This is a genomic window from Streptococcus sanguinis (assembly GCF_020729725.1).
In the GTDB taxonomy this organism is placed as follows: domain Bacteria; phylum Bacillota; class Bacilli; order Lactobacillales; family Streptococcaceae; genus Streptococcus; species Streptococcus sanguinis_V.
In genome coordinates this window covers 1-57,671 of the sequence record NZ_JAJEPA010000015.1, presented here as the reverse complement: position 1 = coordinate 57,671, position 57,671 = coordinate 1, and the positions used below count along the sequence as shown (strand labels likewise).

At 39.3% G+C, this 57,671-nt stretch carries 53 protein-coding genes, 5 tRNA genes, 1 rRNA gene and 2 pseudogenes; 27 read left to right on the top strand and 34 right to left on the bottom strand.

What is annotated here, in order from left to right; genetic code table 11:
• The first annotated feature begins 200 nt into the window (after positions 1–200).
• The gene (locus K4I03_RS09370; protein ID WP_002894223.1) at positions 201–731 is read left to right on the top strand and encodes a TetR/AcrR family transcriptional regulator; all 531 of its coding nucleotides are present in this window, start codon (positions 201–203) and stop codon (positions 729–731) included.
• A gap of 103 nt (positions 732–834) precedes the next feature.
• Here K4I03_RS09370 and K4I03_RS09365 read toward each other — a convergent pair whose 3' ends face one another.
• The 16 genes from K4I03_RS09365 to mnmA all read right to left on the bottom strand — a co-directional run bounded on the left by K4I03_RS09365 (position 835) and on the right by mnmA (position 17,473).
• Entirely contained in the window at positions 835–1,890 is a 1,056-nt protein-coding gene (locus K4I03_RS09365) for a 3-oxoacyl-[acyl-carrier-protein] synthase III C-terminal domain-containing protein (RefSeq protein WP_227965093.1), read from the bottom strand.
• Entirely contained in the window at positions 1,880–3,139 is a 1,260-nt protein-coding gene (locus K4I03_RS09360; RefSeq protein ID WP_227964993.1) for a F390 synthetase-related protein, read from the bottom strand. Before K4I03_RS09360 ends, K4I03_RS09365 begins: the two co-directional genes overlap by 11 nt.
• A complete protein-coding gene (locus K4I03_RS09355) occupies positions 3,108–3,935 on the bottom strand; it encodes an MBL fold metallo-hydrolase (protein ID WP_227964992.1) in 828 nt (275 codons plus the stop codon). The genes K4I03_RS09360 and K4I03_RS09355 overlap by 32 nt, the downstream gene beginning before the upstream one ends.
• The gene (locus K4I03_RS09350) at positions 3,910–4,941 is read right to left on the bottom strand and encodes an NAD-dependent epimerase/dehydratase family protein (RefSeq protein WP_227964991.1); all 1,032 of its coding nucleotides are present in this window, start codon (positions 4,939–4,941) and stop codon (positions 3,910–3,912) included. The genes K4I03_RS09355 and K4I03_RS09350 overlap by 26 nt, the downstream gene beginning before the upstream one ends.
• 198 nt (positions 4,942–5,139) lie before the next feature.
• Complete coding sequence (gene rpsD / locus K4I03_RS09345; protein ID WP_002899562.1) at positions 5,140–5,751, bottom strand: 30S ribosomal protein S4; 612 nt, start codon at positions 5,749–5,751, stop codon at positions 5,140–5,142.
• A gap of 262 nt (positions 5,752–6,013) precedes the next feature.
• Positions 6,014–6,736: an ABC transporter ATP-binding protein gene (locus K4I03_RS09340; RefSeq protein WP_227964990.1), complete on the bottom strand. Its 723-nt coding sequence runs from the start codon at positions 6,734–6,736 to the stop codon at positions 6,014–6,016.
• A complete protein-coding gene (locus tag K4I03_RS09335; RefSeq protein ID WP_227964989.1) occupies positions 6,736–7,734 on the bottom strand; it encodes an ABC transporter substrate-binding protein in 999 nt (332 codons plus the stop codon). The genes K4I03_RS09340 and K4I03_RS09335 overlap by 1 nt, the downstream gene beginning before the upstream one ends.
• A gap of 44 nt (positions 7,735–7,778) precedes the next feature.
• Entirely contained in the window at positions 7,779–8,531 is a 753-nt protein-coding gene (locus tag K4I03_RS09330) for an ABC transporter permease (protein ID WP_023917136.1), read from the bottom strand.
• Positions 8,532–8,833: 302 nt separating this feature from the next.
• Positions 8,834–9,460, bottom strand: a complete 627-nt coding sequence (locus K4I03_RS09325) for an HAD family hydrolase (protein ID WP_227964987.1) — start codon at positions 9,458–9,460, stop codon at positions 8,834–8,836.
• 96 nt (positions 9,461–9,556) lie between these two features.
• A complete protein-coding gene (locus K4I03_RS09320; protein WP_002894239.1) occupies positions 9,557–9,832 on the bottom strand; it encodes a Veg family protein in 276 nt (91 codons plus the stop codon).
• Between the two features lie 2 nt (positions 9,833–9,834).
• Entirely contained in the window at positions 9,835–11,190 is a 1,356-nt protein-coding gene (gene dnaB / locus K4I03_RS09315) for a replicative DNA helicase (RefSeq protein WP_002894241.1), read from the bottom strand.
• Between the two features lie 26 nt (positions 11,191–11,216).
• Entirely contained in the window at positions 11,217–11,669 is a 453-nt protein-coding gene (gene rplI, locus K4I03_RS09310; RefSeq protein ID WP_125410679.1) for a 50S ribosomal protein L9, read from the bottom strand.
• Positions 11,666–13,657, bottom strand: a complete 1,992-nt coding sequence (locus K4I03_RS09305) for a GGDEF domain-containing protein (protein WP_456301964.1) — start codon at positions 13,655–13,657, stop codon at positions 11,666–11,668. The genes rplI and K4I03_RS09305 overlap by 4 nt, the downstream gene beginning before the upstream one ends.
• A gap of 187 nt (positions 13,658–13,844) precedes the next feature.
• On the bottom strand, positions 13,845–15,752 hold the full coding sequence (gene mnmG, locus K4I03_RS09300; RefSeq protein ID WP_032905420.1) for a tRNA uridine-5-carboxymethylaminomethyl(34) synthesis enzyme MnmG: 1,908 nt from the start codon (positions 15,750–15,752) through the stop codon (positions 13,845–13,847).
• Positions 15,753–15,898: 146 nt separating this feature from the next.
• On the bottom strand, positions 15,899–16,330 hold the full coding sequence (locus K4I03_RS09295; protein ID WP_032913426.1) for an SseB family protein: 432 nt from the start codon (positions 16,328–16,330) through the stop codon (positions 15,899–15,901).
• Positions 16,331–16,351: 21 nt separating this feature from the next.
• Entirely contained in the window at positions 16,352–17,473 is a 1,122-nt protein-coding gene (mnmA, locus tag K4I03_RS09290; RefSeq protein ID WP_227964980.1) for a tRNA 2-thiouridine(34) synthase MnmA, read from the bottom strand.
• 298 nt (positions 17,474–17,771) lie between these two features.
• Here mnmA and sdaAB point away from each other — a divergent pair, with 298 nt between their 5' ends.
• From sdaAB to K4I03_RS09275, 3 genes are read left to right on the top strand one after another with little or no spacing between them, the layout of a single operon-like run.
• Positions 17,772–18,443, top strand: a complete 672-nt coding sequence (gene sdaAB, locus K4I03_RS09285; protein ID WP_002907606.1) for an L-serine ammonia-lyase, iron-sulfur-dependent subunit beta — start codon at positions 17,772–17,774, stop codon at positions 18,441–18,443.
• Between the two features lie 8 nt (positions 18,444–18,451).
• Complete coding sequence (sdaAA, locus tag K4I03_RS09280; RefSeq protein WP_227964978.1) at positions 18,452–19,324, top strand: L-serine ammonia-lyase, iron-sulfur-dependent, subunit alpha; 873 nt, start codon at positions 18,452–18,454, stop codon at positions 19,322–19,324.
• Between the two features lie 51 nt (positions 19,325–19,375).
• Positions 19,376–20,023, top strand: a complete 648-nt coding sequence (locus K4I03_RS09275; RefSeq protein ID WP_227964976.1) for an HAD family hydrolase — start codon at positions 19,376–19,378, stop codon at positions 20,021–20,023.
• A 134-nt stretch (positions 20,024–20,157) separates the two neighbouring features.
• On the opposite strand, the gene K4I03_RS09270 is transcribed toward K4I03_RS09275, so the two are convergent.
• From K4I03_RS09270 to yfmF, 8 genes are all read right to left on the bottom strand, one after another.
• Positions 20,158–20,748, bottom strand: coding sequence for a LysM peptidoglycan-binding domain-containing protein (locus K4I03_RS09270; protein ID WP_002894257.1), 591 nt, complete (start codon positions 20,746–20,748; stop codon positions 20,158–20,160).
• Between the two features lie 210 nt (positions 20,749–20,958).
• The gene (locus K4I03_RS09265; RefSeq protein ID WP_002905670.1) at positions 20,959–21,753 is read right to left on the bottom strand and encodes an energy-coupling factor transporter transmembrane component T family protein; all 795 of its coding nucleotides are present in this window, start codon (positions 21,751–21,753) and stop codon (positions 20,959–20,961) included.
• On the bottom strand, positions 21,746–22,585 hold the full coding sequence (locus tag K4I03_RS09260; protein WP_227964974.1) for an energy-coupling factor ABC transporter ATP-binding protein: 840 nt from the start codon (positions 22,583–22,585) through the stop codon (positions 21,746–21,748). The genes K4I03_RS09265 and K4I03_RS09260 overlap by 8 nt, the downstream gene beginning before the upstream one ends.
• The gene (locus tag K4I03_RS09255) at positions 22,561–23,397 is read right to left on the bottom strand and encodes an energy-coupling factor ABC transporter ATP-binding protein (protein ID WP_002922842.1); all 837 of its coding nucleotides are present in this window, start codon (positions 23,395–23,397) and stop codon (positions 22,561–22,563) included. The genes K4I03_RS09260 and K4I03_RS09255 overlap by 25 nt, the downstream gene beginning before the upstream one ends.
• Before the next feature lies 1 nt (position 23,398).
• Complete coding sequence (gene pgsA, locus K4I03_RS09250; protein ID WP_002927401.1) at positions 23,399–23,938, bottom strand: CDP-diacylglycerol--glycerol-3-phosphate 3-phosphatidyltransferase; 540 nt, start codon at positions 23,936–23,938, stop codon at positions 23,399–23,401.
• 16 nt (positions 23,939–23,954) lie between these two features.
• Positions 23,955–24,809 carry a cytoskeleton protein RodZ gene (rodZ, locus tag K4I03_RS09245; protein WP_125439410.1) on the bottom strand — a complete coding sequence of 285 codons (855 nt, stop codon included), beginning with the start codon at positions 24,807–24,809 and terminating at the stop codon, positions 23,955–23,957.
• A 33-nt stretch (positions 24,810–24,842) separates the two neighbouring features.
• Positions 24,843–26,138, bottom strand: a complete 1,296-nt coding sequence (yfmH, locus tag K4I03_RS09240; RefSeq protein WP_227964967.1) for an EF-P 5-aminopentanol modification-associated protein YfmH — start codon at positions 26,136–26,138, stop codon at positions 24,843–24,845.
• On the bottom strand, positions 26,138–27,385 hold the full coding sequence (yfmF, locus tag K4I03_RS09235) for an EF-P 5-aminopentanol modification-associated protein YfmF (RefSeq protein WP_321573175.1): 1,248 nt from the start codon (positions 27,383–27,385) through the stop codon (positions 26,138–26,140). Before yfmF ends, yfmH begins: the two co-directional genes overlap by 1 nt.
• Positions 27,386–27,572: 187 nt before the next feature.
• On the opposite strand from yfmF, the gene yaaA reads away from it, so the two are divergent.
• Positions 27,573–27,971: a S4 domain-containing protein YaaA gene (gene yaaA, locus K4I03_RS09230; protein ID WP_227964962.1), complete on the top strand. Its 399-nt coding sequence runs from the start codon at positions 27,573–27,575 to the stop codon at positions 27,969–27,971.
• A 2-nt stretch (positions 27,972–27,973) separates the two neighbouring features.
• The gene (gene recF, locus K4I03_RS09225; protein ID WP_227964959.1) at positions 27,974–29,068 is read left to right on the top strand and encodes a DNA replication/repair protein RecF; all 1,095 of its coding nucleotides are present in this window, start codon (positions 27,974–27,976) and stop codon (positions 29,066–29,068) included.
• A gap of 180 nt (positions 29,069–29,248) precedes the next feature.
• On the opposite strand, the gene guaB is transcribed toward recF, so the two are convergent.
• Positions 29,249–30,730, bottom strand: a complete 1,482-nt coding sequence (gene guaB / locus K4I03_RS09220) for an IMP dehydrogenase (protein WP_227964956.1) — start codon at positions 30,728–30,730, stop codon at positions 29,249–29,251.
• A 204-nt stretch (positions 30,731–30,934) separates the two neighbouring features.
• The gene (trpS, locus tag K4I03_RS09215; RefSeq protein ID WP_227964952.1) at positions 30,935–31,960 is read right to left on the bottom strand and encodes a tryptophan--tRNA ligase; all 1,026 of its coding nucleotides are present in this window, start codon (positions 31,958–31,960) and stop codon (positions 30,935–30,937) included.
• Positions 31,961–32,250: 290 nt separating this feature from the next.
• On the opposite strand from trpS, the gene K4I03_RS09210 reads away from it, so the two are divergent.
• A complete protein-coding gene (locus K4I03_RS09210; protein WP_002899531.1) occupies positions 32,251–33,873 on the top strand; it encodes an ATP-binding cassette domain-containing protein in 1,623 nt (540 codons plus the stop codon).
• A gap of 75 nt (positions 33,874–33,948) precedes the next feature.
• Complete coding sequence (locus tag K4I03_RS09205; protein ID WP_227964943.1) at positions 33,949–36,534, top strand: YfhO family protein; 2,586 nt, start codon at positions 33,949–33,951, stop codon at positions 36,532–36,534.
• A 113-nt stretch (positions 36,535–36,647) separates the two neighbouring features.
• Here K4I03_RS09205 and K4I03_RS09200 read toward each other — a convergent pair.
• The 7 genes and pseudogenes from K4I03_RS09200 to rlmH all read right to left on the bottom strand — a co-directional run bounded on the left by K4I03_RS09200 (position 36,648) and on the right by rlmH (position 38,838).
• A tRNA-Asn gene (locus tag K4I03_RS09200) sits at positions 36,648–36,721 on the bottom strand.
• Between the two features lie 5 nt (positions 36,722–36,726).
• A tRNA-Glu gene (locus K4I03_RS09195) sits at positions 36,727–36,798 on the bottom strand.
• Between the two features lie 45 nt (positions 36,799–36,843).
• Positions 36,844–37,368 (bottom strand): annotated as a pseudogene (gene comE / locus K4I03_RS09190) (competence system response regulator transcription factor ComE); the annotation flags it as partial.
• A pseudogene (gene comD, locus K4I03_RS09185) lies at positions 37,355–37,927 on the bottom strand (competence system sensor histidine kinase ComD); the annotation flags it as partial. The pseudogenes comD and comE, both read right to left, overlap by 14 nt.
• Positions 37,928–37,954: 27 nt before the next feature.
• A complete protein-coding gene (locus tag K4I03_RS09180; protein WP_002894290.1) occupies positions 37,955–38,062 on the bottom strand; it encodes a hypothetical protein in 108 nt (35 codons plus the stop codon).
• 180 nt (positions 38,063–38,242) lie between these two features.
• Positions 38,243–38,316: transfer RNA gene (locus K4I03_RS09175), tRNA-Arg, on the bottom strand.
• Positions 38,317–38,358: 42 nt separating this feature from the next.
• A complete protein-coding gene (gene rlmH / locus K4I03_RS09170; RefSeq protein ID WP_125408294.1) occupies positions 38,359–38,838 on the bottom strand; it encodes a 23S rRNA (pseudouridine(1915)-N(3))-methyltransferase RlmH in 480 nt (159 codons plus the stop codon).
• A gap of 203 nt (positions 38,839–39,041) precedes the next feature.
• Here rlmH and K4I03_RS09165 point away from each other — a divergent pair, with 203 nt between their 5' ends.
• The 5 genes from K4I03_RS09165 (at position 39,042) to K4I03_RS09145 (ending at position 44,222) form a co-directional block, all read left to right on the top strand.
• On the top strand, positions 39,042–40,214 hold the full coding sequence (locus K4I03_RS09165) for a S1C family serine protease (RefSeq protein WP_227964941.1): 1,173 nt from the start codon (positions 39,042–39,044) through the stop codon (positions 40,212–40,214).
• A 63-nt stretch (positions 40,215–40,277) separates the two neighbouring features.
• Positions 40,278–41,039 (top strand): ParB/RepB/Spo0J family partition protein, encoded by a 762-nt coding sequence (locus K4I03_RS09160; RefSeq protein WP_227964939.1) that lies wholly within the window; start codon positions 40,278–40,280, stop codon positions 41,037–41,039.
• 213 nt (positions 41,040–41,252) lie between these two features.
• Positions 41,253–42,605 (top strand): chromosomal replication initiator protein DnaA, encoded by a 1,353-nt coding sequence (gene dnaA / locus K4I03_RS09155; protein ID WP_125408296.1) that lies wholly within the window; start codon positions 41,253–41,255, stop codon positions 42,603–42,605.
• A gap of 158 nt (positions 42,606–42,763) precedes the next feature.
• Positions 42,764–43,900 carry a DNA polymerase III subunit beta gene (dnaN, locus tag K4I03_RS09150; RefSeq protein ID WP_227964937.1) on the top strand — a complete coding sequence of 379 codons (1,137 nt, stop codon included), beginning with the start codon at positions 42,764–42,766 and terminating at the stop codon, positions 43,898–43,900.
• 127 nt (positions 43,901–44,027) lie between these two features.
• Positions 44,028–44,222: a DUF951 domain-containing protein gene (locus tag K4I03_RS09145; protein WP_227964936.1), complete on the top strand. Its 195-nt coding sequence runs from the start codon at positions 44,028–44,030 to the stop codon at positions 44,220–44,222.
• Between the two features lie 127 nt (positions 44,223–44,349).
• Here K4I03_RS09145 and K4I03_RS09140 read toward each other — a convergent pair whose 3' ends face one another.
• Positions 44,350–44,841 carry a DUF1307 domain-containing protein gene (locus K4I03_RS09140; RefSeq protein ID WP_125348529.1) on the bottom strand — a complete coding sequence of 164 codons (492 nt, stop codon included), beginning with the start codon at positions 44,839–44,841 and terminating at the stop codon, positions 44,350–44,352.
• Between the two features lie 166 nt (positions 44,842–45,007).
• Here K4I03_RS09140 and ychF point away from each other — a divergent pair, with 166 nt between their 5' ends.
• From ychF to K4I03_RS09075, 14 genes are all read left to right on the top strand, one after another.
• Positions 45,008–46,123, top strand: coding sequence for a redox-regulated ATPase YchF (gene ychF / locus K4I03_RS09135; protein WP_125348572.1), 1,116 nt, complete (start codon positions 45,008–45,010; stop codon positions 46,121–46,123).
• Between the two features lie 73 nt (positions 46,124–46,196).
• Positions 46,197–46,766 (top strand): aminoacyl-tRNA hydrolase, encoded by a 570-nt coding sequence (gene pth / locus K4I03_RS09130; protein ID WP_125348528.1) that lies wholly within the window; start codon positions 46,197–46,199, stop codon positions 46,764–46,766.
• Entirely contained in the window at positions 46,759–50,262 is a 3,504-nt protein-coding gene (mfd, locus tag K4I03_RS09125; protein ID WP_227964934.1) for a transcription-repair coupling factor, read from the top strand. Before pth ends, mfd begins: the two co-directional genes overlap by 8 nt.
• Before the next feature lie 90 nt (positions 50,263–50,352).
• A complete protein-coding gene (locus K4I03_RS09120) occupies positions 50,353–50,619 on the top strand; it encodes an RNA-binding S4 domain-containing protein (protein ID WP_002894302.1) in 267 nt (88 codons plus the stop codon).
• On the top strand, positions 50,612–50,980 hold the full coding sequence (locus tag K4I03_RS09115; protein ID WP_002899511.1) for a septum formation initiator family protein: 369 nt from the start codon (positions 50,612–50,614) through the stop codon (positions 50,978–50,980). Before K4I03_RS09120 ends, K4I03_RS09115 begins: the two co-directional genes overlap by 8 nt.
• Positions 50,981–50,982: 2 nt before the next feature.
• Positions 50,983–51,111, top strand: coding sequence for an SP_0009 family protein (locus tag K4I03_RS12560; protein WP_002916259.1), 129 nt, complete (start codon positions 50,983–50,985; stop codon positions 51,109–51,111).
• Positions 51,104–52,387, top strand: a complete 1,284-nt coding sequence (locus tag K4I03_RS09110) for a serine hydrolase (RefSeq protein ID WP_002918029.1) — start codon at positions 51,104–51,106, stop codon at positions 52,385–52,387. Before K4I03_RS12560 ends, K4I03_RS09110 begins: the two co-directional genes overlap by 8 nt.
• Entirely contained in the window at positions 52,384–53,661 is a 1,278-nt protein-coding gene (tilS, locus tag K4I03_RS09105) for a tRNA lysidine(34) synthetase TilS (RefSeq protein WP_002899506.1), read from the top strand. The genes K4I03_RS09110 and tilS overlap by 4 nt, the downstream gene beginning before the upstream one ends.
• A 4-nt stretch (positions 53,662–53,665) precedes the next feature.
• Positions 53,666–54,208: a hypoxanthine phosphoribosyltransferase gene (gene hpt / locus K4I03_RS09100; protein ID WP_032909165.1), complete on the top strand. Its 543-nt coding sequence runs from the start codon at positions 53,666–53,668 to the stop codon at positions 54,206–54,208.
• A gap of 17 nt (positions 54,209–54,225) precedes the next feature.
• The gene (ftsH, locus tag K4I03_RS09095) at positions 54,226–56,205 is read left to right on the top strand and encodes an ATP-dependent zinc metalloprotease FtsH (RefSeq protein WP_002894312.1); all 1,980 of its coding nucleotides are present in this window, start codon (positions 54,226–54,228) and stop codon (positions 56,203–56,205) included.
• Between the two features lie 105 nt (positions 56,206–56,310).
• Positions 56,311–56,382: transfer RNA gene (locus tag K4I03_RS09090), tRNA-Glu, on the top strand.
• A gap of 5 nt (positions 56,383–56,387) precedes the next feature.
• Positions 56,388–56,461, top strand: a tRNA-Asn gene (locus K4I03_RS09085).
• Between the two features lie 213 nt (positions 56,462–56,674).
• Positions 56,675–57,160 carry a sigma-70 RNA polymerase sigma factor region 4 domain-containing protein gene (locus tag K4I03_RS09080; RefSeq protein WP_002894314.1) on the top strand — a complete coding sequence of 162 codons (486 nt, stop codon included), beginning with the start codon at positions 56,675–56,677 and terminating at the stop codon, positions 57,158–57,160.
• 266 nt (positions 57,161–57,426) lie between these two features.
• Positions 57,427–57,671: ribosomal RNA gene (locus tag K4I03_RS09075) — 16S ribosomal RNA — on the top strand; the annotation flags it as partial.

Genomic DNA, 57,671 nt, shown 5'->3' with positions numbered 1-57,671 from the left:
GCCTCGGCTTTATTATTTTACCAGTCGACTAAGCCTAATCAGATAAAATTTTGACTATCTATGCTTAATTCCGGAATTTAACTCTTTTCCACTGGAAAAACATTTGATATAATAGTACACGGAGAAAAAGAAAAAGTAGTTTGCTATGATGGCTATTCGCTTGAAGAGCAGACTGAGGCTAAGCCTCAAAGGGAGATTTTATGTTAGAAAGCAATAAACGCCGAAAAACCAAGGCTATTATTGAAAGAGCCATGGTTTCACTACTGCATAAGCAGTCCTTCGACCATATCACTACTGTCCAGCTAGCTCAAGCTGCTGGCATCAGCCGTAGTAGTTTTTATACTCACTACAAGGATAAGTACGATATGATTGAACGTTATCAGCAAAACCTCTTTCATCAGTTGGGATATATTTTTGAGAATAATCAAGAAGATGTTCAAACTGCGATTACAGAGGTCTTTCAGTTCCTCCAGCTAGAGCCACTCTTGGCTGCTCTTTTGACAGAAAACGGCACGAAAGAGATTCAGAATTTTCTGCGCCATAAGCTGCAGGTGATGCTGGCGGATAGTCTGCAGGACCGTTTTAGTAGACGTGTTTACAATCATTTTGAAAAAGAATACAGCAGAGTCTTTCTTGCCAACGCCTTCTTTGGTGTCTGCCAAATGTGGATTGCAAGAGGAAAAAAAGAAAGTCCTGAACAAATAGCAGAATTTCTTTTGAAAATGCTGTAAGAAGTTGCTGGAACCCAACGGGTTCCAGCTATTTTCATATTTTGAAAAATTAAACAGGGTGTACAAAACCTCTTTTGGTTCTGTACACCCTATTTTTCTTATATTATAGTTTCATAGCCAGCATATTAACTGTCATACCAGCTGCTGTTCCCATCAGAGCGATGGTGTCCCCTTCCTTGACTAGATTACGCTCCAGAGCATAGCAGAGAGAAAAAGGCACTGCTACTGACACCATATTCCCATAGTCTCGCACAATATTAAGGTATTTATCATCAGGAATACCCAAGCTGCGCATGACCATTGGCAGGGCACGACTCGCCTGATGCGGAATGATATAATCCAAGTCAGATAGGCTGAGGCCACTCTTTTCTTTAAATTCTTTAAACATTTCTGGAATTTTTCTGGCAGAGAGCAAGAGAATCTTCTTACCATTCATGTCAAACATGTAGTGAGTCTTGGTAGCATCCGAATACTCCTTAGGCTGAAAAGATGTCAAACCACCGCGAATCTCTGTATCATGAGCTCCCTCAGACCACGTCCGCTGCAGACTGGAGATGACCCCTCTTTCTTCCTCTGTTGCTTCAAAAATCAAAGCTGCTGCTCCGTCACTGAACAACTCAAAACTTTCTTTCTGATTGGGATTAAGCCCTAAGCTTCCAACCTCACTAGATACGATGAGGATCCTATGATACTCACCAGCCTCCAACAAATGAGACATGAGACTCAAAGCCGAGATAAAGCTGGTGCAAGTCGTATTGATATCCATGGCTGGAATGGACAAGCCCTTGGCTACCAACTCATGAATCAAGGCCGCAGTGCAGGGAATAGGCTGAACGCCCACCGCACTGGCTGACACGATACAATCGATATCTTTGATTGTCAAGCCCGCTTGCTCTAAGGCTTTTTCAATCGCCTTAACCGCCATGGAAAGCTGGGTTTCTTCATTTTCCACCACCCGATATCGAGTCTGATCCTTAAAAGTCACGGTATTTCTAGGTAGATGCGTACCGTAACCAACTATCTTTATATGATTCTTTACTGCAGTCATATTAAACTCCTTCTTGTCAGACTTGAGACTGCTTGACAGTTGGGTAAACTGCCAAAGCGCTTCAGCCTCTGATTCATATGTTTTTCCACTTGGAGCATTCTTAAGCCCGATAGATACGTTTCAACTTACGGCTTCTGTCCCGCTGGTAATCTTCAAAAGAAATAGCCGGCATAAGAAAGTCTTTATCAGTCGCTAAGTTCTGAAACTGCTGGACAATCTCGTCTTCTCGCTGCTGACTACGATGTTCGATAGCAATGGTCAGCGAATGGTCCTGCTTCTGAGCTACCTGATATTCTCCAATCCCATCAACTAAGAGCAGACAACGGCGAATAAAGTCTGGAAAGACCTCCACCGACTGACCTGCAGCATTTTCAAAAATGAAAATATCATCTGAACGCCCCTCAATCCTATCAATCCGTGTAAAGACCGAACCGCAGGGGCAAGGTTCAGGATTTTCCACCAAGATATCATTCAGCTCATATTGAAAAATTGGCTGAGAAGTCCGCTTGAAATCCGTAATAATTGGGTAAAAGCGCCTATCATCCAAGTAGTGCTTATCTACATGGACAATGTCTTCGTTTAGATGAAGATTCCCGTAACTACAGCTGCAGGCTAGAAAGCCCTCAGTCGCTTGGTAGACCTGGTCCACTTTTTTCAGACCAAATCCTTCTTGAATCCTCTGCCGATCTGGATCTTCCAAAATCTCTGCCACCGACACGACTTTGCTAGGGGCAATCTGCAAATTTCCTGCCTGGACTTGTTTTGCCAGCTCCAAGAGCATTGATGCTGGCGCTACCAAAATCGTCGGCTGGTAAGCATTCAAGCGCTCTACGTGCTCTTCGGCTCCCTGAAAAGTATCAAAATACTCCAGAGAAATCAAGCCTGAATTGACAGTCTGATAGAGTTGGTTATCTGCCCGAAGAAAGAAGGCTATTTTATGTCCAAAGAGTTTGCCTTTAGGCAGCATCTTGGCCAAGATGGCTGCCGCCCACATACTGCGCTCCTTTTCAGTGGTAACAAATAAACCTCGGTGACCAGATGTTCCTGAAGACAGGCCGACAGCGATTTCTCCTATCATGGGACTGAAATCACGTGTCCGCTCACTCTCTAGGGCCAAAGCTAGCAACTCATCACGATCCAGTCCCTGAGTATTGAGCTCATTGAAATGCTCCATCATGAAGGCCTTATTCATCTTAAAATCTGCTGGAATACCTGATATAAAATAAGGTGATTCCTGCTGCAGAAATTCCCGATAGGCTGCTAAAGCCTTGATTTGATAGCATTCCAAGGCCTGTCGATCCTTAAATCGATACCCCCAGCGCATGACGCTAAAGGTTTTTAGAAATGTTCCTAGTTTCATACAAAATCTGCTCCGCTCTCTCAGCCGGATCATGACTGACTAGTACCTGATAACCGACAGCAAGCAACTGCCGAAGCAAGGCCACACCGGCCATGTATTCTTCCTTGCTATCTTGGATCAGTGACGGCAAGAAACGCATCTGCTCCGTATAAGACAACAGATCCACGCCCCAGCACAAATCAGCTCCGATAAACAGATGATAATCTGGCAAAAAGAGACAAGCTTGACCAGCGGCATGTCCATCAACTGAGGCCAGATATATACTGCCATCCCCAAACAAGTCGACTGTCTTGCGATAGAGGAATGCTTCTTGCACCTGCTGAGGTTCCACCACTTCCAACCGACTCTCAAAATCCTGCGGAAGAAATTCTTTGAAAATCAAATCCTTAAGCTTGGCATGTTGATACGTTTTGAAGACGGTCTTGGTCAGAATGAAGCGAGCCTTGGGAAAGAAAGCAGCTCCGCCGATGTGATCTGGATGTAAGTGCGACAAAATGACATAAGAAATATCTTCTGGTGCAATTCCTTTTTGCTCAAGTAGCCGGTCTACACGCTCCTCTTCTGACATATCAACAGGTGTTCCCAAACCATAAAGCCAGTATTTGAAGTTGGGCTTCAGAATAGCTGGAGAATAGCCAGTATCGTAGAGAATATAGCCTTTCTCACGATGCTTCAAGAGGAAAACACCAGCTGGAAAAATCATTTTTTTCTTAGCAACTCCCTTAAACATTTGCTGCAAGTGACTGCTGCAGCGCCCAGACTGAAGATACTCAATTTTCTCGATAATGTTGGACATATTTTGCAATCCCTTCACTGATTGTCAACTTGGGTTGATAGCCCAAATCCCTTACTGCTGCTGATATATCCAGCGTTTGACTGTAACGCATTAAGTAATAGGTGTAAAGAGTCAGAGGCGGCTCTTTTTCAATATGAAAGAAGCGATAAAAGCTTTCAAATCCCTGCGCCAGAAGACCTAGAAAAGCAGCAGGAAACTTAACATAACGTTTACGAACCTGTAAACCATCTAAAGCTTCATCCAGCATATCCTTGAAACTACGCGATTCTCCGTTGGTAATGTTGTAAACTTGTCCTTGCGCTTCTGGAATTTCCAAAGCCAGACGAACAGCCAAGGCCACATTTTCCACACAGGTCATGTCCATCATTTGCTGGCCATTTCTGATGAGTGGAATTGCCAATTTTTGGCTCAAGCGCAGAATCCTAGGAAAGATACTGGTATCTCCAATACCAAAAAGCCCTCTAGGACGCAAGATAACCGATGGAACTTGAGGATAACTTCCGACAATCCGCTCAGCCATGAGCTTGCTTTTGATATAGAAATTCAGCTCATTCTCCTGAGGAGCAGCCTCTTCTTTGATAGCGAGTTGATCACGCGCCGCAGCATAAACACTTGGGGAGGAAATATAGACCAGTCTTTGCACTCCAAAATGTCGGCAAGCTTCCATAACCAGCTTGGTTCCTACTACATTAGTCTGATAAAACTGCTCCCAGGGTCCCCAAATCGTTGAAAGAGCACCAGCATGCACCACTGCATCCACTCCTTCGCAGGCTGCAAAAATTTCTTCTTCTCTGGTAAAATCACCAGCAAAAAACTCTACTAAAGGACCCTCTAACTGCCGACCAGCCTTCAGATTACGACCAAAAGCCCGCACCTGATAGCCTTGTTCAGCCAGCTCTTCAACAACATACTTTCCTAGAAAGCCAGTCGCTCCTGTCACTAGAACCTTCATCGCTACTCCTTTCATACAATTTTCTGTTTCTGTCTTGTCCCCATTATACACCATTTCAGCAAATCTTCCGTAAAAAAGCTGGAAAAAATCTTTACAAAGTGTCTCACCTGATTGGATAGGAGCAGAAAGAAATCACTAAATTTCTGAAAAACAGCTGCCTCTTTTCGACCTATTCTTAGTTAGAATCAGGTTTATTAGTTCATTGAGAGTATAAAAAAGAAGCCGGGAAACCGACTTCTGAACAAATACAAATTAAAGCATTTTGTTGTAGAATTCAACGATAAGTGCTTCGTTAATTTCTGGGTTGATTTCGTCGCGCTCTGGAAGGCGAGTCAATGAACCTTCTAATTTTTCAGCATCAAATGATACGAATGCTGGACGTCCAAGAGTTGCTTCAACAGCTTCAAGGATTGCAGGCACTTTCAATGATTTCTCACGAACTGAGATCACTTGACCTGGAGTTACGCGGTATGATGGGATATCAACGCGTTTGCCGTCAACAAGGATGTGACCATGGTTTACGAATTGACGAGCTTGACGACGAGTAGTCGCAAGACCAAGACGGTAAACAACGTTATCCAAGCGACGCTCCAAGAGAAGCATGAAGTTGAAACCAAGGATTCCTTCTTTGATTTTTGAAGCTTGAACAAACAAGTTACGGAATTGTTTTTCACCTACACCGTAAGTGAAACGAAGTTTTTGCTTTTCAGCCAATTGCAAACCGTATTCTGACAATTTGCTGCGGTTGTTTGGTCCATGTTGACCAGGTACATAGTTACGGCGAGCCAATTCTTTACCTGTACCAGTAAGAGAAAGACCCAAACGACGAGCTTGTTTCCAAGATGGTCCTGTATAACGTGACATAAAAATGTCCTCCTGTAAAATATTTTTGAGGAAATAGTCACTTAGAAAGCCCTGATTCGTGCAGAACATTTTCGCCCAAACAGCTAAGGCTACTTTTATAGCTGATGTTCTGTTGACGAGCTCCATGCTTTCCTGCTGCTATTTCACACAAAGGCTATTGTACCATGAATAAAGTCAAAAGTAAAGGGGCTCATACAAAAAATCAAGCCAAAAGGCTTGATTGAAGTTGTTTCTTGAAAGCAAAGGAATTCAGGAAACTATTTCACACTCCCAAAATCTTCAAAATCTCCTGCTTGTATCGCAGCTTCTGCAATTCCTTATCCTCGCTGTCTGACCAAGTCAGTTGGAAATCTGCAACGATTTGCCCAGGGCGATTTTTCAGAACATAGATACGGTCGCTGAGAGCCAGAGCTTCCTCGATGCTATGAGTAATGAGAAGGGTCGTCAGACCCAGCCTATGATGAATATCCAGATACCAAGCGTGCAGCTCCATCTTGGTCAACTCATCCAGAGCACTAAAGGCCTCGTCTAGAAGAAATAGCTTGTGACCGAACATATAGGTCCGCAGCAGAGCCACGCGCTGCCGCATCCCCCCGCTCAGCTCATGTGGATACTTGTCTGCCACATCAAAGAGCCCGAACTCCTTCAAAATCTGACTTGCCTGCTCCGTCGCTTCCTTTTTGGATACTTTTCGGATTAGCAGGGGCAAGATGACATTGCCCAGCACCGTCTTGTGCTCCAGCAGCAAGTCTTTCTGCAGCATATAACTCACCCGGCCCTTGGGATTTTCCTGCCCATCTAGGACAATCCTGCCCGACTGGACCTCCAAAATCCCAGCAATTAGATTAAAGAGGGTCGTTTTCCCGACTCCACTAGGCCCCAAAATTGCTACGACCTGGCCTGCTTCTACCTGTAGGCTGATATCTTTCAAAATCTGCTGCTCATCATAAGCATAGCTTACATTTTCAAGTTTAATTTCTGTCATTATTTTATATAATCGTTGCTAAATCCCTTGTCACTCAAGTTATTGTCCACGATCCCCTTATCCTTGGCCCATTTGTAAAAGGCATTCCAGCGGCTAGCCTCAAACTGACCCCACTTGTCCTTATCTGATGCATATTGCTCGGACAAATATTTTTGAGAAGCCAAAACAAAGTCTCGTTTGTTTTTCAGCTCTGGCGCATGCTTGATTAAAATATCTGCTGCTTCTTCAGGGTGCTCCATGGCATATTGATATCCCTTCTTGATAGCCTGCAGGACCTTTTTTGCCTCATCTGGATTCTCCTTCAGATAGTCATTATTGGCAATAATCACTGGAGAATAATAGTCAAACTCCTTTACATAGTCCTTCATATAAAAGAAATTCGTGTCCATGCCCTGAGACTGTGCCATGATACCATCCCAACCATGATAAATCCACGCTGCATCAAACAAGCCATTTTCAATCGGAGTAATGGAGTTGGAATCGTTGTTAGGAACTTTTTCTACCTCATCAAACTGACCGCCTTGGCTTTCAACCAAGGTTTTGAGCATGCCCAGCTCCACCGGATCATTCCAGGTGCCATATTTCTTGCCAGCCAGATCCTTAGGACTTGTAATACCTGCAGATTTTTTGGAAATAATGCCCGAGGTATTATGCTCTACAATGGCCGCCACTGCTGTAATTTCTGCGCCCTTATCCAATTTTTTAGCCATAGAGTCCTGGAAGTAAATACCAAAAGGTGCCTTGCCGTTGATAATCAAATCCGAACTGCTATCTTCAGGCGGCAACTTGATATCCACATCCACGCCTGCTTCCTTGAAGTAGCCCTTTTCCTGAGCCACATAAAGGCCGGTATGGTTAGTGTTAGGTGACCAGTCTAGGATAAAATCAATCTTTTTATCCTTGCTTTCAGACGTAGATTTCGACTGACCGCAGGCCGCTAGGCCAATGATTGACACGGCAGCCAAACCTGCCAACAAGACTTTATAACTTTTTTTCATCATTATCCTCTTTTCTTTATTTGGAAAATAGCAGAGCTGAGCTCCTATTTCCACTTGATGACATATTTTTCACTGACAGCCACCAGCTTCATCCCCAGAAGGCTGATGACCGAAACCAATATGATAATGGCAAACATGGTATCGTACTGGAAAAGTTTCTTGGACTGAATCATATAGACACCCAAGCCTTCGAAACCGCCCAGCCATTCAGAAACCACAGTCGTGATAAAGGCATAGGAAACACTGACGCGCAAGCCCGCATAGAAATAGGGCAGACTAGCTGGAATCTTAAAATGCCAGAGAATCTGCCAGCGATTGGCCTGCATAAGCTCAAAGAGAGTCAGAGTATCCCGGTCACAATGCCGAAAACCATCCAGAATACTGACGATAATCGGAAAGGTTGTCGTCAGAATAATCAGCACAATCTTGGGCAAAATCCCATAACCCAGCCAGAGAACCAGAATTGGCGCTAAAGCAATGGTCGGGATCGTCTGCACCACGACCATCATGGGATAAATCAGATCATTGAGCCAGCTCATGCTGTCCATGAGTATAGCAAGTATACAGGCCAAGATGACACCCAAGACTAAACCCAGTAAGGCTACTCTTAAGGTCGCCCAGCTATGACTTGCTAGAAAGCCAGCATCTCTGATAAAGGCCTGACCGATTTCCAGAGGTGTCGGCAGGATAAACTTGGGCAAGAGCTTGAGCCAACCCATAACCTGCCAGATGACAAGGACACCCAGCATACCTAAGAGACCGATCTGCTGCCGCATCAGCCTTTGTAGTATTTTCATTAGAACGATTTTTCTCCTTTCCTACATTTTTAGCGCTGCAATTCTTCAAGATATCACCATCGATAAAGATGATAAAAGAAAAAGCCTTTTCCATATATGGAAAAGGCGCACAATACCACTATTTTCGGTATGATTCCTACGCTGGCATTACCCAGATCAGGTGCGGTCGAAGCTTACACTTCCTCTCAGACTGTACACAGACTCCCATATATAGGACTATGATAGCGCAATCATCAGCAAATGTCAAGGTAGGAGCTTGGACTCACTATGTTTCAACTATAAATGAAGCAAACTATCATCCATCAGTCAAACTTCCCTTTCGCAGCCAGCAAAGTCTCCAAGGCCCTGATATTCTCTGTCTCGCTTGTGGATAAGATGATTTCAAAGCCCAATTCAGCTGCCGTATCTAAGTTAGCCTGAATATCATCAATGAAGACGGATTCTACTGGATTCAGATTATATTTTTTCAACAGCTTTTGGTAAATCTCTGCTTCTGGCTTGACGACACCGACCTCTGAGGAAAGGATATAGCCCGACAGCAGTGGGTAAATGGGCAACAAACCAGCTTTTTCAATATGATAAAAAATCTCACAAGTGGTTGACAAGATATAGATTCGATAGCCGCCCTGATTAGCCCATAGCCGAATTCTTTCCTGTAAACCACTGTAAACATGCACAACCTCATACCAATGATAAAAGATATTCTTAACGACAGAATGATAGGAAGCATCTAGCTGAGTCTGGACTCCCTCACAGGCTTCTTTCAAACTCAGCTCCCCCTTGTCTGTCTGATGCCAGACACCTGACTCAAAAATGGCCTGCCTAAGAACCTGCCGCCGCTCTTTCTCAGGTTCAAAATATGTCAAGATTTTCTCAGAATTCCATTCAATCAGAACATTGCCCAAATCAAAAACTAAATTTTTAATCATGATGACCACCTGTTTTCTTTGCTTATCATCCTCTATATAAGTCGATTTGACTGAGGAATTGCTTCAAATATAAGTAAAAAGGCCCACTGGACCTTTCTATTCATCAAAATAACGGATGAGGTTCTTTTCTGTCAGAATATCAGAATAAGTGTAAGACTCCACATAGGTATTGGAGATTTCCCCTGGCTGACCGCCTTCATTGGAATATTCCACGATAAACAAAGACGGATAGACTTCAATCAGACGGCCTTGCTTGCTTTTTTGGCGCTTACGACCGTTTTCCAGCGTCATCTCAACGATTTGTCCTTCATGCGCCTTGATATCTTCTTTGATTTTTTTCATTTTTGCCACATCTGTAAATGCATCACTCATCTTTATTCGTCCTCTCTTTTGGAAATACTTGAGAATTTATTATACTCTTTCTGGAAAATTAACTCTACTGTACCACGCGCTCCACTCCGGTTTTTCTCGATAATGACTTCAACCTTGTTGTTGGGAATGCCTTCTTCCTCCTCACCAGCTCGATCATAATAATCATCCCGGTAAAGGAAGGCAACGATATCCGCATCCTGCTCAATGGAACCTGATTCCCGAATATCAGACAGCACTGGTCTCTTATCCTGCCGCTGCTCCACGCCACGCGAGAGCTGACTCAGCGCAATGACCGGCACCTTGAGCTCCTTTGCCAAGATTTTCAACTGCCGGGAAATTTCCGAAACTTCTTGCTGGCGGTTTTCGCGCCCAGTTCCTGTAATCAGCTGCAGATAGTCAATCAAAACCAGCCCTAGATTACCCGTTTCCTGAGCCAGTTTTCGAGCCCGCGAACGAATCTCTGTAATCCGAATCCCTGGTGTATCATCGATATAAATACTGGCATTAGCCAGATTAGCTGTCGCAATGGTATATTTTTGCCACTCTTCATCTGTCAGTTGCCCTGTACGAATGGAATGAGAATTAATCACCCCTTCTGAAGCCAACATCCGGTCCACCAAGCTCTCCGCCCCCATTTCCAGAGAGAAAATAGCTACAGTCTTATCCAGCTTGGTTCCGATATTTTGAGCGATATTAAGGGCAAATGCCGTCTTTCCGACCGCTGGCCGAGCCGCCAGAATGATTAATTCTTCCTCATGCAGACCAGTCGTCATCTTGTCCAGCTCACGATAGCCAGTCGCAATCCCAGTGATATCTGACGTCTGCAGAGATCGAGCCTCCAGATTGCCAAAGTTAAGGTTCAGCACATCACGGATATTTTTAAAACCGCTGCGGTTAGCTGTTTCACTGACATCAATCAGTGCTTTTTCAGCTCCGGCGATAATTTCCTCTGACAGCCGGTCACCATCGTAAGCTTGATTGATAGACTCTGTCAGACGCGAAATCAGCCGCCGCAGAATGGCCTTTTCTGCAACGATTTTAGCATAGTATTCAGCATTGGCAGATGTTGGCACAGAATTGACCACTTCTACCAAATAGCTAAGACCGCCGATATTCTGCAAGTCACCCTGACTATCCAAAATATTGCGAACCGTCGTTGCATCAATGGCATCCCCGCGGTCAGCCAAGTCAATCATAGCCTTGAAAATCAAGCGATTGGCATACTTAAAGAAGTCAGCAGGCTCGATATACTCACGAACAAAGACCAGTTTGCTCTCATCAATGAAAATGGCTCCTAAGACGGACTGCTCCGCTAAAATATCCTGAGGCTGAGCTCGGAGTTCATCAATCTCTGCCATCGGTAAATCCTTCCTTCAAATCACTATTATCCTTCTTTAACCCGCAAACGAATCACTCCTGTTATATCCTGATAAATTTTCACTGGAACATCTATCAGACCAATGGAACGAATCGGTGAGTCCACCTTAATATGGCGTTTGTCAATTTTGATGCCAAACTGCTTCTGCAGCTCTTCTGCTATTTTCTTGCTGGTAATAGAGCCAAAGGTACGGCCGTCCGGACCAACTTTTTCAGTAAATTCAACAAGAGTAGCTTCTTCTGCTAACTTAGCTTTAATATCTTGAGCTTCTGCCACTAGTTCCGCGTGGGCTTTTTCTTCGGACTTTTGCTTGCCGCGCAGTTCACCGATAGCCTGCGCTGTTGCTTCCTTGGCTAAATTTTTCTTAATCAGAAAATTTTGAGCATAGCCAGTCGGCATTTCCTTGATTTCGCCTTTTTTGCCCTTGCCTTTTACATCTGCTAAAAAAATTACTTTCATCCTTTTTTCTCCTCGTCTATTATTACTTCCTCTTTAATGACTTGGTCCATAATTTCTTGATTCAGTGACTGAAGGACCTCAGAAACTGTTTTACCTTCAATTTGAGCTGCAGCCAGATTGAAATGGCCGCCACCGCCCAGCTTTTCCATAATTCGCTGAACATTGATCTTGCTACGACTGCGAGCCGAAATAGACACATAACCTTTGGTATTCTTGCTCACGACAAAAGTTGCTTCAATTCCTGACATGGAGAGCATGGTATCAGCTGCCTTACTGATGACAACCGTATCATAAGTGTTCTCCTCTGGACCAGCTGCTACAATGACATTAGGCAGTATCTTCTTGCCATTTAAAATCAGCTCATTAATCGCACGATATTCCTCAAAATTCGTAGCTGAAATGTCCTGGATCACAACACTGTCACTGCCTCGAGTTCGTAGATAGCTGGCCACATCAAAGGTCCGACTGGTGACTCGAGATGAAAATCCTTTGGTGTCAAGCATAATCCCCGCCATGAGAATGCTGGCTTGCATCTTGCTGAGACGATTCTTTTTAGAATTCTGGAACTGAATCAGCTCCGTTACCAATTCACTGGCACTGCTAGCCCCACTTTCGATATAGGCAATCACAGCATTTTCGGGAAAATCTTCATCACGACGATGGTGGTCGACTACGATAATCTGACTGAATTGATCAAAGAAATCCTTAGACAGCGTCAGAGAAATCTTGGAGTGATCAACCATAATCAAGAGCGACCGATTGGTCACCATATTTACTGCTTCAGAAAGCGGCACCAGATAATCAGCCCCTTCCTGCTGGAGCTTTGTAATGGAGCGCTCAATGTCAGAAGCCATCTGGGACGGATCATAGACCACATAAGCTTTCTCAATGATATTACTAGCAAAGAGCTGCATACCAAGAGAAGAACCCAAGGCATCCATATCCAGATTTTTATGTCCGACTATAAAGACCTGATCCACACTCTTAATCTTATCAGAGATCGCAGTCATCATAGCCCGAGTACGGGTGCGCGTCCGCTTAACAGCTGACGCCGTTCCTCCACCAAAGAAGATTGGGTTCATATTGTCATTATTTTCTTTGACAACGGCCTGGTCCCCGCCCCGAACTTCAGCTAAGTTGAGGTTGAGAAGAGCGACCCGGCCGATTTCATCATGATTGCCATCACCATAAGAAAAGCCCATACTGAGTGTCAATGACAGCTCTCGATTTTTAGCTTCCGTCCGGAATTGATCAATGATAGAAAATTTATTTTCCATCAGCTGTTCCAAGACTGTGTAATCCGTAAAAAGATAGAAACGATCCATGCCAACCCGACGGTAAAACATATGAAACTGCTCAGAAAATTCTGCTACGAAGTTGGCCACAAAGCTATTGATATGACTGATATCCGTGTCTGAAACAACATCTTCCAAATCATCATAATTATCCACCGAGATAATCCCGATTACCGGGCGCGTTGTTACCAGACCAACAGTGGCTTCGTATTCATTGGATGCATCAAAAAAATAAAACACACTGGATGCACGATCCAAGTAAACCGAATATTTTTTGTCTCCAACCGTAGCATAATGACCAGAGTCTGAATAAGCAACCTTCATGATATTCTTGAGCATATCTGCATCAAAATCACCATCTTCAGTTGTAAAAATCAGTTCCGCATAGGGATTAAACCACTCTACATCACCATTATCTTCACTGATTTTAATGACACCAACTGGCATCTTATCCAGCAAGGAAGCGAGGCTTCCTTCTGCTTGATGATTGACATAATGAATCTGCTCAATCTCATCTAGCTCGGATACTCTCTGTTGCTGGATAAAAAGCACAATCAAAAGAGCCAGCACAAGCATGAGAGCAGCTAGCATGGCCAAACTATCACCAAAAAGCCTCAGACAGATGGCTAAGATTATAAAGGAAATTAGACCCGCCATCGCCAAGTGAATTGGGGCAAAACGAAATTTTTTCATCATAGACCTCTTATTCCGCCATTTTACCATAAATCCTAGAAAAAAGCGAATTTCTCCCAATAATCAAAGCATTTAACAATGGTAAAGGAAGTGAAAAATAGTCTTTCAAAGTTTACAATCTTGTCAACCCCTTGTAAATTTACACAAAAAGGCTGCTTCCCAAAGGAAACTCAGCCTTTTACAAGAGTTACTTCGCTTGATTTTTAGAAATACTTCTAGATTTGCCTTCTAGGTAAACCATCAAAATAGAAATATCTGCTGGATTGACACCAGAAATACGACTAGCCTGACCAATTGTTTCTGGATTGATTTTCTTAAACTTCTGTCGCGCTTCAGTCGCAATCGAGTCAATATCATCCCAGTCAATATTAGCTGGAATCCGCTTCTCTTCCATGCGCTTCATCTTTTCAACCTGATCAAGAGCTTTAGAAATATAGCCTTCGTACTTAATCTCTGTCTCAATTAGCTCGATAATCTTTTCATCAAGCTCCTCTGCCGCCGGACCAATAAACTGAACCACATCTTGGTAAGACACTTCCGGACGCCGCATAAATTCTTTGGCAGTTACTGCATCCGTCAGAGGCTTAAAGCCAAGCGCTTCTACCTTAGCGTTTGTTTCCTTGACAGGCTTTAGTTTGATAGATTCCAAGCGCTTCATCTCATTATCAAATTGATTCTTTTTAATCTCAAAACGAGCCCAGCGCTCATCATCTACCAGACCAATTTCTCGTCCCATCTCTGTCAAACGCATATCTGCATTGTCATGGCGGAGAATCAAACGGTACTCAGCTCGGCTGGTCAAGAGTCGGTAAGGTTCTACCGTCCCCTTAGTCACCAAATCATCAATCATAACTCCAATGTAACCATCACTTCGCTTCAAAATCAACTCTGGCTTACCTTGGATCTTCAAGGCCGCATTAATCCCAGCAATAATCCCTTGACCTGCAGCTTCTTCATAACCAGATGTTCCATTGGTCTGCCCTGCTGTAAAGAGTCCTGAAATTTTCTTGGTTTCTAAGGTTGCCCGCAACTGGTGGGGCATGATCATATCGTACTCAATGGCATAGCCTGTCCGCATCATCTCAGCATTTTCTAAACCTTTAATAGAGTGAACCAAGTCCTTTTGTACATCTTCTGGCAGACTGGTTGACAGCCCCTGCACATAAACTTCTTCTGTATCACGACCCTCAGGTTCTAAGAAAAGCTGGTGGCGTTCCTTATCCGCAAAACGGACAATCTTATCCTCGATTGACGGGCAATAGCGAGGACCCACACCCTTAACGATACCTGAAAACATAGGAGCCCGGTGCAGGTTATTTTGGATAATTTCGTGACTTTCTGCATTGGTATAAGTCAACCAGCAAGGCACTTGATCTTTCACATAGTCCTCATCACGAGAAGTGTAAGAGAAATGATTGGCCTTTTCATCACCTGGCTGAATTTCAGTCACATCATAATTGATAGATGACGCCTTAACACGTGGAGGAGTTCCAGTTTTAAAACGACCAATTTCAAAACCTAGATCACGCAGATTATCAGCTAAAGGAATGGCTGCCAAACTGTGGTTAGGACCAGACGAATACTTAAGATCACCAATGATAATTTCTCCTCGCAAGGCTGTTCCAGTCGTAACAATGACAGCTTTAGCTGCATACTCCTGATGAGTTGCCGTTTTAACCCCAATTACCTTACCATCTTCTACCAAGATTTCATTAATCATGGTTTGCCGCAAGGTCAGATTTTCTTGATTTTCGACAGTCTTCCGCATTTCTTTGGAGTAAAGCTCTTTATCTGCCTGCGCTCGAAGAGCCCGAACAGCGGGTCCTTTACCAGTATTGAGCATTTTCATCTGAATATAGCTCTTGTCAATATTCTTGGCCATCTCTCCGCCCAAAGCATCTACTTCACGAACGACAATGCCTTTAGCAGACCCTCCGATAGAAGGATTGCAGGGCATAAAAGCCAGCATCTCAATATTGATGGTTGCCAAAAGAACCTTACAACCCATTCGACTAGCAGCAAGCGATGCCTCAACCCCAGCATGCCCTGCTCCAATCACGATAATATCATAACTTTCAGTAAAATTGTGTGACATTTCTTTTTCCTTCATTTTTTCACCAAAAAAGGCCAAGTCTCTAGAAGTGCAGGACAAAAAAGCCTGCAACATCCATGAGCTTTGACCATCATAGGTATTGCTTATCTTATTTTAGCAAATTGAGCGAAATTGTCAATCTAAAGCAACTAAGATTGGCGAATCGCTTCAAAAGCTTCTTTATCAATCTCGACAGATTCAGAGAATGCATCTAAAACAATCCCTCTTAATGGAAATCTCCCTCTGCCTTCAACTGCAAACAAACAATCTGTGACAGGCAGTTGCAACCAAGAAAAGCGATCATAGTATTCTTTTGGAATCTCTTGCTCGTTTGAGAAACAGGGATAGAAATAATCATCTCCCTTCTGCAGAATATCGGGTTTTAGGCGAACACCTTCTTGACCTTCACTCTCATCTATCAGATAAGCATTGAAGGGAACCCAAACTTTAGATTGCTTTAATACTTTAAATAATGCCTCTATAGATTCTGTCGTTTTCTCATCCAAATACTGTTTCTTATAGTCAGAAAGAGTTTCACGTTCTTCCTTCTTATCAATTTTTTTCTTAAAAAAATGAAATATTCTCATTCCTCTTGTGGTTAATTAAATATACTGCAAGACTTGACCATTCTTATAAGCTCTGTCAATCAAGCCACCACCTAAGCACTCATCGCCATCATAAAAGACGACTGCTTGACCTGGTGTAACTGCCCTTTGTGGCTGATCAAAGTTGACAACAGCCTTGTCACCCTTTACAGTAACTGTCACCTTAGAGTCTGGCTGACGGTAGCGGAACTTAGCTGTACATTCCATAGTAAATTCTTCTGGCATTTCTTTTGTGAAATGAACCTGACTAGCGTCAAGGCTGGTTGACATTAAGTTGTCATGATAAAAGCCCTGACCAACATAAAGAATATTTTGGCTGAGGTCTTTCCCAACCACAAACCAAGGTTCATTATCTCCCCCGTGCTGACCACCAATTCCAAGACCACCTCGCTGGCCAATGGTATAATACATCAAGCCAGCATGCTGGCCCATATCTCGACCTTCCAAGGTCATCATGCGGCCCGGCTGGGCTGGTAAATATTGACTCAGAAACTCTTTAAAATTCTTCTCGCCAATGAAGCAAATACCAGTCGAGTCTTTTTTCTTAGCTGTAGCCAAACCAGCTCTTTCAGCAATTGCTCGAACTTCTGGCTTTTCTAAATGCCCCAGAGGGAACATGGTCTTTTGAAGTTGTTCCTGTGATAGTTGACTTAAAAAGTAAGTCTGATCCTTATTGTTGTCCTTGCCACGCAGCATGTGGACTAAACCATCTTGGTCTCTCTTCACCTGAGCATAGTGACCCGTTGCAACGTAATCTGCACCCAGTGTCAAGGCATAGTCAAGGAAGGCTTTAAATTTGATTTCCTTGTTACACATGACATCTGGATTTGGAGTCCTACCAGCTCGGTATTCCGCCAAGAAGTATTCAAAAACGCGATCCCAGTACTCTTTCTCAAAGTTGACAGAGTAGTAAGGAATGCCAATCTGATCTGCAACAGCAGCTACATCCTTGTAGTCTTCTGTGGCTGTGCAGATACCAAATTCATCTGTTTCGTCCCAGTTTTTCATGAAGATGCCAATTACATCGTAACCTTGCTCTTTCAAGAGCAAGGCAGTTACTGATGAATCAACACCTCCGCTCATACCAACAACGACACGAATCTTAGAGTTATCACTCATTGTGTTCTCCCATCTTTTCGTTATTTCACGATTGAAGGTCGTGCTGTGCTTTCAACGATTGAAGGTCGCTTGAGCAAGGCCTATTATAGCACGAAAGGACTAGGAAAACAAATCAGAAATTCAACTAAATTTATTATCTGTAAAGAATATTTACAACGTTGTAAAGTTATTGATTTTCTCGTTTACTTTCCTATCTAACGAAATTTTATAATATCCACTTTTAATTCATTTAAAAAATCAGCAGAAAGCCCTTAACTTTGTTATAATGAAAATAATAAATTAGCTGCAAGGAGAAATCATGACTTCACTAAGATTTCAATCTGTTTTTGATATTATCGGACCCGTTATGATAGGCCCATCAAGCAGTCATACAGCAGGTGCAGTCCGTATCGGAAAAATTGTCTCCTCTATTTTTAACGATGAGCCTACAGAAGTAGAATTCCAGCTCTTTAACTCTTTTGCCAAAACTTACCGAGGTCACGGAACTGACTTGGCTCTTGTAGCAGGGATTTTAGGTATGGATACAGATGATCCAGAGATTCCTAACAGTCTTGAAATCGCCCATAAACGCGGTATCAAGATTGTCTGGACCATTCAAAAGGATAGCAATGCTCCCCACCCCAATACGACAAAGATTACTGTCAAAAATGACCATAAAACAATCAGTGTGACTGGAGTCTCTATCGGTGGAGGCAACATTCAAGTAACGGAGTTGAATGGCTTTTCAGTATCTCTGAGCATGAATACTCCGACCATCATTATTGTCCACCAGGATGTCCCAGGTATGATTGCCCATGTCACCGAAGCTCTGTCACGCTACAATATCAATATAGCACAGATGAATGTCACCCGTGAGAAGGCTGGGGAAAAAGCGATTATGATTATTGAAGTTGACAGCCGCAGCTGTGAGGAAGCCATCAACGAAATTCGCAATATTCCTCATCTGCACAATGTGAATTTCTTTAAATAGGAGAAAATATGTTTTATTCCATCAAAGAATTGGTAGAGCAAGCTGACTTGGATTACCAAGGAAATGTTGCTGAATTGATGATTGCTACCGAGTATGAATTGACTGGTCGTGAAAGAGATGAAGTCCTGCGGTTGATGCATCGCAATCTGGAAGTCATGAAAGCCTCTGTCCTTCTTGGACTCGATGAGAGCAAGTCTCGAAGCGGATTGACTGGTGGAGACGCGGCAAAACTTGACCATTATATCCAGACAGGAAAGGCTTTATCAGACCACACTGTGCTGACTGCTGCAAAAAATGCTATTGCTGTAAATGAACACAATGCTAAAATGGGCTTGGTTTGTGCTACACCAACAGCTGGTAGCGCTGGCTGTCTGCCTGCTGTCCTTACATCAGCCATTGAAAAATTAGGCCTCTCAGAAGAAGAACAGCTATACTTTCTATTAGCTGCAGGCGCTTTTGGCCTAGTCATTGCTAATAACGCCTCAATTTCGGGTGCTGAAGGTGGCTGTCAAGCTGAGGTTGGCTCCGCTTCAGCTATGAGTGCAGCTGCTTTAGTTCTGGCTGCTGGAGGTTCACCTTTTCAAGCCAGTCAAGCTATTTGTTTTGTCATTAAAAACATGCTGGGCTTGATTTGTGATCCAGTAGCTGGTCTTGTGGAAGTGCCTTGTGTCAAGCGAAATGCTATGGGAGCCAGTTACGCTTTTATTGCAGCTGATATGGCTCTTGCGGGAATCGAGTCTAAAATTCCTGTTGACGAAGTCATTGACGCTATGTATCAAGTCGGGTCAAGTCTGCCTACTGCTTTCAGAGAAACAGCTGAAGGCGGTCTAGCTACAACACCTACAGGCCACAGACTTTCAAAAGAAATCTTTGGAGAATAACCTTGACAAATTTGTCAAGTAGATTTACTAGATAGTAAACAAGGAGACAAGATGAATAATTTGAAATATATCTTCTTTGATTTGGATGGAACCTTAGTTGACAGTTCAAAGGGCATCCAAGAATCCTTTGAATACAGCTTTAAACAACTTGGAAAAGAGTGTCCTGAAGAAAGTATTATAAAAAGTTTTATGGGTCCTCCTCTGGAAGTAAGCTTCGCTTCTGTTCTTGAAGAAAGCCAAGTTCCAGAAGCAATTAACTATTATCGCCGCTTCTATAAGGAAAAAGGCATCTGGGGCGTCCGCCTCTATGAGGGGATACCAGAATTGCTGAAACAGTTAAAAGAAGCCGGCTATCAGATTTATGTAACAACGAGTAAAAATCAACCCACAGCACAAGATTTATTAGCAAATCTAGCTATCTCTGACCAATTTGATGATATTTTTGGCTCACTGCCAGATTCATTCCACAAAGCAGATGTTCTGCGCCGAGCCCTGCAAACACTAGATGCAAATCCAGAAGAAACCATAATTATAGGCGATACAAAGTTTGATATAATTGGCGGTAAAGAAGTAGGGATCTCAACTCTAGGAGTTCTTTGGGGCTTTGGCAGCCAAAGAGAGTTACTAGAAAATGGAGCAGATTTACTAGCTGATTCTCCCAACCTCATTTTAAAAATATTGAACGAACACTTTTCATAACTTTACACATCTGTCAATCCAGATAAGATTGTAACCTTTAAATCTTTATCTACACTATCATTTTCTGCTTATAAATTGTCAATCTTTTGTAAACCAAAAAACCACAGAGTTTCTGTGGTTTTTTTATTTCTATCTTAATAGCCCCAAGCTGAAAGTCCTTGAGCACTATAGGCGCTATATGCTGATTGGATTTGATCATCAACAGTAGCTGTTGAACCCCAACCTGGCATTGTTTGGAAAAGACCACTTGCACCTGAAGGGTTGTAAGCATCTACTTGACCATTTGATTCACGGGCAATGATAGCTTCCCAAGTTGATGCAGGAACACCAGTCATTTCTGCCATACGTGATGCTGCATAAGAGCCTGTTGCACCAGCGGTATTACCATTGCTAAGTACAAGGCCTCCTGAAGTTGCTGCTGAATTAGCTGTTGCTGCAGGTGCTGCATAATTATTTACGGGAGTTGCAGTTGCTGCTACGCTTGTTTCAGACGTTTTGGCACTATTTCCAAGTTCCAAGATTTGACCAACACGGATGTGATTTGGATCTGCAATCTTGTTTAACTCTACTAATTTCTCAAGAGTTGTATTTTTTTCGTTAGCAATAGCTGATAAAGTATCACCGGCTTCAACTGTATAGGTCTCAGCATTTGCAATACCTGAAACCAAGAAAGCCGCTGCAGCGACTGCACCTGTTAAAGTCCATTTTGCTGTTTTTTTGTTCATTAAAAAGTAATTCTCCTTTCGGTGATAATACTATCTTACACATAAAATATTACCAAAAAGTTACATTACCAAGTCAAACGTTACAATAACATTTAGTTTAGACGTTAAAAACGGACTTTTAGAGCTTTTTTGCCAAATATTTTCTTTGACCAAGTAAAAAATAGACAAGTTTAACTTATACTATTCTCTAAAAACACTTTAAATAGCAGGTCAGTTTTTCAATATATAAAGTAGAATACCTAATATAAGTAAGCTAATAATAGCCAAGCTGTCATTTCTTTTCCATGCTAATCGGCGAAAACGTGTCCGACCTTCACCTCCATTATAGCCGCGTGCTTCCATGGCAATAGCTAGAGCATCTGCCCTTTTAAAACTGGAAGCAAATAAAGGGATTAGAATTGGAATAATAGATTTAACCTTTTGAACAAGTTTTCCCTCACCAAAGTCAACACCACGCGCCCTCTGAGCATTCATAATCCTAGTAGTATCATCCATTAAAGTTGGAACAAAACGCAAGCTCATAGAAAGCATCAGGCCAATCTCATGTGCTGGCACCTTGAAGACCTTCAGTGGTTTCAGCAAAGACTCAACCGCATCAGACAAGCTTAAGGGCGTCGTTGTCAGAGTCAGAAGAGTAGAAAAGAAAATAATCAGAATAAAACGGCTAAAAATAATGCCAGCCTGTGACAGTCCTAGTTCTGTAATTCTGACAAAAGCGAATCGGAAGATTGTGGCCCCTCCCGAGGTCAAAAACAGCTGGAACAAGGTGGTAAATGCTATGATAAAAACCATGGACTGGATACCCTTTAAAAAGAACTTCAAAGGAACCTTGGACAGCAAGACCAAACTAAAAACGAAAACAAACAACAGCAGATTGGTCACAAGATTATTGGCCCAGAAAATTAATAGAATAAAAAGAAACATCGCCAGCAACTTGCTCCGCGGATCCAAACGATGAATAATTGAATTTCCGGGAATATAGCGGCCTAAAATCAACTTATCCATGCAAGATCTCCTTGAATTCTTCAATTGTAATAGGATAGTTCGAGAAGGTCATCCCTTTCTCCGCCAATTCGTGAGCAAATTTTGTAATCTTAGGAACACCCAATTGAATACTCTCCATAAAATCAAGATCCTGAAAGACCTGAGCAGGCTGACCGCTCTTGACGACTCTGCCCTTATCTAAAACATAGACTGTATCAGCAAAGTTGGCTACATCATCCATTAGGTGAGTTACCAAAACAATGGTCATACCGGCACGATGCAGCTCTTCAAAGAGCCTCATCAGTTCTTTTCGACCGGATGGATCAAGTCCTGCTGTCGGCTCATCCAAAACCAAGATATCGGGCTCCATAGCTAGTATACCAGCGATGGCTACCCTGCGCATCTGGCCACCAGAAAGTTCGAAAGGACTGCGATTGAACAAATCCTCAGAAATCCCGACCAAGTGCAGCTTTTCACGCGCCAAAGCTTCCGCTTCTTCCTTAGAAACACCAAAATTCTGAGGACCAAAAGCCACATCTTTCAAAACTGTTTCATCAAAAACTTGACTTTCTGGAAATTGAAAGACCAGACCGACCTTCTTGCGTACCTGTTTAATGTCTTTATTGACGGAATCAGCTGTGATGACTGTACTGCCTACTTCAACACTGCCCTGATTGGGAACCAGCAAGCCATTTAAAAGCTGGAGAATGGTTGACTTACCGCTGCCTGTATGGCCGATAAGAGCGGTATAGCTGCCGGATTTTATCTCCAAATCCACCCCAAAAAGCGCTGGTCCCTCAAAAGGGGTGCCAGCTTGATAAGTATAACTTACATTTTTGAGAGTAATGCCCATAGTTGATCCTGCAATTCTTTTTCTGTTAAGTAAGAGTCTGGCAGAGGAAGCCCTGACTGACGCAAAGCCGTCTTTACCTGATTAACAAATGGCTGATCCAATCCTAGCTCTTCTAAATCTTCTCGAGAAAAAAGTTCTCTCGGGGTAGCGGTAGATTCAACCTGACCCTCTTTCATGACCAAAACACGGTCGCTTAAGGCTATTTCATCCAGGTCATGAGTGATAGAAATGACGGTCAGTTGATTACTATCTTTAATTTTTTTCACGGTCTGGATAAGATCCAAACGTCCCTCTGGATCTAGCATGCTAGTTGCTTCATCCAAAATAATAATATCCGGTCTCAGAGCTACCACACCTGCAACAGCTACCCGCTGTTTCTGGCCTCCAGAAAGACGAGCTGGTTCACGCTCCTTAAAATCCTGCATGCCGACAAGCTCTAATGCCTGCTGGACTCGCTCTACCATCAGATCATAGTCCAGCCCTTGATTTTCCAAACCAAAGGCTACATCGTCTTCTACAGTTGCACCGACAAACTGATTATCTGGATTTTGGAATACCATGCCAATCTGTCGACGTTTTTCCCAGACGTTTTCAGCTGTCAGCTTATCGCCTGAGATAATAATATCTCCGCTTTCCGCTTCTAAAAGGCCGTCAATCAAACGAACAGTGGTTGATTTTCCACTGCCATTATGACCGACAATAGACAGCCATTCCCCTTTTTTTACTTGAAAAGAGACATCATTTAAAGTGTAATTCTCAGACTCACTATCGTATTTGTACTTAAGATTTCTTACTTCGATGATATTTTCCATATTATTTAAAGGTATCTTTAAAGAGATAGGCACTTCCCTTGAAGTAGTCATATCCAGAATAAATCGTAAAGATTAAAGCAATATACAGAAGGATTTGCCCTAAGAGAGTCCAATGAATCAGTAGAAAAATAATAGCAAACATCTGCGTGAAGGTCTTGATTTTACCTGGCATAGCAGCTGCTAAGACTGTCCCTCCTGTTTCCACTAAAAGCAAGCGTAGACCTGTTACTGCCAATTCCCGGCAAATAATAATAGCCACAACCCATGCAGGAGCCATTTTCATCTCGATCAACATGATAAAAGCAGACATCACTAAAAGCTTATCAGCCATGGGATCAGCAAATTTACCAAAGTTTGTTACCACTTCCCACTTTCGAGCCAAATAACCATCTAGATAATCAGTTATACTGGCAAAAGCAAAGATAAAAGCTGCCAAGATATGCATGGCATAAGAATGACCGAATGTTAAAATCACAACAAATACAGGGATTAAAGCAATTCTAACAAGAGTTAAGGCGTTTGGAATATTTTCTTTTTTCATGGTATTCCCTTCGTTTTTATCCTTTCGTAATGTTCAAACTAATGGTTCCACTATCGCTAGTCAAAGCCGAAGTATCTAGTTTTTGTCCCTCTATCGTCACAGTTGCTCCTTTAACAGGTGCTAACGTAATAAGATACTTATTGCCTGGCTCAAGAGCAACCGTCTGGCTTGATTTTTCAGGAGATAAGGTGATACCTTCGGCTAGTTCTGAATCGCTTATGCTTACCAAATTGGTCGTTTGCTCCACAGAAACGGTCACTTTGACAGGCTGACTTGCTCCGCTATACTCAGCAATCAAATTATCTCCGCTTCCACTAACTGTCAATTTGCTAGCTGAGGAAGAAACTGACTTAGAATCAGCTGAAGAAAAGGAACTCTTCTGACTGTTAATGCTTGTAGAGGAAACCAGACTATAATTGCTGTTAGATGCTTTGAAACTTACCGAATTGGTGTGAGCATAGCTCCAAATATAGTATGCCACGAAAGCTGCAATAGCTGAAGCCAATAAGAGAAAATAGAACAAGGGCAGAAAAGAGCTTTTATTTTTATTTTTTCTGCTCCTGAATTCCTCATCTGCTGCCAGTGCCACTTCATCAAAGACAATCATCTCACCAGCTTCGTAAGCCTCCAGAATAATAGATTCATCCAAATCTACAGCCCAAGCATATTTCCGCAAGAAGCTACGGGCATAGAAAGGACTAGGAAGCAAATCATAGTCATTTCGTTCCAGCGCTTCCAGCAAATCCTGCTGGATATCTGTCTTTTTTGACAGTTCCTCTAAGCTCAGCCCTTGATTGGTCCGAGCAAGTTTCAACACTTCTCCTATCGTTTTTTTTCTCATACGTACTTTTCCCTTATTTCTATTCTTCACTATTTTAACAAAATTTTAAAAACGATTCTGGAATTATTTTGGAAAAATAGTAAAATCTGTCATATCACACTGATCGATAAATCGATGACCTAGTTTTATCACATCATTCAAGCTGATATCCTGTAAAATTTTTGGCAAATCAAACAGATTCTCACCCGTTAAATGCGGTTCATATTGAGTTGCAATATACTCAAGCGAGTTTAAACCGTGTAGAAAATCACCAAACATCTCACTTTTAATCGTATCCAAATGCTCTTCTGTCACATCCGGATCCTTGTCAAAATTCTTGATGGCTGAGCGAAATTGATGAGAAAGTCCCACAGGTTCCTGAGTATCCATCGTCAGCATGACAAAGTGAAAATCTTTTTCTACTTCCACTTCCAGCGTTAAAGAATTATCCATTTTCCCACTTTCATAGAGGGACTGAAAACGCTTGGAAGTCCAGCCAAACATCATGGCAAATAGGAGTTTCAAAGTGATTTTATAGCGATACAACTCCGATTTATCAACAAAATCTGTACCTCGAATCCCAACTGCCAGTTTTGGACTAGCCACCTCCATTCGGTAGGTATCCGTTGATACCACTGGGTGAAGGCTAACAGGAATTTTTTCAATAGATTCCGAACTCCCAGCAAAAACTAGTTTTTCCTGCTGTTCTTCAATCTCAGCAGCTATCTGTTCCAAATCAAAATTACCAATTACAAACAAAGTCATATTAGAAGGATGATAAAAGTTACTGAAATTTTCCTTCAAATTTTCGACGGTAATCTCAGAGATGGACTCTTTCGTTCCTGCAATGTCTTCTGACAGAGGTGTTTGAGGATAGAGATTGGCCAAGGCTCCAAAAAAGAGACGATAATCTGGATTATCCTGATACATTTCAATTTCTTGGCTAATAATATCCTGTTCTCGCAAAATGGATTCTTTTGTGAAATCAGCCCGATGAACCAGTTCTTGCAAAAGCTGTAGATTTTCTGAAATATTATCCGTTGCAGAAAATAGATAGCTAGTCCGAGTAAAGCTTGTGAAGGCATTACTCTCAGCCCCTAGCTTAGTAAATTCCAGCAGCAAATCCTTTCCTTGCGGGCCTTCAAAAAGCTTATGTTCCAAAAAATGAGCTATTCCAGCCGGATATTGAGTGACCTGCTTGGTTTCACGTGAAACAATCCCTGTATCCACTGAACCAAAATTAGTTGAGATAATCCCATAAGTTTCATTAAAATCATTTTTAGGCAGAAGAAAAACACGCAAACCGTTTGCTAATACTGTCTGATAGACAGTTTCTCCTACTGCTGAATAATTGATTTTTTCTAGCACTTCTCCCTGCATTATTTTCCTTCCATAAAGTAAATAGCTTGTAATTTTAAGAGACCAGCTGCTTTGATAATATCATCCTTACGAACCTGTTCCAAAGCTTCCAGCCAAGCTTCAAGAGATAAGAATTTTTTCCCTAAAACAGAAGCCATATAAGCTCTCTCTAAGATTGTATTCTGTCGATCCTGAGCTAACAATACTGAATTTCTCAGCATTTTCTTGGTTTGATTCAGTTCTTCCAGACTAAAATTCCCACGCTTCAAATCAACAATCTGTCGGTTGATTAAAGCAACTGTTCTGGTCCGATTGCTACGATCAATACCAGCGTAAATCCGCATCATTCCTGAAAAAATATCAAAATTGCTAGAAATTGTATAAGCCAGCCCTTCCTTTTCACGAAGATTGACAAATAATTTCGAATGGGCAAAGCCACCTAGCAAAGCATTTAAAACGACCAAAGGCAGGTGCTCACCCTCTCCGTACTGAATAGGGAAGTGATAAGCCAACTCAATAATTGACTGATGGACATCTTTCTGCTCCAGTCCTTCTCGCAAAACATTGGAATATTCTTGCTGATAAACTAACTGAAGTTCTTGCTGGCGAGGCGCAAAATTGAAAGATTGAATTTTCTCCCGAACAGCCACTTCATTAAAGTCCCCAATAAAGAAAAAGTCAATCTGATTTTCCTGAAGCATCTGCTGAAAAGCAGCAAAACTGCTTGCAGCTGTCTCTTTCTGGATTAATTCAATCGTCCCAACACGAGGCATCTGCATTTCCTCTTCTTCATAAAAGAGTTTGTCTAATTCTCGATGAGCATGATAAAAATGATTCTCAATTTCTGCTTCCAAATCATTCAAGATATTTTTCTTCTCAATTTCAAAAGCAGATTCATCAAAAGCGTCCTGACTTACCAATGGAGAAAACAAGCTGGCTTTCAAAAAATCAAGCATGGCATCTGTCAGGACATTCTTGCGACTCAAAAATTTATCCCGCACAAAAGAAAGATTGATATCTAAATAATGGACCAATCCTCTCCTTGAAAGACTCGTAGAATAATCAGCTCCATACAAATTGGCCAAACGTTCTCTGAAGACCTGCGAAGTAGGATAAACAGCATTGACAGTTTCTAGCATGCTGGCTGTTAAAACCCGACCAGCTACTGTTTCTTTGGACATAGGCGCTGAAAAACGAACCTTAATTTTGTTTGTTTTAAATTTTTCTGATTGAATAAAATGGAGACGAACTCCTTTAGTGATTTCCATGACGCCCCTCATACTGAATAATATAGACTACTATTATATCATGAAATGCCTCTGATTTGTTTGTTCTACCAAGCTTTTTGCTGATTAAAACGTTTTCTGATAACAGGAGAAAATTTCCGCTTTTATCCAAAGCACCTCAGCACTTTTTACTAACAAATATGGTATAATGACAGGGTTGAGGTGAAATATGGAATATAAATTATTTGATGACTACATCACGCTACAAGCACTTTTAAAAGAGATAGGAATTATCCAAAGCGGCGGAGCAATTAAAACATTTCTAAGTGAATATCCAGTTCTTTTTAACGGTGAGCCAGAAAACCGCCGGGGAAAAAAACTCCGTGTCAATGACAGGATTTCCCTTCCCAAGCAAGGAATTGAAATTAATTTGACAGCTCCTAGTCAAGAAGAAATTCTGCAACACCAGAAAGAAATCGCAGAAAAAAAACGAGTTGCTGAACTTGTCAAAGCTATGAATAAGGATTTAAAAAAATCTCAGACTTCTAAAAAAGAAAAGCGTAAGAATACAGGACTACCTAAAAAGCAGAAAACTACTAAAAGCCCTGTTCGCTTCCCTGGTATCTAATCATGTGGCTGCAATCATTAAAAATCAAGCATTTCCGAAATTATCAGGAAGCTGATATTGACTTCCATCCTGGCTTAAATGTCTTTCTAGGCCAGAACGCACAAGGTAAAACCAATATTTTAGAAGCTATTTATTTCCTAGCCTTGACAAGAAGCCACCGTACACGCTCAGATAAGGATCTGATTCATTTTACAGAAAATGACCTCCTTGTTTCTGGCATCTTAGAAAAAAAGACTGGTAAAGTTCCCCTTGACATTAACTTGACACCAAAAGGTCGCATCACAAAAGTCAACCACTTGAAACAAAGTAAATTATCAGACTACATTGGAACTATGAATGTTGTCCTGTTTGCTCCTGAAGATTTACAGCTGATTAAAGGTTCTCCCAGTCTACGTCGTAAATTTATAGACATTGAGCTTGGACAAATCAAGCCTGTCTATCTATCAGATTTATCCAATTATAATCATGTCCTTAAACAACGCAATTCCTATCTGAAAGCTAATGATAAAGTTGACGAAACTTTCTTGACTGTCCTTGATGAACAGCTGGTTGACTATGGCTGTCGTGTCATAAAGCATCGGTTGGATTTTTTGCAAAAATTAGAAAGCTTTGCCCAAGACAAGCACTGGGACATCTCTCAAAATTTGGAAAAATTGACTGTCAAGTATCTGTCATCTATTCCTTTACACCAAATTGACAATTTAGAAGAAACTTACCGCTCTTCCTTAATAAGCAGCCGTAAACGTGATCTATTCAAAAAAAATACAGGTGTTGGTCCTCATCGTGACGATATTGCTTTTTTTATCAACCAGATGGATGCCAACTTTGGTAGCCAAGGTCAGCATCGCAGTCTTGTTTTATCACTGAAACTAGCCGAAATCAAGTTAATAGAAAGCATTACAAAGGAAACACCTATTTTGTTGCTTGACGATGTAATGAGCGAACTTGACAATAACCGTCAACTAAAATTATTAGAAACTATCTCTCAGGATATTCAAACTTTCATTACTACAACAACTTTAGAACATTTAAAAAATCTTCCACAAGATATAAAAATTTTCACCATCCAGCAAGGACAAATTGTATCTCAATCCTAGCATTACACAAACTTTACGTTTTTGTAAATTTAATTTACAAAATATTGCTTATAATGTAAACGAATTATATCGAATTGTTATTAGAACAGCTATTATAGCCTTTTGAATTGTAAATATATGTCAATTTAAAGCGTAAATTTAAAGCGAGGTTAGGAAAAATTCCCGACCTCGTTTTATTTTTTATTGAACTGAATAGTTAGGGGCTTCATTTGTAATTTGCACATCATGAGGGTGGCTTTCCTTCAATCCAGCGCCACTCATCTCAATAAACTGAGCATTATCGTGAAGTTCTTGCAGATTTGCAGCACCAACGTAGCCCATTCCAGAGCGGATACCACCAAGCATCTGGAAGACAATATCTGCAGCAGCACCCTTGTATGCCACACGGCCTTCAATTCCTTCTGGAACTAGCTTATTCGCTTCATTGACAGAACCTTGGAAGTAACGGTCACTAGAGCCCTTCTTCATAGCGGCGATAGATCCCATACCACGGTAAGTCTTAAATTTCCGACCTTGGAAGATTTCTGTCTCGCCTGGCGCTTCGTCTGTTCCTGCAAACATTGAACCCAGCATAACAGCATTTCCACCTGCAGCCAAAGCCTTAACAATATCTCCAGAATACTTAATCCCACCATCAGCAATGATGGCTTTTCCATATTCACGCGCCACAGCAGCTGCATCATAAATAGCAGTTACTTGAGGAACACCAACACCAGCAATGACACGGGTTGTACAGATAGAACCAGGACCAATTCCGACCTTAACAACATCCACACCTGCATCAAAAAGTGCACGCGCACCCTCAGCAGTTGCAATATTTCCAGCAATCAAGGTGCGATCAGGGAAATGAGCACGAATCTCAGCAATCTTGCGCAAAACTCCAGCTGAGTGGCCATGAGCAGTATCAATAACAATCGCATCTGCACCCGCTTCAAAGAGAGCTTCTGCACGTTCGAAAGTATCTGAAGTAACACCGACAGCACCAGCGACCAAAAGACGACCAAACTCATCTTTAGCAGCATTTGGAAACTCAATAACCTTTTCAATATCTTTAATGGTAATCAAACCTGAAAGGCAGCCCTTATCATCAACCAAAGGCAACTTTTCAATCCGGTGCTCCTGCAAAATGCGCTCTGCAGTTCCTAAATCTGTACCAACAGGCGCCGTTACAAGATTCTCACTGGTCATATGACGAGAAATAGGTTGATCATAGTCAGAAATAAAACGCAAATCACGATTAGTTAGAATACCTACTAACTTACGATTTTCAAGAGTTTCTACAACAGGAACACCACTGATACGATAACGTCCCATCAGTTCATCTGCTTCAGCAATCGTATGCTCTGGCGTTAGGAAAAAAGGATCAATGATAACGCCATTCTCAGAACGTTTAACCTTTCGAACTTCATCAGCCTGTTGCTCAATAGACATATTTTTGTGGATAACTCCAAGACCACCGGCACGGGCAATAGCGATAGCCATCTGACTCTCTGTAACAGTGTCCATAGCGGCAGTAATAATTGGGATATTCAAGGTCAGATTCTCAGCAAGCTTGGTACTCAAATCAGCATCGTTGGGCAGTACATGGCTTTCAGCTGGAATCAGCAGCACATCATCAAAGGTAAAACCTTTTTTCAAAAATTTAGTGTCCCAGTTAGACATCCACAGTTTCCTCTTTTCCTTTTTATTAAACTAATACCCAAAGAAACTTGAACTTCAATTTTCTTTGAATAAGAGTTGGTATTTTTGTTGTTAATATCATACCATTCTATAGGAAATTGTCAATCATTATTACACAAAAAATAAAAACCATCATTTTTTAAACTAAAAACGATAGTTTTTGTGATTTATAATCAATAATATTCGTTATTTAAAATAATTAATCCCCATCGCAGACTTCACTTCTGAAAGAGTCTGAGCGGCAGTTTGACGTGCCTTGTCGCATCCTTCTTGCAGCATCTGATAGACCTGATCCATATCTTTAGCAAACTCCACACGACGCTCACGAATCGGACCTAACTCTCGCTCTAAAATTTCTAACAGATAGCGTTTGGTTTTGACATCTCCCAGACCACCTCTTTGATAATGCTCTTTCATTGCAGCAATATCAGCAGCATCTTCGGGGCGACCAAAAACATCCAGATAATGAAAGACCATATTTCCCTCAACTTTTCCAGGATCTTCAACTCTGATATGATTAGGATCTGTATACATGCTCATAACTTTCTTTTGCAGAATATCCATATCATCTGCCAGATAAATACCGTTATTAAGAGATTTAGACATCTTAGCATTGCCATCCAATCCAGGCAAACGTCCAGCTGCTTCATTTTCAGGATAAATCCCTTCCGGTTCTACCAAAACATCTGTCTGATAAGCATTGTTAAAGGAGCGAACAATCTCCCGAGTTTGCTCAATCATAGGTTTTTGATCATGTCCTACTGGTACATAATTAGCTTTAAAAGCAGTGATATCTGCTGCCTGAGAAATTGGATAAACTAAAAATCCAGTCGGCAAACTTTCACCAAATCCTTTTTGCGCAATCTCTGTCTTGACAGTAGGATTACGCTCAAGACGAGCTAATGACACCAAATTCATATAATACATTGACAACTCTGCCAACTCAGGAATCTGACTTTGAATAAAAATAGTTACTTTTTCAGGATCCAATCCAGCCGCTAGATAATCTAAAGCTACATTACCAATAGACTCAACAATTGTCTGAGGATCCTTTGCATGATCAGTCAAAGCTTGCTGATCTGCCAAAAATACGAACATCTCATATTTACCTTGATCCTGCAAAAGCACGCGATTCCGTAAACTTCCTACATAATGACCAATATGCAATTTTCCTGTCGGACGATCTCCTGTTAAAATAATTGGTTTAGTCATTTATTACTCCTCAATTTATAATGAGTTCATTATATCATTTTCAATGAAAATGAGAAAGAAGTTTCTAGAAAAAAGCGAAAAATCCAGTTTTTACAGCTTGATTGACATCCCTTTACAGTATTTGTAAACTTAATTTACAAACTATTCTGGCTGTAAAACCTAAAAGTCTTAGTTCATTCTAATATCCTTTTTTCTTTTGGCTTCGTTTTTTACTTTTTATCTCAGAATTATTTGAAAAAAGTTCTGTTTTCTAGTAAAATGAAGAAGATTATATATATAGGAGAAAGACATTGCTTACAGTATCAGATGTATCACTGCGTTTCAGTGACCGAAAATTGTTTGATGAAGTCAACATCAAATTTACAGAAGGAAATACTTATGGATTGATTGGAGCTAACGGCGCTGGAAAATCAACCTTTTTAAAAATTTTAGCTGGTGATATCGAGCCAACAACAGGCCACATTTCTCTAGGACCAAATGAACGTCTTTCAGTCCTTCGCCAGAACCACTTTGACTATGAAGAAGAACGGGCTATTGATGTTGTAATCATGGGAAATGAGCATCTCTACAACATCATGAAAGAAAAAGATGCTATTTATATGAAGCCTGATTTTTCTGATGAAGACGGTGTACGTGCGGCCGAGCTTGAGGGAGAGTTTGCTGAACTAGGTGGCTGGGAAGCTGAAAGTGAAGCCTCACAATTATTGCAAAATCTCAATATTCCGGAAGATCTTCACTACCAAAATATGAGCGAGCTCTCTAACGGAGACAAGGTTAAAGTACTCTTAGCCAAAGCCCTTTTTGGTAAACCTGATGTCTTACTTCTGGACGAGCCAACTAACGGTTTGGATATTCAGTCTATTACTTGGCTGGAAGACTTTCTTATCGATTTTGACAATACAGTTATTGTTGTATCCCACGACCGCCACTTTTTGAATAAAGTCTGCACTCATATGGCCGACCTTGACTTTGGAAAAATCAAGCTCTATGTCGGAAACTATGATTTCTGGAAAGAATCAAGTGAACTAGCGGCTAAGCTGCTCGCTGACCGAAATGCCAAAGCAGAAGAAAAAATCAAGCAACTTCAAGAATTTGTTGCTCGTTTTTCTGCCAATGCTTCAAAATCAAAACAAGCAACTTCTCGTAAAAAGATGCTTGACAAGATTGAGTTAGAAGAAATTGTTCCATCTAGCCGTAAATACCCATTTATCAGCTTCAAAGCAGAACGTGAGATCGGTAATGATCTCTTGACAGTGGAAAATCTTTCTGTCAAGATAGACGGAGAAACTATTCTTGATAATATCAACTTCATTTTACGTCCTGGCGATAAAACAGCTTTGATTGGCCAAAACGACATCCAAACAACAGCTTTGATTCGTGCTTTGATGGGTGATATTGAGTATGAAGGAACTGTCAAGTGGGGTGTCACAACCAGTCAATCTTACCTACCAAAAGATAATTCTCGTGACTTCGCTAGTGGTGAATCAATCCTTGACTGGCTGCGTCAATTTGCTAGCAAAGAAGAGGATGATAACACCTTCCTCCGAGGTTTCCTTGGACGCATGCTTTTCTCAGGAGATGAAGTTAACAAGTCTGTCAATGTCTTGTCAGGAGGAGAAAAAGTTCGGGTTATGCTATCTAAGCTGATGTTGCTTAAATCCAACGTTTTAGTCTTGGACGATCCAACCAATCACTTAGATTTGGAATCAATCTCCAGCTTAAATGATGGCTTGAAAAACTTCAAAGGATCCATTATTTTTGCCAGTCACGACCATGAATTTATTCAAACCTTGGCCAACCATATCATTGTCCTATCTAAAAATGGTGTGATTGACCGCATTGACGAAACCTATGATGAATTCTTGGAAAATCAAGAAGTTCAGGCAAAAGTCAAAGAACTTTGGAAAGATTAATTCCTTGTCAATTTACGTTTACAAAGCTTTACAGAGGCATGAAACAACGTTTCTGCCTCTTTCTATATAAGAAATATGAATCACATTAAAGAATATTTTAAAAAAAATTGGCCTTATTTTTGTGCCTTCTTTCTTCCATTTTTCATCATGTTCTTTGTCTACTTGATGTATGGAATTTACTGGAATAGCGAAACGTCTCCCTTGCTTGGTGACGGCTTTCATCAATATGTCATTTTTGATACCAACCTAAGAAATATTCTTCATGGCACAGATAGTATTTTCTATACTTTCTCCAGTGGACTTGGACAGAATTTCTATGCTTTATCCAGTTATTATTTAGGTAGCTTCCTATCTCCTTTGGTTTATTTCTTTGATTTGAAATCAATGCCAGATGCCGTCTATCTATTTACCTTAATCAAGTTCGGATTAATTGGACTTTCTACCTTTATCAGTATCAAAGGAATATTTAAAAAGATTCCAACTTTACTCATCATCACTCTTTCAACTTCATTTTCTTTAATGAGTTTTTCAGTCAGTCAATTGGAAATTAAAACCTGGCTAGATGTGTTTATCCTTGCACCTTTGATAGTCCTAGGTTTACATAGGTTGATAACTGGAAAAGGCAGAGTACTATACTTTACAACATTGTCAATTCTCTTCATCCAAAACTATTATTTTGGATATATGATGGCGATCTTTTTGGTCTTTTGGTACCTTCTTCAATTATCTTGGGATTTCAAAAATAGAATTAAAAGTTTACTTGACTTTACAGTCGTATCTGCTTTAGCAGGTCTGACTAGCCTAATCATGATTCTGCCAACTTACCTAGATATAAGTACTCATGGTGAAACCTTAACAAAAGTTTCGTTATTGTTGACAGAAAAAAGTTGGTTCTTAGATGTGTTTGCTAAAAATTTTATTGGCAGTTTTGATACAACCAAGTATGGTTCTATCCCTATGATTTATGTCGGCACCTTCCCATTGATTCTGGCTATCTTATTTTTCACCTTAAAATCTGTTAAGTTTCACGTGAAACTTTTCTACTTTTTACTCATTGCAGTTTTCATAGCTAGTTTTTATCTTCAATATTTAGACTTACTTTGGCAGGGAATGCATGCTCCGAACATGTTTCTTCACCGTTATTCTTGGTTATTTTCTCTGGTAGTTATCTATATGGCTGCTGAAACTTTAAATCGTTGGAAAGATGTGAAAGTAATGAATGTTGCCATTAGTTTCACTTTGCTCAGCCTCGGATTCATTATGACGTTTATTCAGAGAAAACAGTATGACTTTTTGGGTCCTGAGAATTATATTCTAACATTAGAATTTCTGCTGGCTTATCTCTTGATTAGCTTTGTCTTAGCAAAATCTTCGATTCAAACAAAAATCATTCTCCCTGTCTTGCTTTTCTTTGTTACTTTTGAATTGTCGCTTAATTCCTATTATCAAGTTGGAGGAATTGCTAAAGAATGGGTATTTGCCACTCGTTCTTCATATGCCAGTCACCTTGACGAGATTGACAAGCTTGTCAATTATTCCAAAAAGGAAAATATTGACTTTTTTAGAACTGAAAGATTGAATCCACAAACGGGAAATGACAGTATGAAATTCAACTACAATGGAATTTCCCAATTCTCATCTGTTCGAAATACTCAGGCAAGTTCTACTTTAGATAAACTTGGTTTTAAATCAGCAGGAACAAATCTGAATCTCCGTTATCAAAACAACAGTATTTTAATGGACAGTATTTTTGGTGTTCGCTACAATCTATCTGAAACAGATCCTCAAAAATTTGGTTTTCTTCCTGAGAAAACTGAAAAAGAAATGTCTCTCTACCAAAATGATGCTGCACTTGGTTTAGCTTTTCTGACCAATGATGTTTATCAGGATGTCAAGTTTACAAATTTGACCCTAGATAATCAAACAGAATTTTTGAATCAATTAACTGGCTTTGATTTTAAATATTATGATAAAGTAGATGCTATAACTACTAATGAAAATGTCAAGCAAATTGGTAACAGAGTGACTGTGGATGTTGACAGAGAAAACAATACAAGCTTTGCTAGTGTAATCTATACTGTCAATGTACCTGCTAACAGTCAACTATATGTTAATGTTGCTGGGATTGATTTTAGTAATGATGAACAGACAGATATTGACATTACTGTCAACAACTTTACAGAACGTTATACAACTAATAATGTTTTTCCTTTCTTTAATGCTGGCTATTTCAGTCAAAGTCAAACAGTATCTATTCACTTTACATTCCCAGACAATTCGACAGTTTCTTTTGATACGCCAGAATTTTTTGCCGTTAATACTGAGCAATATCAAAATGTCATTCAAAAATTAAAAGAGCAGCCCGTTTCCACAATTACTGATTTAAACACAGTAAAAACAAACTATAGAGCGGAAAAGGATACTTCATTATTCTTTACCATTCCTTATGATAAGGGATGGTCAGCCACTCTGAACGGGAAGCCTGTCACGCTAAAACGAGCTCAAAATGGCTTTATGAAATTAGATGTGAAAAAAGGAGAAGGAAATGTTGTCCTCACTTTCATTCCTAATGGACTGAAAGAAGGTGGCATTGCCTTCATATCTGGCATAATCTTATTTGTTTGCTATAATTTTCTACGTAGGAAACGACAGAGAATATAAATATATCAAAAAACAGATCCTTACCAATATAAAAAAATAAGGCTCTTCATTAAAATGCTAGTGAAGGCCTTTTCTTGAACAATAAAAAAAACACTCACTAGGAGTGTCTCTAGCTCCGGCAGTAGGACTCGAACCTACGACATCATGATTAACAGTCATGCGCTACTACCAACTGAGCTATGCCGGATAATATAGTCCGTACGGGATTCGAACCCGTGTTACCGCCGTGAAAAGGCGGTGTCTTAACCCCTTGACCAACGGACCATATGGTATGCTCTCTTTCAGAACATATTCCATTATATCAGGTTTTTAAGCTTTGTCAACTCTTTTCCCTTTATTTTCGAAAATATCTTTCAGATATTTCACTCTTAAACGAGTGACCGGACAGCGATGATTTTCGTAAAAAATAATTTCTCGATTTTTCTTGTCATAATCAACAATGTTGCCAATATTAACCAGATAAGATTTATGTGGTGAAAAAAATCGTTTAAATTGCTGATCTTTTTCTTGAATATCTGTTATCGTTCCATAAAACTCCTTGAGAAAATTTTTACCGACAATCCGAAGTTTATGAGAGCTCCCTGTCGTTTCGATATACAAAATATCGTTATAAGGCATTCGAACATCATTGCCACGATAACTATATTCAAAATAATCTACCATATTGGTATTTTCAATTAGTGTACTCTTAGTGTAAAGAATACTGTCTTTGATTCTATTTTTAAAAGCATCATTGTTGATATCTTTATCGATAAAATCAAGTGCTGATACTTTATATTTAAAAGTCATAGTAGCAAATTCAGATTTTGAGGTTACAAAAACTATAATGGCATATATTACTAATCCAATGAGAGAGATTTAAAATCAGCCAATTCATTGCATATAAACTACTAATCATCAGAATCTGAGATTTAAAGAAACTTCTTTTAAGATAATCTATTCTGAAATCAAAAATATCAATAACCTTTACCATAAATAACAAGGAAAGTAAGTTGATACATGTCAGAAACAAGCCCATGTACTGAGCTACAAAATCATCTCCTAAAACAGATGAAATAATAACAGAAAAGAAAGTAGTAGAACTATCAATTGACAGACATAAAAAGAAGGAAAGTAAGAAAGATTGATATTTTTTAATTTTTTCAACTCTACAAAAATACCAAACTAAAAATAGAGGGAGAAAAAATGACAGTGTATATGATGGAATTGTGCTAGAAAATGAAAATATGTGTCCTAAAAAAGCAATTATAAACGGAACTATAATCTCAAGACCAAAGCAAACAGCTACAAAAAAGCGAGTATGCTTAATTTTAGTGATTTTTGATAAAATCACTAAAAATGCAGCTACATTAATAAAAGGATGAATAATTAATCCAATTATTTCAAGTGACATAAATTTCTCCCCTAAACTTTAAAATTCTTATCTTCCAAAAATCCAACCCCATGGATTTGGAACACCTCTTAAATCCCAAAAGGTTTGAACAAGTGAATTGCTATTTGCAGCAATTTGAAAAGAATAGATTTTCATAACTATCTCCTATCTTTTTATCTTGTAAGTCACCTTACATTTATCATTATAGAAAAATAGAAAGAGTTAGTGACAATTTTCCCTGAAATGTCATTTTTTATCCCCAAAATGACATTATACCAAAAAAATAGAAGAAAAAAACACGAAATATTGTAAAATATTTCGCATTTTTTACATTTCTGATCTCAGCAGGATTCGAACCTGCGACCGTTCGCTTAGAAGGCGAATGCTCTATCCAGCTGAGCTATGAGACCAATACCATCTCATTCTATCAGAAAATAGGGTTGCCGTCAAGATTACTTATGATAAGGACTCCCCTGCTGAATCATAAAAGCTCGATAGATCTGCTCTATTAAAACAAGGCGCATCAGTTGATGAGGTAAGGTTAATTTGCCAAAACTCATCAGAAGATTTGCCCGTTTTTTTACTGCAGGAGATAAACCTAAACTTCCGCCAATAACAAAAGTGATATCAGAAAAGCCATGCACTGTAGTATCCATCATGAGCTGACTAAACTTTTCTGACGGAAATTGCTTTCCTTCAATTGCCAAAACAATAACAAATTCACGCTCATTGATTTTAGCCAGAATTTTATTTCCTTCTTTTTCAAGAATCTGCTGATTTTCTAAATCACTAGCTTTATCAGGTGTTTTTTCATCCACTAGCTCAATCATTTCCACCTTGCAGAATCGATTGAGACGCTTCATATATTCAGCAATTCCATCCTTTAAATATTTTTCTTTCAGTTTTCCAACTGTTACAAGTTTTATTTTCATAAGTTTATTCTATCATATTCATCTATACTTCACACTTTATTAACAAGTAAAATTTATCTGGGAATCGGTTAATCTGTGTATTTTCTAATGCCTATCAACAGTTTTTCTAAGTTTTCCACAAGGTGTGGAAAACTTAGAGGATTTAAGTTATAATTAAGTTTAGCTAACTATAATTTCATCAATTGTAATTCAAGGAGGAAAACATGAAAAACTCTTCAAATGCCATCAAAAAGGCTTTATTGCTTTTTGCAGTGTTAATTGTAGGTTTTATCGGCGGAAGTTTAGGGAATTATGTTACTACATTAGTAACTTCACGTGTAAAAATGAATGGAAATTCACCAACTAGTGTATCTAATTCATATAAAAACTCTACAGACATTTCAGAAGCTGTGAAAAAGGTTCAAAATGCGGTTGTTTCAGTAATTACTTATGCTGAATCTTCCAGCAGCGTTATCAATGATGAATCTTCCAACGATGAATCACAAATCTCCAGTGAAGGTTCTGGTGTAATTTATAAAAAAGACGGAAAATCAGCCTATCTGGTAACCAACACCCACGTTCTGAACGGATCAACTAATGTAGATATCTTGCTAGCTGATGGAAACAAGGTTCCAGGTGAAGTAGTTGGATCAGATGTTTATTCAGATATCTCTGTCGTTAAAATTAACTCTGAAAAAGTAACTGATGTCGCAGAATTTGGAGATTCTGGTTCTCTGACAGTTGGTGAGACAGCTATCGCTATCGGAAGTCCTCTTGGAACAGAATATGCTAACTCTGTAACACAAGGAATTATTTCTAGTTTAGGCAGAAACGTTACGTTACAATCTGAAAATGGTGAAAATATTTCAACAACTGCACTGCAAACAGATGCTGCAATTAATCCTGGTAACTCTGGCGGCCCGTTGATTAACATCCAAGGACAAGTTATTGGGATTACTTCAAGTAAGATTTCAACAAATGGGCAAACCTCTGTTGAAGGGATGGGATTTGCGATTCCGTCTAATGATGTCGTAAATATTATCAATCAACTAGAGAAAAATGGAACAGTCACACGTCCTGCTTTAGGAATTCAAATGATGGATTTATCTAATCTAACAACTTCTGATTTTTCTAAATTAAATCTTCCTTCTTCAGTGAAATCAGGTATTCTTGTTCGCTCTGTTCAGCAAGGGATGCCTGCTGATGGCAAGCTTCAAAAAAATGATGTCATTACAAAAGTAGATAACACAGATGTGGAATCCACTAGTGACCTTCAGTCTGCTCTCTACAAGCATAGTATTGGAGATGAGGTAGAGATTACTTATTACCGAGATGGTAAATCTCAAACAGTCAAAATCAAACTCACTAAATCAACAAAAGAGTTAAGCTCAAATTAACTTATTTACAAGATTGTCAACACACCTTTACACAATCGTAAAGGTGTGTTATTCTATATACAAATGGAAAACTTTCAATATATTGCACTTAAAGACATTCGAACCAATCCTTATCAGCCTCGTAAACAATTTTCACAAAAAAAGATTGAGGAATTAGCGTCATCAATCAAAGAAAATGGTCTCATTCAGCCAATCATTCTTCGGAAATCTTCACTTTTTGGTTATGAAATTTTAGCAGGAGAACGGAGATTTAGAGCTGCCTCTTTTCTTGGCCTAGAAACAATCCCAGCTGTCGTAAAAGAATTATCTGATGATGAAATGCTGAAACAGGCTATTATCGAAAATCTTCAAAGAGAAGACTTGAATCCTATAGAAGAGGCTGAGTCTTATCAAAATTTGATTGACAAAGGCTTGACACATGATGAAATTGCTAAAATCATGGGAAAATCTAGACCCTATATTAGCAATATTGTCAGACTTTTACAATTATCCAAAGAAGTTCGTCAAGCTATAAAGGAAGAAGAGATTTCTCAAGGACATGCTCGCCTGCTGGTTCCCTTGAAAGAAGAGGAACAGTTACTATGGCTGGAAAAGATATGTAGAGAAGATTTATCGGTTCGAGCAGTCGAAAAGCTTCTTCAGCAAAAAAAGAGTCTCAAAAAGAAACCTAATAAAGAACTATTTGCTAAATCTGAAGAGGAAAAAATTAAAAAAATTCTCGGTCTGGAAGTTTCTATTCAGTTAAAAAACCAGAGTAAAGGAAAGCTGATTATTCCTTTTGAAAGCGAAGAAGAATATCAAAGAATTATAAACAGTTTTAAATAAAACTGTTATTTTCTTTTTTAAAAATAACAAAATTATCCACTGTTAAATTAATTAGGAAGCTTATTAAAATAAGAAATTTTAGCTTTATTCACATTCTGTGGATAACTTCAGCTAACAATGTGAATTCTTTTCCAGTTCTTGTGGAAAACTTTGAACCTTTATGATAAAATAAGATGCGTATGAATCAGAAAATTATAGAAAAGGAGGGAAGTTATGACCAAAGAACAGGACTTTTGGAATCGTATTTTAGAATTGGCTCATGCTCAGCTAAAACAGACAACTTATGATTTCTTTGTTGCTGAAGCCAAGCTTGTTAAAGTTGAAGAAAAACAAGCTATTATTTTCCTAGATAGTCCAGTGAAACAACTATTTTGGGAACAAAACTTAGTAGGAGTTATTCTTACTGCAGGATTTGAGATTTTTAATGATCAGATTGCGGGAAAGTATATTTTTGAAGAAGAAACTAACACTGAAACTCCGAAATCTGCAGTAACCAGTCCTCAAATCAGCACTGTTCAGCCAAGCTTGCCACCTATTGATACTGGATTAAAGTCAAAATATACCTTTGACAATTTTGTTCAGGGAGACGGAAATATCTGGGCTAAAGCTGCTGCCTTGGCGGTGTCTGAGAATCTAGCCACAACCTATAATCCTCTTTTTATCTATGGAGGACCTGGCCTAGGCAAAACTCATTTATTAAATGCTATTGGCAATCAAATTTTAGAAAATATTCCAGATGCGCGTGTCAAGTATATACCGGCTGAAACCTTTATTAACGACTTCCTTGAACATTTAAGATTGGGAGAGATGGATAGCTTTAAAAAAATCTATCGTAGTCTGGATCTTCTGCTGATTGATGACATTCAATCTTTGGGAGGAAAAAAAGTTTCAACTCAGGAAGAATTTTTCAACACTTTCAATGCTCTTCATGGTGAAAATAAACAGATTGTTTTAACCAGCGACCGCAGTCCTGATCATCTGGACAATTTGGAAGAACGCTTGGTAACACGTTTCAAATGGGGATTAACTCAGAATATTACACCGCCAGATTTTGAAACACGCATTGCAATTCTGCGAAACAAAATTGAAGACTTAGATTATATTTTCCCGAATGATACCTTAGAATATCTTGCAGGACAATTCGACTCCAATGTCCGCGACTTGGAAGGCGCTTTGAATGATATCAGTCTCATCGCTAGAGTTCGACATCTAAAAGAAATCACTATTGATATCGCAGCAGAGGCTATTCGAGCACGCAAGCAGGATTCAAGCCAGGTAACAGTTATCCCGATTGATAAGATTCAGTCTGAAGTTGGGAAATTCTATGGTGTTAGTGTCAAAGAGATGAAAGGTAGCCGCCGAGTACAAAATATCGTTTTAGCTAGGCAGGTAGCTATGTATCTGACTCGTGAGCTGACTGACAACAGTCTGCCTAAAATTGGTCGTGAATTTGGCGGGAAAGATCATACGACTGTTATCCATGCACATGGAAAAATCAAAACCATGATTGAATCAGACGACAATTTGCGTTTAGAAATTGAAAGCATCAAGAATAAAATAAAATAGCGTGTGGAAAACTACAGAATTTTTTCAAAACTTATCCACACTTTGTGAACAAGTCTCAAAACTTGTTAGAATAAGGACGAAGCTATTTTTCCACATAATTCACACAAACTACTATTACTATTAATCTTATAATCATAAATAAATAAAAAGGAGATCCCATGATTCATTTTTCTATTAATAAAAATCTCTTCTTACAAGCTTTAAATACCACTAAAAGGGCTATCAGTCATAAAAATGCAATTCCTATTCTTTCTACTGTGAAAATCGATGTTACCAAAGAAGGAATCACCTTAATCGGTTCAAATGGTCAAGTGTCAATTGAAAACTTTATTTCTACTCAAAATAAAAATGCAGGCTTGCTTGTCAACTCAACAGGCTCAATTTTATTAGAAGCGACTTTCTTTATTAATGTTGTTTCTAGCCTGCCAGATATTATTTTGGATTTTAAAGAAATTGAACAAAAACAAATCGTCTTGACTAGCGGCAAATCAGAGATTACCCTGAAAGGAAAAGACGCTGACCAGTATCCACGAATCCAGGAAATTTCTGCCAGCAATCCCTTGGTTCTTGAAACAAAAATTCTCAAAGATGTCATTAACGAAACAGCCTTTGCAGCCAGTGTTCAGGAAAGCCGTCCAATTTTAACTGGTGTTCACTTTGTTTTGACAGATAACCGTTCTTTGAAAACAGTTGCGACAGACTCCCACAGAATGAGTCAAAAGAAAATTACTCTAGAGAAAAACGGAGATAATTTTGACGTAGTCATTCCAAGTCGCTCTTTACGTGAATTTACGGCTGTTTTTACCGATGAAATTGAAACGGTAGAGGTTTTCTTTGCTAACAATCAAATTCTTTTCAGAAGCGAAAATATCAGCTTCTACACCCGCCTCTTAGAAGGAAATTATCCAGATACAGATCGTTTGATTCCAACTGAATTTACGAGTGTCCTTACTTTTAATACTTCTGATTTACGTGCAGCTATGGAACGCGCTCGTCTCTTGTCTAATGCTACACAGAATGGAACAGTTAAACTGGAGATTGCAGGCGGTATTGTCAGTGCCCATGTAAATTCACCAGAGGTTGGCCGTGTTAACGAAGAAATTGATACAGAAAGTGTAACTGGCGAAGATTTGACCATTAGCTTTAATCCAACTTATCTGATCGATGCTTTGAAGGCCATTGACAGTGAAAAAGTAACGATTAGTTTTATCTCATCCGTTCGTCCTTTCACCTTGGTACCGAGTGAAGACACAGAAAACTTTATTCAGCTAATTACACCTGTCAGAACTAATTAAGATGAAAAGCAGTGGGCCAAGTTAAAGATTTTTAATTCTTGGTTCTAAGCTCTTTTCATTTACAAAGTATGATAGATGCTTAAGTTTTCTTCCTGAACTATGCTAGTTCCTTGAAAGGAGAAAGAAAATGTATGAAATTGGTCATTTTGTAGAAATGAAAAAGCCGCATGCCTGCACTATTAAAGCGACTGGGAAAAATGCGAATCGCTGGGAAATCACAAGGGTTGGTGCAGATATCAAAATTCGTTGCACCAATTGTGAACATCTTGTGATGATGAGTCGTCACGATTTTGAAAGAAAAATGAAGAAAATAATTGATTGAACTAAAAATCATCGTAAATACAATTGTGGAAAACTAATTTGCATTGCTGAACGGCAGATTTAGATTTGATTTTCTTATTTTTCAATCAAAAAGGGATAGGACTTTTTTAGTCCTATCCCTTTTGCTTTTATTTAAGATCTTCAAATTTACCGTCTTTAACTTCTTTATAACCTGCTTTTTCGAGTAATTTAGCAGTTTCTTTATAGCTGATATAATCTGCTTTTTGATTACCAGATGTTTGAAGAAGCTGCTTACTTTGTAGTTCTTCAATATCAGCTTTACTAAAATCAATTGTCAGTTTTTCAGTTAAATAATCATCTTTGTACTCAATTTTATGAGTTAATCCTTTGATACCCTCAATAGATTTAGCATAGGCTTCTGTCTGCTCTTTAGCAGTGTCTTTTGTCAAGCCAACTGGTTTATAGTAGAAGGTGTTGTTTGTTTCGTTTATAAGAAGCTCATCACCTTTATATTCAACAGTGATGCGGCTATCTTGCTTAGTATTTTGGTCAATCAGCTGGAAATAAGCTTTTTTAGGACTGCTGCAGGCAGCTAAAACAAACAAAGCGGAAACCGTAAGGAAGGAAAGAAAAAGTGTTTTGAAAGTATTCTTTTTCATTAGAGACTCCTTTAATAAGAATATTAGCTATATTATACCATTTTTTTCTTCAATTTATTTTACATTTTTGTAAAGAAAGCTAGAAAAAATAACTTAAATCCGCTGTTTAGGATAAGGATTTATGGTATAATGGTTTGGATTGAAAAGATGAATGGAGAAGATAAGAATGGCTTTGACAGCAGGAATCGTTGGTTTACCCAATGTTGGTAAGTCAACTTTATTTAATGCAATTACAAAAGCAGGTGCAGAAGCAGCTAATTACCCTTTTGCGACAATTGATCCAAATGTCGGGCGGGTAGAAGTTCCGGATGCTCGTTTGGATAAATTAACAGAACTCATCAAACCACAGAAGAAAGTTCCAACAACATTCGAATTTACTGATATTGCTGGAATTGTGAAAGGTGCTTCAAAAGGAGAAGGACTAGGGAATAAATTCTTAGCCAATATCCGCGAAGTAGATGCTATCGTCCATGTAGTACGTGCCTTTGATGATGAAAATGTCATGCGGGAACAAGGTCGTGAGTCTGAATTTGTAGATCCAATGGCTGATATTGAGACCATTAATCTAGAATTGATTTTAGCAGACCTAGAAAGTATTAACAAACGCTATGCGCGTGTAGAGAAGATGGCTCGGACCCAAAAAGATAAGGATTCAGTGGCAGAATTTAATGTTTTACAGAAAATTAAGCCTGTCCTGGAAGATGGTCTGTCAGCTCGCACAATTGAATTCACAGAAGAAGAACAAAAAATTGTCAAAGGGCTCTTTCTCTTAACGACTAAGCCAGTTCTCTATGTGGCCAATGTCAGTGAAGATGAGGTAGCTGATCCAGATAATATTGACTATGTGAAACAGATTCGTGAATTTGCAGCTACAGAAAAAGCTGAAGTTGTTGTCATTTCAGCGCGTGCAGAGGAAGAAATTTCTGAATTGGACGATGAAGATAAGTCAGAATTTCTGGAAGCTATCGGCTTGACAGAATCAGGTGTGGATAAACTGACCAGAGCAGCTTATCATCTGTTGGGACTTGGAACCTACTTTACAGCTGGTGAAAAGGAAGTGCGTGCTTGGACCTTTAAGCGTGGAATGAAAGCTCCGCAAGCAGCTGGCATTATTCACTCAGACTTTGAAAAAGGCTTTATTCGAGCAGTCACTATGTCTTATGATGACCTAGTGCACTATGGTAGCGAAAAAGCAGTTAAAGAAGCTGGACGTTTGCGCGAAGAAGGAAAAGAATATATCGTTCAAGATGGCGATATTATGGAATTTAGATTTAATGTGTAAAGTATTTGTAAAGTTTAAAAATTCTAGGTTGGAAAATTTTTTCCAGCCCTTTTGGCTTTTATAAAGGAGAAAAATGGTAAAGTTAATAGTCGGTCTGGGAAATCCAGGAGAAAAATATATCGAAACCAAGCATAATATTGGTTTTATGCTAGTTGACAAGATTTGTAAAGATCTTGATTTAAAGTTTACAGCTGATAAAATCTTTCAAGCAGATATCGCCTCTACTTTTCTAAATGGTGAAAAAGTTTATTTTGTCAAACCAACTACATTTATGAATGAGAGCGGAAAGGCCGTTCAAGCTTTACTAGCATACTATGGTTTAGATATAGAGGATTTATTGGTCATCTATGATGATTTGGATATGGAAGTTGGTAAGATTCGTTTGCGCAGCAAGGGTTCAGCTGGTGGCCATAACGGTATTAAATCTATTATCAAACACATTGGAAGTCAAGAATTTAAACGGATAAAGATAGGGATTGGCCGTCCTAAAGAAGGCATGACAGTGGTTCACCATGTTCTAGGAAAATTTGATACAGATGATTATATAACAATTCTGAAGACTCTTGATAAGGTTGACAATGCTGTAAATTATTATTTACAGTCAGGCAATTTTGAACAAACTATGCAGAAATACAATGGATAATAAAATGAACCTGATTGACTTATTTTATCAAAACCAGCAAATTTCAGATTGGAAGAAAAATCTCCATAAAAACAGCAGACAGTTGATAATGGGATTGTCTGCATCAACAAAAGCAATTACTATAGCGGCTGGATTAGAAGAAGCAGAGAAAATCCTTGTGCTGACTTCTAGTCAAAATGAAGCAGATCGTTTGGCTAGCGATTTGATTTCTTTGTTGGGAGAAGACAAGGTCTATACTTTCTTAGCAGATGATACTCCTATAGCAGAATTTGTCTTTGCCTCACAGGAGAAAATATTTTCGAGATTAGATGCTCTAAACTTTTTAATAGATAATCAAAAGTCTGGAATTCTAGTTACTAATGTAGCGGCTAGCAAATTACTCTTGCCTAATCCCATTGATTTTAAAAAGATCAACATAAATTTGACAGTTGGACAAGAATATGACCTAAACAATCTTGTCAAGATCCTGTCAAGAACAGGATACAAGAAGGTGTCTCAAGTTTTAAGTCAGGGAGAATATAGTCTAAGAGGAGACATCTTAGACATTTTTGAGCGCTCAGCAGAGGCACCTTATCGTCTGGAGTTTTTTGGCGATGAAATTGATGGTATTCGGATTTTCAATCCAGAAAATCAAACTTCAATTGATAACATAGAAAGTATTTTGATTAAACCTGCTTCTGATATCCTGCTTTCTGAGAAAGATTATGCTCGAGGACGGGAAAATCTGGAAGCTATTTTAGAAAAAGCTGTTGATCCTGCTTTGAAATCTTACTTAGAAGAATTACTAATCAGTTCCAAACAGGAGTTTCATCATGCAGATATTCGTAAATTCCTTTCTTATTTTTATCAGAAAGAATGGACTATTTTAGACTACTTGCCTGTTCATAGTCCTGTGTTTTTTGATGATTTTCAAAAAATTGTGGATCGACATGCTCAATTTGAACTGGAAACAGCTAGCTTGTTGACAGATGATTTACAAAATTGTAAAGCTTTATCAAGTCAGAAATATTTTGCAGATAAGTATCAAGATTATCGTCAATATAAACCAGCAACCTTCTTTTCAAGCTTTCAAAAAGGTTTGGGAAATCTGAAATTTGATGCTTTGTATCAATTCAATCAGTACCCAATGCAAGAATTTTTCAGTCAGTTTCCTTTGCTCAAGGAAGAAATTAATCGTTATAAAAAATCTGGCTATACAATAATCTTACAAGCGAATTCTTCAGCAGGTTTACAAAGTTTACATAAAAATTTACAGGAATATGATATTCATTTAGACTATATAAAAGAGGCTGAGATTCACAAAAATGCAGTTCAGCTTATAGAAGGAAATCTTGTTCAAGGCTTTAATTTCGTAGATGAGAAAATTGTTCTTATTACAGAGTACGAAATTATTCATAAAAAAATAAAACGAAAAATCCGGCGTCAGAATATCTCAAATGCTGAACGACTGAAAGATTATAATGAGCTAGAAAAAGGGGATTATGTTGTCCATAATATTCATGGGATAGGACGTTATCTGGGGATAGAAACGATTGAAATCTCTGGCGTCCACCGTGACTATCTGACAATTCAATATCAAAATTCTGATCGTATTTCGATTCCAGTTGACCAGATTGATCTCCTATCAAAGTATGTTGCCAGCGATGGAAAAACACCTAAGGTAAATAAGCTAAATGACGGTCGCTTCCAGAAGAGTAAGCAAAAAGTTCAGCATCAGGTTCAGGATATTGCGGATGATTTGATTAAACTATATGCTGAACGCAGCCAGCTAAAAGGTTTTGCTTTCTCAACGGATGATTCTAATCAAGAGGAATTTGACAATGATTTTCCCTATGTTGAAACAGAGGACCAGCTAAGAAGTATTCAGGAAGTGAAGAAGGATATGGAAAGCAGTCGTCCAATGGACCGGCTCTTAGTTGGTGATGTCGGCTTTGGAAAAACAGAAGTAGCTATGCGGGCTGCTTTTAAGGCTGTCAACGATCATAAACAGGTGGCTGTATTAGTACCAACAACGGTTTTAGCCCAGCAGCACTATACTAACTTTAAAGAACGCTTTAATGATTTTGCGGTTAATGTCGAGGTACTCAGCCGTTTCAGGAGTAAAGCAGAACAAAAACAGACTCTGGAGAAGCTGCAGAAGGGACAGGTTGACATTATCATTGGAACCCACCGACTCTTATCCAAAGATGTAGAATTTGCGGATTTAGGTTTAATCATCATTGATGAGGAGCAGCGTTTTGGAGTTAAACATAAGGAAACATTAAAAGAATTGAAAAAGAAAGTTGATGTCTTAACTTTGACAGCAACTCCTATTCCTCGAACTCTTCATATGTCTATGCTGGGGATACGCGATTTGTCAGTCATTGAGACCCCGCCTACCAATCGCTATCCTGTTCAGACCTATGTTTTAGAAAGCAATCCTACAGTAATTCGAGAAGCTGTCTTACGTGAAATAGACCGAGGTGGACAGGTTTACTATCTTTACAACAAGGTTGACACAATTGAAAAGAAAGTTTCGGAATTAAGAGAGTTAATCCCAGAAGCTTCTATAGGCTATGTTCATGGTCAAATGAGTGAGATTCGTTTAGAAAATACTTTACTGGATTTCATCAATGGAGAATACGATATTTTGGTGACCACAACCATTATTGAAACTGGAGTTGATATCCCAAATGCCAATACTTTGTTTGTAGAAAATGCTGACCATATGGGGCTGTCAACTTTGTATCAACTTCGTGGACGGGTTGGCCGCAGTAATCGGATTGCCTACGCTTATCTGATGTACAGACCAGATAAGATCCTAACAGAAGTTTCTGAAAAGCGTCTAGAGGCTATTAAGGGATTTACAGAGTTAGGTTCTGGATTTAAGATTGCCATGCGAGATTTGTCTATTCGAGGGGCTGGCAATATTTTAGGAAGTATGCAATCTGGCTTTATTGATTCTGTTGGTTTTGAAATGTATTCACAGCTTCTAGAAGAAGCCATTGCTAAAAAGCAGGGTAGAGAAAACAAGCGTCAAAAGAGCAATGCAGAGATTAATCTGCAGATTGATGCCTATCTGCCTAGTGACTATATTTCTGATGAAAGACAGAAAATTGAAATTTACAAGAGAATTCGTGAGATTGACAGCCGTGTAAACTATGAAAATCTGCAAAATGAATTGATTGATCGCTTTGGGGAGTATCCTGATGTTGTAGCCTATCTGTTGGAGATTGGACTTGCTAAGTCTTATTTAGATCAGGCATTTGTAAAGTCAGTGGAACGCCAGCAGAATGCAGTAAGTATTCATTTTGAGAAAATTTCGCAGCAGCTTTATCTAACGCAGGACTATTTTGAAGCACTTTCGATGACGAATTTAAAGGCTCGAATTGGTGAAAAAAATGGCTTGATTGAAGTGATTTTTGATGTGAAGAACAAAAAAGATTATGAGATTTTAGAAGGTCTAGTTAATTTTGGAGAAAAGATGCTGGAAATTAAACACCGCAAGGCAGAATAAAGGTTACAATTCAGTGAAGTTTGGCTTTTTAAGCTCTATTTTTCTCAAAAAATGGTAGAATAATAAATTAAGAGAAAATGAGGTAATAGGATGAGATTAGATAAATATTTGAAAGTGTCACGGATTATCAAGCGACGTCCAGTGGCTAAAGAAGTAGCTGACAAGGGCCGGATAAAAGTGAACGGTATCTTGGCTAAGAGCTCAACAGATTTGAAAGTGGATGACTTGGTTGAAGTACGCTTTGGTAATAAACTCTTGACTGTAAAGGTTCTGGAGATGAAAGATAGTACCAAAAAAGAAGATGCAGCTAAAATGTACGAAATAGTCAGTGAAACAAGGATAGAAGAAGATGCCTAAAAATATCGTCCAACTCAATAATCGTTTTATTCAAGATGAAAATCAACGCCGCAGATATGTGGATCAGGAACGGCGAAAACGCAACCGTTTTATGGGCTGGGTTCTGATTTTGGTGATCCTCTTATTTATTTTACCTACCTATAATTTGTACCAGAGTTATCAAACCTTGCTGCAGCGTCGTGAACAGTATTCTAAACTCCAGGAGAAATATCAGACACTCAGCGAAGAAAAGGTCTATCAATCTGATATAGCAACAAAGTTAAAAGATGACAGCTATGCTGCTAAGTATGCACGCGCTAAATACTCTTTTTCAAAAGAGGGTGAGTACATTTATACTATCCCAGATTTATTACCGCAGTAGTTATGGAAGATTTACTAAAAACAATTGAGCAGTTCTTGGCCTTTTCAGATGAGAAATTAGAAGAACTGTCTGAAAAAAATCAAGCTTTGAAACTTCAAGAAAATCAAAAGGAAAGGGGAAAACATGCGTAAGTTTTTGTTACTGATATTTTTGCTGCCAGCTTTATTTAGCAGTATCACAGTTATTAGTACCGAAAAAGATTTCGTATTAGACGAGGAAGAAAAATATCATTTTACAAGCACTGCGTATGGACGCTATTATGATAGCATCCCGACAAATCCTAATGTTTATGAAGAAACTCCTACATTTACAGATTCTACTCTGAGTAAAACTGCTGGAAAGCTAGTTCCAGACCAGCCTATCCAGATAACAGGATTTTATGTAAATGAAGAAGAAGTCCCGATTTTCAAACTGAAAAATGGGCAGTTTGTGATAGCGGACAAAAACACAATTTACGAAGATACTGTCCAGTCAATTGAAGATATCCATCAAGAAATGTGGCTGAAACCAGGCTTTATTCTTTATGATAAAGCCAATATCAACGGAGCTAAAAAAATCAATGCAACAGTAGCCCCATATACAAAAGTAAACATTGTCCAAATTGTCCAGACAGTCAAAGGAACTTATGCTCAGGTTGAAGGACAGGGCTGGGTTTCTATGGAATTTCTGGATGAAACTGATAATCGAATGGACAAAGTTCAAGAAATTCTGAGTAGTAAGTACAACAAGGCGGACTACTCTATCTATGTGAAGCAGCTGGACACAGGCAAAGAAGCAGGTATCAATCAAGATCAAGAGATGTATTCGGCCAGTGTGACAAAACTGCCCTATCTCTACTATGTGCAGGAACAGCTGGATCAGAAAAAACTTTCGTTAGATCAGAAGTTCAAGTATATTGGAGCAGTCAATGATTTTGCAGGTGCTTACGAACCAGAAGGAAGTGGCAGCATTGCTAAGTCAGCTGATGACAAGGAATATTCAGTTCAGGATTTGATTAATAGAGTGGCCAAAGAATCAGATAATGTCGCCCACAATATTTTAGGCTATTATGCGACCAATCAATCTGATAAAAATTTTCAGCAGACGATCAATAAAATAGCTGGAAAGAAATGGGATGTGGAAGAAAGACAAGCATCTTCACGTATGGCTGGAAATGTTTTGGAAGCGATCTATGAGCAAAATGGTATGATTATCGATGCCTTGTCTCAGACAAATTATGATAATCAGCGGATTTCTAAAAATATAGATGTTAAAGTGGCTCATAAAATTGGTGACGCCTATGATTTTAAGCACGATGCAGCGATTGTCTATGCAGATTCCCCTTTTATCATTGTCATTTTTACTAATAATTCAAACTACGATAACATTTCTCAGATAGCAGACGATGTCTATGGAGTCCTGAAATGATTAAGCAAGAATTTCTTAAAAAAATGCAGGAGAAAAAGTATTTCCAAGACCATCGAAAAGTTTTGATTGCTGTATCAGGTGGACTGGATTCTATGACACTGCTGCAGCTGTTGATTGTTTCTCAAAAAGAACTGGCTATCGAGCTTGCGATTGCTCATGTCAATCACAAACAGCGGCCAGAGTCAGATCAAGAAGAAAAGGCATTGGTAAAGATTGCGGAACAGCTTGGTGTAAAGATTTTTACATCAAGTTTTTCTGGTAATTTTTCAGAAAATGCTGCTCGGCAGTTTCGTTATGATTTTTTCGGGAAAGTGATGCAGGAGGGGCACTATACAGCTCTGGTAACTGCCCACCACGCAGATGATCAAGCTGAGACTGTTTTTATGCGGCTGCTGCGTGGAGCTAGACTTCGTCATCTGTCCGGCATGAAAGCTGTCCAGCCTTTTGCTTGTGGGGAGCTGATTCGTCCTTTGCTTACTTTTCATAAGTCAGACTTTCCGGATATTCAGTATTTTGAAGATAGCAGTAATTTTCAAAATGATTATCTCAGAAATCGAATTCGCAATCTTTATCTGCCGGATCTAGAAAAAGAAAACCCACAATTTAAGGATTCTTTGCGGTATCTGGGAAAGGAAATTGAAGATTGGCAGACCGCTTTGTCTCACTTGACCAGAGATTTAGATATAGAAAATGTCCAAGTCTTTCATCAGCAAATCCCCCAGGTTCAACGTTTTCTATTGCAGAACTATCTCGAAAATTTTCCTGGGCTGAATCTGAGCAAGCAGCAGTTTGAGGAGGTTTTGAACATCCTGCGGACTAAGGCCAATTATCAGCACACTTTGAAAAAAGACTATGAGCTTGTTAAGGATTACCAGCGTTTTGAAATTAAAAAAATCAGTCGTAAGCCCGATTTAAAAATGGATTCAATTTTGTTAGAATTTGAGAATCTGATTGAGTTTGGGCATTATCGATTTTCATTTGGGATTCCTTTGAGCGGTGAAAATATCCAGAAAATTTTTGTTTCGCGTGAAACTTCGCTGACACTCCGTTTCCGAAAAGAAGGAGACAGTATTTTGCTGAATGGTCATCACAAAAAGCTTCGTCGTCTTTTTATTGATAAGAAGGTTTCCTTTGAAGAACGGAATTCATCTGTAATAGTGGAACAAAATCATCAAATTTTAGCAATCTTAAATATTGCTGTCAGTGATTTGAGTAAGGCATTAAAAAGTGATATAATGAGTACTGTACTTTATATTCAGAAAATAGATGGGTAAAATTATGCTAGAACAAGATATCAAAAAAATATTGATTTCCCATGATGAAATCGTGGATGCTGCAAAAAAGCTTGGTCAGCAATTAACCAAAGACTACCAAGGTAAAAATCCAATTTTTGTTGGAATTTTAAAAGGTTCCGTGCCTTTTATGGCTGAGTTAATCAAGCATATTGATACACATATTGAGCTTGATTTTATGTTGGTCTCCAGCTACCATGGTGGTACTGCTAGCTCAGGTGTCATTAATGTTATTAAAGACATTGATCAAGATATCACAGGACGTGATATTTTATTTGTTGAGGATATTATTGATACTGGTCAGACTTTAAAAAATCTGTGCAATTTGTTTAAGGAAAGAAATGCTGCATCAGTAAAAATTGCTACACTTTTGGATAAGCCAGAAGGGCGTATTGTTGAAATCGATGCTGATTATACATGTTTCACAATTCCAAATGAATTTGTTGTTGGATATGGATTAGATTACAATGAGAACTATCGTAATATTCCATATATTGGTATTTTGAAAGAAGAAGTTTATACAAAATAAAGGTTTACTATTAATAGATGAAAAATAAGCAAAACAATGGTTTTATAAAAAATCCATTTCTCTATATTCTGATTATTGTTGTCCTAGTGACAGGGTTTCAGTATTTCTTCTCAGGAGATACTGGTGGTCGCAGTCAACAAATCAATTACACAGAATTAGTGAAGGAAATTAAGGAAAATAATGTCACAGAGATGAGCTACCAGCCAAATGGCAGTGTCGTCGAGATTTCAGGTACTTACAAAACACCTCAGGAATCAAAAGAAGATACAGGGATTTTATTTTTCACTCCAAACATTTCTAAAGTAGAGAAATTCACAAGTATTATTTTACCGTCAGATATTACAATTTCTGATTTACAAAAATTAGCCTCTGAGCATAACACTGAAATCAGCATAAAGCGTGAAAGTTCAAGCGGAATGTGGATTACAATCCTCACTTCCATCGTTCCTTTTGTGATTGTCATTTTCTTCTTTATGTCCATGATGAATCAAGGTGGTGGCGGCGGTGCCCGCGGTGCCATGAATTTCGGGCGCAATAAAGCGCGTGCTGCTAACAAAGAAGATATTAAAGTTCGTTTCTCGGATGTAGCTGGTGCCGAAGAAGAAAAACAAGAACTTGTAGAAGTTGTTGAGTTTTTGAAAGATCGGAAACGTTACACCAAACTAGGTGCTCGTATTCCTGCCGGTGTCCTTCTGGAAGGCCCTCCAGGAACTGGTAAAACCTTGCTTGCTAAGGCAGTTGCTGGAGAAGCAGGTGTTCCTTTCTTCAGTATCTCAGGTTCCGACTTTGTAGAAATGTTTGTTGGGGTCGGAGCAAGCCGTGTCCGTTCTTTGTTTGAAGATGCGAAAAAAGCAGCTCCTGCTATTATCTTCATCGATGAAATCGATGCAGTCGGTCGTCAGCGTGGTGTTGGCCTTGGCGGTGGTAACGATGAGCGGGAGCAAACCCTCAATCAGCTCTTGATTGAAATGGATGGTTTCGAAGGCAATGAAGGAATCATTATCATTGCGGCTACTAACCGTTCGGATGTATTGGATCCAGCCTTGCTGCGTGCTGGCCGTTTTGACAGAAAAGTCTTGGTCGGTCGTCCTGACGTTAAAGGTCGGGAAGCTATTCTTCGTGTTCATGCTAAGAATAAGCCGCTGGCTAAAAATGTTGATTTGAAACTAGTTGCTCAGCAGACACCAGGTTTTGTTGGTGCTGATTTGGAAAATGTCTTGAATGAAGCTGCTTTGGTTGCTGCTCGTCGTAACAAGAAAGTCATTGATGCAGATGATATTGATGAAGCGGAAGACCGGGTAATTGCAGGACCTTCTAAGAAAGATAAGATGGTTTCTGAACGTGATCGTCAAATGGTTGCTTATCATGAAGCTGGACATACTATTGTTGGTTTGGTATTATCAAATGCGCGTGTCGTACATAAAGTAACCATCGTCCCTCGTGGACGCGCTGGCGGATATATGATTGCCCTACCCAAGGAAGACCAAATGCTTCTATCTAAAGAAGATATGAAAGAGCAATTAGCTGGTCTTATGGGTGGTCGTGTGGCTGAAGAGATTATCTTTAATGTTCAAACAACAGGTGCTTCTAATGACTTTGAACAGGCAACTCAGATGGCCCGCAGTATGGTAACAGAATATGGAATGAGCGAAAAACTTGGTCCGGTTCAATACGAAGGAAACCATGCTATGTTTGGTGCAGCCAGTCCTCAAAAATCAATTTCAGAACAGACTGCATATGAGATTGACGAAGAAGTAAGAGAACTTCTTAATGAAGCTCGTAACAAAGCTGCAGAGATTATCCAGTCCCATCGCGAAACTCATAAATTGATTGCTGAAGCGCTTCTTAAATATGAAACTTTGGATAGCAATCAGATTAAATCATTGTATGAAACTGGCAAAATGCCAGAAGAGTCTGAACTTGAATTAGACAAAGAAGCTCATGCACTTTCTTATGATGAAATTAAAACGAAAATGGAAGAAAAAAGTTCTGAGTAGAAGAAGTTGGAGTAATTCCAACTTTTTTCTCTTTTTCTGAAATAATTATTGACAAAGGAAGAAAAGCTGATATAATGGAATATGTTCTGCAGAAGGACAAGAAATGGTCCGTTGGTCAAGGGGTTAAGACACCGCCTTTTCACGGCGGTAACACGGGTTCGAATCCCGTACGGACTATATTATCCGGCATAGCTCAGTTGGTAGTAGCGCATGACTGTTAATCATGATGTCGTAGGTTCGAGTCCTACTGCCGGAGCTAGGTTTAAAAAATCAAATGTGTAAGCATTTGATTTTTTTCTTGCTTTTATACTTCGCACAATCCTCCCAAATGACCAAATATGTGCCTGAAATGACTTAAAAACAGTTATTCGAGTCAGAAGAGCCCCTAAAATATGCTTTTTAGAAGAAAAAGCCCACCTCGCTTTCTATTTACAGTAGAATTAAGCCAAGTAAAATTTAAGGAGGAACTATGGATTTTAGAACTACTTATGAGAAGGTGAAATGGATAGTTTGGAAGTGTAAGAAAGACTATTATATTCATTTGTGGGAACATAGTGATTGGGAGCAAGAAGGGATGTTAGTTTTATACGAACTTCTACTTAAAGAAAAAGGAATTGAAAACGATGAAGAAAAACTCTATCGTTATTTCAAAACAAAATTCAGAAATCATATACATGATAAAATTCGCAAACAAGAAAGTCAAAAGCGCAAATTGGACCGCCAGCCTTATGAAGAAGTGAGTGAGATTGGTCATCGACTAAAATCAAAAGAACTGTTTCTAGATGAGTTAGTTGCCTTCAGAGAAGCGATTGACAATTATAAAAGAACTCTTGATGATGTCGGATTGGATAACTACCAGCGATTGATGAGCAATGAGCGTTTTAAAGGAAGAAGAGCCATGCTCAAAGATTTGAAAAATCACTTAAAAGATTTTCAAGATAATACGATTTTATAATAATCAAGCTTGATGAGTTGTTAACTGTTTTAATAGAACAGGTTCGACTATCAAGTTTTTTTATTAAATAAAAATAAAAAAAGATTTAAAAAGGTATTGACAGTTGGGTGGTATAGGTGATATACTAATATAGTTGTCGCGAAAGACAAAGCCCTTTGAAAACTGAACAAGACGAACCAAGTGCAGGGTGACATAGAGATATGTAACCTGTCAAAAAAACGAAAATAAATCTGTCAGTGGACAGTAATGAGTGCGAACTCAAACTTTTTAATGAGAGTTTGATCCTGGCTCAGGACGAACGCTGGCGGCGTGCCTAATACATGCAAGTAGAACGCTGAAGAGAGGAGCTTGCTCTTCTTGGATGAGTTGCGAACGGGTGAGTAACGCGTAGGTAACCTGCCTGGTAGCGGGGGATAACTATTGGAAACGATAGCTAATACCGCATAAAATTGATTATTGCATGATAATTAATTGAAAGATGCAATTGCATCACTACCAGATGGACCTGCGT

Coding starts and splice junctions, on each gene's coding strand:
- K4I03_RS09370 (WP_002894223.1), top strand. CDS start 201: ATGTTAGAAAGCAATAAACGCCGAAAAACCAAGGCTATTATTGAAAGA.
- K4I03_RS09360 (WP_227964993.1), bottom strand. CDS start 3,139: ATGAAACTAGGAACATTTCTAAAAACCTTTAGCGTCATGCGCTGGGGG.
- K4I03_RS09355 (WP_227964992.1), bottom strand. CDS start 3,935: ATGTCCAACATTATCGAGAAAATTGAGTATCTTCAGTCTGGGCGCTGC.
- K4I03_RS09350 (WP_227964991.1), bottom strand. CDS start 4,941: ATGGTGTATAATGGGGACAAGACAGAAACAGAAAATTGTATGAAAGGA.
- rpsD (WP_002899562.1), bottom strand. CDS start 5,751: ATGTCACGTTATACAGGACCATCTTGGAAACAAGCTCGTCGTTTGGGT.
- K4I03_RS09340 (WP_227964990.1), bottom strand. CDS start 6,736: ATGACAGAAATTAAACTTGAAAATGTAAGCTATGCTTATGATGAGCAG.
- K4I03_RS09335 (WP_227964989.1), bottom strand. CDS start 7,734: ATGAAAAAAAGTTATAAAGTCTTGTTGGCAGGTTTGGCTGCCGTGTCA.
- K4I03_RS09330 (WP_023917136.1), bottom strand. CDS start 8,531: ATGAAAATACTACAAAGGCTGATGCGGCAGCAGATCGGTCTCTTAGGT.
- K4I03_RS09325 (WP_227964987.1), bottom strand. CDS start 9,460: ATGATTAAAAATTTAGTTTTTGATTTGGGCAATGTTCTGATTGAATGG.
- K4I03_RS09320 (WP_002894239.1), bottom strand. CDS start 9,832: ATGAGTGATGCATTTACAGATGTGGCAAAAATGAAAAAAATCAAAGAA.
- dnaB (WP_002894241.1), bottom strand. CDS start 11,190: ATGGCAGAGATTGATGAACTCCGAGCTCAGCCTCAGGATATTTTAGCG.
- rplI (WP_125410679.1), bottom strand. CDS start 11,669: ATGAAAGTAATTTTTTTAGCAGATGTAAAAGGCAAGGGCAAAAAAGGC.
- K4I03_RS09305 (WP_456301964.1), bottom strand. CDS start 13,657: ATGAAAAAATTTCGTTTTGCCCCAATTCACTTGGCGATGGCGGGTCTA.
- mnmG (WP_032905420.1), bottom strand. CDS start 15,752: ATGTCACACAATTTTACTGAAAGTTATGATATTATCGTGATTGGAGCA.
- mnmA (WP_227964980.1), bottom strand. CDS start 17,473: ATGAGTGATAACTCTAAGATTCGTGTCGTTGTTGGTATGAGCGGAGGT.
- sdaAB (WP_002907606.1), top strand. CDS start 17,772: ATGACTTCACTAAGATTTCAATCTGTTTTTGATATTATCGGACCCGTT.
- sdaAA (WP_227964978.1), top strand. CDS start 18,452: ATGTTTTATTCCATCAAAGAATTGGTAGAGCAAGCTGACTTGGATTAC.
- K4I03_RS09275 (WP_227964976.1), top strand. CDS start 19,376: ATGAATAATTTGAAATATATCTTCTTTGATTTGGATGGAACCTTAGTT.
- K4I03_RS09270 (WP_002894257.1), bottom strand. CDS start 20,748: ATGAACAAAAAAACAGCAAAATGGACTTTAACAGGTGCAGTCGCTGCA.
- K4I03_RS09265 (WP_002905670.1), bottom strand. CDS start 21,753: ATGGATAAGTTGATTTTAGGCCGCTATATTCCCGGAAATTCAATTATT.
- K4I03_RS09260 (WP_227964974.1), bottom strand. CDS start 22,585: ATGGGCATTACTCTCAAAAATGTAAGTTATACTTATCAAGCTGGCACC.
- K4I03_RS09255 (WP_002922842.1), bottom strand. CDS start 23,397: ATGGAAAATATCATCGAAGTAAGAAATCTTAAGTACAAATACGATAGT.
- pgsA (WP_002927401.1), bottom strand. CDS start 23,938: ATGAAAAAAGAAAATATTCCAAACGCCTTAACTCTTGTTAGAATTGCT.
- yfmH (WP_227964967.1), bottom strand. CDS start 26,138: ATGCAGGGAGAAGTGCTAGAAAAAATCAATTATTCAGCAGTAGGAGAA.
- yfmF (WP_321573175.1), bottom strand. CDS start 27,385: ATGGAAATCACTAAAGGAGTTCGTCTCCATTTTATTCAATCAGAAAAA.
- yaaA (WP_227964962.1), top strand. CDS start 27,573: ATGGAATATAAATTATTTGATGACTACATCACGCTACAAGCACTTTTA.
- recF (WP_227964959.1), top strand. CDS start 27,974: ATGTGGCTGCAATCATTAAAAATCAAGCATTTCCGAAATTATCAGGAA.
- guaB (WP_227964956.1), bottom strand. CDS start 30,730: ATGTCTAACTGGGACACTAAATTTTTGAAAAAAGGTTTTACCTTTGAT.
- trpS (WP_227964952.1), bottom strand. CDS start 31,960: ATGACTAAACCAATTATTTTAACAGGAGATCGTCCGACAGGAAAATTG.
- K4I03_RS09205 (WP_227964943.1), top strand. CDS start 33,949: ATGAATCACATTAAAGAATATTTTAAAAAAAATTGGCCTTATTTTTGT.
- K4I03_RS09180 (WP_002894290.1), bottom strand. CDS start 38,062: ATGAAAATCTATTCTTTTCAAATTGCTGCAAATAGCAATTCACTTGTT.
- rlmH (WP_125408294.1), bottom strand. CDS start 38,838: ATGAAAATAAAACTTGTAACAGTTGGAAAACTGAAAGAAAAATATTTA.
- K4I03_RS09165 (WP_227964941.1), top strand. CDS start 39,042: ATGAAAAACTCTTCAAATGCCATCAAAAAGGCTTTATTGCTTTTTGCA.
- K4I03_RS09160 (WP_227964939.1), top strand. CDS start 40,278: ATGGAAAACTTTCAATATATTGCACTTAAAGACATTCGAACCAATCCT.
- dnaA (WP_125408296.1), top strand. CDS start 41,253: ATGACCAAAGAACAGGACTTTTGGAATCGTATTTTAGAATTGGCTCAT.
- dnaN (WP_227964937.1), top strand. CDS start 42,764: ATGATTCATTTTTCTATTAATAAAAATCTCTTCTTACAAGCTTTAAAT.
- K4I03_RS09145 (WP_227964936.1), top strand. CDS start 44,028: ATGTATGAAATTGGTCATTTTGTAGAAATGAAAAAGCCGCATGCCTGC.
- K4I03_RS09140 (WP_125348529.1), bottom strand. CDS start 44,841: ATGAAAAAGAATACTTTCAAAACACTTTTTCTTTCCTTCCTTACGGTT.
- ychF (WP_125348572.1), top strand. CDS start 45,008: ATGGCTTTGACAGCAGGAATCGTTGGTTTACCCAATGTTGGTAAGTCA.
- pth (WP_125348528.1), top strand. CDS start 46,197: ATGGTAAAGTTAATAGTCGGTCTGGGAAATCCAGGAGAAAAATATATC.
- mfd (WP_227964934.1), top strand. CDS start 46,759: ATGGATAATAAAATGAACCTGATTGACTTATTTTATCAAAACCAGCAA.
- K4I03_RS09120 (WP_002894302.1), top strand. CDS start 50,353: ATGAGATTAGATAAATATTTGAAAGTGTCACGGATTATCAAGCGACGT.
- K4I03_RS09115 (WP_002899511.1), top strand. CDS start 50,612: ATGCCTAAAAATATCGTCCAACTCAATAATCGTTTTATTCAAGATGAA.
- K4I03_RS12560 (WP_002916259.1), top strand. CDS start 50,983: ATGGAAGATTTACTAAAAACAATTGAGCAGTTCTTGGCCTTTTCAGAT.
- K4I03_RS09110 (WP_002918029.1), top strand. CDS start 51,104: ATGCGTAAGTTTTTGTTACTGATATTTTTGCTGCCAGCTTTATTTAGC.
- tilS (WP_002899506.1), top strand. CDS start 52,384: ATGATTAAGCAAGAATTTCTTAAAAAAATGCAGGAGAAAAAGTATTTC.
- hpt (WP_032909165.1), top strand. CDS start 53,666: ATGCTAGAACAAGATATCAAAAAAATATTGATTTCCCATGATGAAATC.
- ftsH (WP_002894312.1), top strand. CDS start 54,226: ATGAAAAATAAGCAAAACAATGGTTTTATAAAAAATCCATTTCTCTAT.
- K4I03_RS09080 (WP_002894314.1), top strand. CDS start 56,675: ATGGATTTTAGAACTACTTATGAGAAGGTGAAATGGATAGTTTGGAAG.